The organism is Lysinibacillus sp. NPDC093688 (genome assembly GCF_050280145.1).
Taxonomy (GTDB): Bacteria; Bacillota; Bacilli; order Bacillales_A; family Planococcaceae; genus Lysinibacillus; species Lysinibacillus xylanilyticus_B.
Genome location: NZ_JBNNUX010000030.1, coordinates 1 through 52,688, shown reverse-complemented (window position 1 = coordinate 52,688; position 52,688 = coordinate 1). Strand labels below are relative to the sequence as shown.

The window sequence follows — 52,688 nt, the reverse complement described above, 5'->3', positions numbered from 1 at the left end:
TTCATTCCGCTCCGACATCTTTTTTCTCATTATAAACAAAAGTACCCTATAGGATAGACTTTTTTCAAAGTGTCTATCTTATAGGGTACAGTTTACAAAACGATAGCTTTCTTTTATTTATAATGATTGTTTTTTATAAAAAGTTTTACCATTGTTATATACAAATGTTGATAGAACAGTATTTCCTTGATTTTGACACGCTCAAAACGGAGCGACTTTATTTTAAACAGTACAGCTTTTTTATATAGACAGCAGTAAGTGATTTTGTAACTTTAATGGACTAGTGGCGCAGGGTTCTCTGAAGAATTATATGAGTACTTTAATACCTCTAATTAAATGTAGAGTGTAGTTTTTACTAGATTTCCTTTTCTTTCTTATTAGTATCACCACTAATATCAAACTTAATTTAGAAAGTAATAGATTATTTTCTGATTTTTATCAATTTTTGTTCATTTTATGACAAAACTTGATTTTGAAACATTTATAGCTAATGGTATGCTATTGATACCCGGGTAAAAGTAAGAGCAGAACTAAATAAATTAAGTGGTATCTTTGACAACGATACACTGTAACCAGTATCACTAATGGTATTATCGCTACAGTAATCACAATACCTTTAAAAGCTAAATTTGCGCTACCTATTGGTATAGGAGCTCCAGTATTAAGTGCATTTGCAGGTAATAAAAAAGCTAAAATTGTAACAGATGCACTAAAAACAAAACTAGTAAAGGTTCTTTTAACGTAAAAGTTACTTATGTATTTACACTTCCATTAAAATCTATATATGTATATGTATATGTATATGTATTTCAGAAATGGTAATTGGGCTTTATTTGATAGTTTTTTCTATGCCTTATTGTTTGTATCGTTTTATGCTTTCGCAACTTGGGCTTGGGATAGTAAAAAGTATGAAAAGAAATAGCAAGTGATTTAAGCCTCCGATGTTATCTAATATAAGTACATATCCATCTTTTGACTACCAAATCAAACATGCAAAAGGCGATGCTTTTATCCAAGCATCGCCCTCGTAAATAAATCTATTTCGTTTCCATTACTGCATAGTAATTATTTTCATTATCCGCAAAATTAAATACCTTACCTGAAGGCATATTTACAATTTCTCCGACAGTAACGTTTTTGTTTAATAAGTCGTTATATAATTTATCGAAATCTTTTGAGGAAAACATTAAAGAAGGTGCACCAAGATTTAACTCGGGTGACATTTTCGCAATTAATTCCTTATTATGGAGAATAATACTTGTCTCAGCTTCTTTAGTTGGAGCGAGCTCAATCCATCTCATTCCTTGACCGTTATCTTCCTCTGAAATTACACTAAATCCTACTTTATCTGTCCAAAACTCTTTTGCTTCATCTTGGTTATTTACGTACAACATAATTTGACCGACTTTATTAATCATTGAATTTTACACTCCTCAAAAAAGGTATTACTAGCTCATTAAACTTTACTTACTTTTACTATTACTTCAGTGACTCCACAAACTCACTTAAACGATCCCAAGTTTCTGTGATGCCTTGTAGCATGCCCATATCCATAACTGTCTTTAGTGCCTCTGCAGACACATATTCTGCGCGGCTTATCAGTTTAGTCTTTCCATCTACATCGATGAATTCCAATGTAATCTCGGTCGATGGCATAGAGTCATTCGAATTTCCTTCAGCATCCGAAAAGAAATCGGTATAGCTGATTCTCTCCGGCTCCATAATCTCCTTATAAATCCCTTTTCCCCATGCTTCCATACCAAAAAATTCACCTAGGTTTTGATCGACGCACTTCATACAGTAGTGCCAAACGCCTCCCGGACGGAAATCAACAGTACAGACAGGGATTTCCCATCCTTTTGGCCCCCACCAGCGTTTCAGATGCTCCGGTTCTTTAAACATCTTAAATACTAAATCGCGTGGTGCATCAAAAACGCGCTCTAGTATAAGTACACGATCGTTTTCTACTCTCGATACCATTGCATTGTTTGACATTATAATTCCTCCTTGATCAAGAAATGATTTATTTATCTTTGTTCTGCAATTCCTTTAAATAGGCATCTAAATGATCAAATCTTTCTTGCATTACACTTTGGAAGGACTGTATCCAAGAATTCAGCGCTTGGAATGGCTCGGGCCGGAGCTTGTAGATTCGACGGTTACCTTCAGCCTGCATTTCGACAATCCCGTTGTCGCTCAGTACTTTTAGATGCTTTGAAGTTTGAGGTTGCCTCAATCCTAGTTGGTCGGCAATCTCACCCACGGTTAGAGGACCCTGGCGAAGGAGTTCGACGATATTCATACGATTTGGTTCAGACAAAGCGCTCAACGTCGTTATGTTTACGCCTGGAATTTTCCCTGACATGTCACTCACCTCGTAAAATGATGGTGCCGGTAAAAAACTTCTACAACAGCACAGGTATTATTATTCCTGATAACCGCAATATACCCTATCAGGAATATTCCTGTCAAGGAATGTTGTATGCATATATTTTATGAAAGTGAACTCGGCTAAAAATGACGTGTGATACCTTAAATTAAAATATTATATTTAATTTTCGAATGTGAATAAATGGATGTACAAAAACATAGTGGTTGTTATTCTACGTGAAGTTTTTTAGTCTATATTCTTTGAACCAAGATGAAGTGATCCTAAGTATTCCATTCTGGTGATGTAGTATCGTCGACTTCATTAGATTCAACCTTAACAGTTGGTACAGTAGAGCCAGCTAGAATGATTAAAGTATGCAAATGTAGATGGTGTGTTTTTTTTATAAACTACATCTTCGTTTGTTATAATAAAAGTATATTTTACTAAAGATGGGGTTCAATTGAAATTCCTTGATGTGATGACTGCAATTATTTTAGGTTTTTTTACAGGAGTTTTACTTAGTGATGGTGGAATAAAACTTCATGAAAGTGGAATCCATATTTTATTAGGTTGCATTTTTTGGATGTTAACTTTTATTTATTTGCGTATGCCTTTTTCAAAACCTTCTAGAGAATATAAAGAGAAATAGGATACTTCTTTCTTCTTTTTGAGGTAAAAGGCTGATTGGGGCGAAATAATAATACTTAAATGTTGCAAATAAAAGGATTTTATCGGAGGAATTATAATGATAATTAGGAGTGCAAAAGTTCAAGATTGTCATTTATTAAGCAATTTAGCCTATCAGTCAAAAGCCTACTGGGGATATGTAGAAGATTTTCTGCAACAATGTAAAGATGATTTGACAATAACAAAAGAGTACATAGTAGAAAATCCAGTTTTCGTCATGGAGAGTGACAACAAAATCGTAGCATTTTATAGCTTTACTATTAATGAAATGAAATTAGATGCATTATTCATAGACCCTGATTATATCGGCAAAGGATTCGGGAGAATAATATGGGACCATTTATTGAATAAAGCAAAGGAGTTAGGAATAAGTGAGTTTACTCTTGATAGTGAGCCTAACGCAGAAGGTTTTTATTTAAAAATGGGAGCAAAGAAAATAGGCTCTACCCAATCTACTGTATTTCACGACCGCCATCTTCCTCTCATGAAAGTTAAAGTGTTTTGAGTATTATTACATTTTTGGTACTAGTTAATTAACACTCGTAAGAAAATTCTTTAACATAAACCAAATACAATTAATAAAGCGTATTCGACCTTTCCGAATACGCTTCTATTTTCAAATGGCGAATAAATAAAAATTGCCGTATTATTTAATGTACCTTCGCCACTCTCAACTTCCTTTTGTGTAAATAATTAGAATAAAATAAAATGATCAATATTAGACCTACGATAAATGAAAAGTTCCCTATTTTCAGAAAAACTAAATTTGTATAATTGTCTAACGGAGTCAGTTGGAAAATAAAATATAGCGTCAAAGTGATTCCAACTAAAGAAACCAATAATATATTTTTATTTTTCCAATAACCAAATAGGGTTTTTATGAAATAGGTGAAAAAAATCCAAAGACTAAAAACTAGTAAAGCATGAGATATTCGATCAGCTAATTGTCCCGTCAGTACAGTTAAAAAAAGAATAGAAAACACGACTAACGAAATAAAAGGAGCAAAGACAATTAACATATCCATTCTTTTAATGGGTAAACGTAATTCTGAATCAGCCACCAATGAAAATGATGCTCTCTGTAAATACAAAAATAAACAAGCAATCATTATCAATCCTACATATAACATTATAATACCTTCCTTTTGCCATTTATCCTAATAAAGGAAAAAGGCTTTTCTTAAAAACATAGAATATTATACAAAAATACAGAACTTTTTACTACAATTTTTGCAACAATACCCTGTCATTTTCCTAATAGAACGCTGCTCTCTATTTTGCACTTTGCGTGGTGTAATTTCGTTGATACATATGCAATTAAAACTGATGAACTTAGTATTCGTTCATTTCGGCTGTTAGAAAAAACCCTTCACAGATGTGTGAAAGGCTTACTCTTAAAAAGCTATTTGAAAAATACCTAATGTTATGGTCATTGCAATATTTCACTCACAAAGGGGAAAACCCCCCCTCCCTTTTATTAGTGAACAGCATTTTTATTGATTAGCTTAACACTACCAAAAGCAATTACCAACGCAATTAAAGATATTACAAGTGGCGCAATAGAGCTTGTATTTCCAAACACCACTTGCGATGGTAAAGTCGAAGCCACTTCCCATTGGTTACTACTAGGCGTATAAAACATTGTTAATAGCATACCTGATAGCACTTGCAGAACTAAAAATGCTACCGCGAAAAACCCTGAAAATAATAGGTATTTTTTCAAGTAAACCCCTCCCCCTCTTTATTAATACTACGGCTTGCGTTTAAATAAGTTTCACATAATCCTATAGAAATTATTCTGTATTGTTATTCTTGCGCTTTAGCTTCAAAAACGTATCGTCCTTTTTTACGTTACAATTTACACATATTACATAATGAGGTGATTTCATGGAAAATAACAAATTGATTTGTAAGGCTTGTGGTAATGATTCATTTTCCGAAGGTAGACTTGATGGTCATGCTGCTTTAAAACCAGTTGATAAAATTTTTTCTAATGGTTCTTCACTTATTTTTACTCTGTGTCAAAATTGCGGAGAAGTAGCTTCAATTAAGGCTGAAAAACCTCATAAGTTCACTAGTTCTAAATAGTTTTGTTCAGGGTCACTTGATAGTGATCCTTTTAATGTGCTCCGCTTCATTTTGAACGTAATACCTTCTTTGTAAACGTTCATCCCTTTTTCATATGTATCGTATATCAAACTTCTTCCTCTACTCTTTAACCCTTATCTAAAGCATGAGTAAGTTCATTTTGCCAATGTTTCCCGCCATAAACGACAAAGTTAGTTTCATTTTCATCTCGTTCAAAAATACGGATTCTTTGCGATATGAATAGATTTAAACCTAGTTCAGTTCGATCTATTTCATTTAAATTCAATTCCCAATATAAATTAGGATTTAGATTGATAGCATGCGCACAAAAAATTAATCGTTGATTTGTTAATAAAAGCCGTCCACCATCTGAACGAGTTACACTGTAAAACATATTCGCAAAGCCTGAGCGAATCGGACATTCATTTTCACGCATTTCAATTCCGTGAACAAAGATTTTTTTATATTTGGGTTTGAATTCATCCATAAATTCATCCAAATTATAAGTGATTTGTTTTGCCTTTGATGTAATAATAAAACTACCACAATATGCGCAACTAGTTTCTTTTGGATCCAATACTGCAGCACAGTTGGGACAATTTAATGACTTTGCCATTGATTCTCTCTCCTCTATATCATCTTTCATCTTCTCAATTTAATTACCAAATACTCGATCTATCTTATCGTTTAACCTTTAAACCTAGCAATTCAGCAAAGCCAATTGCTTGTTCAGTGGAAATCACACAGCCACTTAAATTTTTTATCGTTACATTTAATCGTTCAAATGTGCATGTGCTGATATCTACATTATTTAGAGGCGTATCGCTAAAATCAACTTCATCAATATTACAGTGTTCAAATTTCACTTTTTAAAATTGGCAGTCGTAAAAGCTTGTCCCACGTAATGATGACTGATCGAAACAAACTTGTTTAAATCTTGCTACGCCAAAGTTACATAAATTCTTTATAAAACCTTCAAAAGAAACGTTTCCTAAATGGGCCTCTGAGAAATCAACACCTAACAGTTTACAGTTTTTAAATGTAACTCGATGGATAATACCTTCGTTAAATGTTGAGTTAGATAAGTCGCAGTTTTCAAAGATTACATCCGTCATATCAATTTTATTGAAATTCGAGTGAATCAGAGATACTTTTTGAAACAAAACTTTAGATACAATTAAACCGTCATTACTATCATTCTCTCTACTTGTATTCGTAATCAATAGATTCGATAGATAAGGTTCTTCATCATAAAGAACGTCTTCTAAAGTTCCTTCAGTCAAACCATTTGGAATAAGCGGGCGTTCAATTTTAAATTTTGTCGTCATTCTATTTATCCTTTCTCATTTTAATGCACAACATATTTATCCATTCAATCAAAACCAAACATCCAATCTTACTCTATTATAGTTTATATATCTTGGATTTTTCCCCTTTATATGTATATAAAAATCAAAATACCACAATCCAAAGATTGTGGTAGAAAATAAAATGAGTTCTTCCTTATTATTTATTACGTCTTGAGGAAGTGTTTTCGTTTTGTTGTTTTTCATGTTTAGCATTGTTCATTTGCTCTTTAGTTTGATCATTTTCTTCACGCACATCTAAATCGTCAGGGCTTAAATCTGCTCCAAATTCTACTTGTTCTTCTTCACTTTTATTTTGCTTTTTGTTTGTCAAAAATATCACCTCCGATATATAAATTATCCATTTTGGATCAAATTATACTTGTAGGCATGAAAGCTAAATGTTAAGATAGTTCTTCAGTTTTGGTATCATTTAGGAAGTACCAATTTAAAAGGAGAAATAATTTATGGCTGAAAAATATGTGCACCACATTTGCATACAAACGAATACATACGCTGAATCTTTAAATTTTTACACAGAAGTAGTAGGTTTTGAACTAGTACAAGAGTCACCGAATTTCCACAATAGACATTTTAATACTTGGTTGAAGCTTGGAGCATTTTATATTGAACTCCAAACTGGGAAATGTGATGAAGACCTTGAAGCATGCAATTCAAATGCTCAAGGCATCGTACATTTCTGTTTATGGGTTGATAATTTAAATCAAGAAGTAGAACGATTAAAGGAAATAGACGTTCATTTTATTCGTAAAAATGGTGAAATTATTTATAAAGTTGAAAATGGTCAGCTTTGTAAGTTAAAAGCACCTGAAGGAACCATTATAGAACTTCGCGATAATAAGGGAATATAAAAGAATCAAGGATTTTTCTTCATCCCTCTTCTCTAAAAACGCCTGGTCTCATTTTAAAGAAGTCCCGGTCTTTTGTTCAAATAGCTAAATGTAGCTATCCTAAGTTTTTCACTACTTATAATCCTCCAATTTTTTGTCCAAACTATAAACAATACCTCTTTACTCCACAAAATTACACAACAATTTCTAAAAGTAGGGATTAAAAAATGAAAAAAAAAATTACGTTAATAGTAAGCTTATTAGCTGTACTATTGCTTTCAGGCTGTTGGGATGTTACTGAACCACAGAGAATGTACTATGTGGACGGAATTGGTATCGATTATAAAGATGGTCAATATGAAATATATCTGCAAATTGTCAATTTTGCGAATGTAGCTAAATCGGAAGGACCTACTCCTCAAGCTGCACCTGCTGAGATTGGCTTTGCTAAAGGTAAAACGATGGAAGAAGCCTTTTTTAAATTATATCGCTCTATCGACCAAAAAGTATTCTGGGGACATATGACTTTTCTCCTGTTCTCAGAGGATGCCTTAAAAGATGAGAATGCAATTCCTGTTATTGACAGCTTTTTACGTCATCGAGAAACGAGATATCAAATATTAACTTATTGTACAAAGGAACCTATTAAAGATATTCTTTTAGTCACACCGGTATTAAATAAAGCACTAACTTCTTCAAAACTAAGCAATCCAATGCATACAAAAGAGTTACAAACTTATATAGAGCCCGTTGACTTACGGAAACTAATTATCCAATTAAATGAGCCGAGTCATGAAGTGAATATTCCATTAGTTAGAATCAACAAAAACTGGGAGACGACTAATGAGCCAACAATGGAAACTGCATTTTCAGGTTTCGGGGTAGTTTCAAAGGATGGTTTTAAAGGTTATCTAGATGATGGGAATGCAAGAGGTATCCAATGGATGTTTACTAAAAAAACTCGAGGAGACGTAACCTTTAGATTGGACAATAAAGAAAAAGAATACTTAACAGTAGATTTAGAAAAGTTAAGTACGGAATATAAAACAATTGTAAAAAATAATGAAGTAACATTTGAAGTCAATATAAAATTAAATGCAATCATCAATGGTTTCAAAGGAAAGGTAGACACTGATGAAATTAGAAAAGGAATTATTAGAGCGGTAAAAACAGATATAAAAAAAACATATGAAGAGGGCTTAAAATTAAATGTTGATGTTTTCCGTTTATCAGAGCAGCTATATCGAAAAGACGTGAAAATGTGGAAAAAAATACAGAAGGATGGCAAGATACCTTTAACAGAAGATACAATAAGTAAATTAAAGGTTACCGTAAATAAAGTGAATCCTGGTCGAAAAACTTTTGCTGAAACAATCCAAGAATAGCTATTTAAAACACAACTGTATCAACGATCCAACGTTTTATTCAATTCACTGAAATAAATTCTTATTAAAACTTTGATTTATCGTACGATGTGTTATAATTGCTGTTGATGGCTAAGCCATTATCAGGGCAAGACCAATTCTGTGCTGTAGCGTTGCCATACGCTACAGCTTTTTATATTGTTAAGCAAATTAATTGACCAAGAAAACTATGCATGCCTTAAATTATTATGCAGATGATTAGCCTATACGAATATTATGTGCTGCCCTCTAAATTTCTGTAAAAAAGCAACACCATATTAAATCAACAGAACTATCGATTACTTATATTCCCTTTTTAAAATGGAAAAATTAATTAAATCCACATACTTTCCTTTTTCAAATTCATGCTCTCTTAATATACCTTCTTGATTAAAATTTAATTTTCCCAATAATCTAATGGATGATTTATTTTCAGGATCTACTTTTGCTTCTATTTTATTAATGTTCATCTTTGTAAAAGCAAAATGAATGATCGTACTTAAAGTTTCTTTCATTACGCCCTTCCTCCAGTAAGAAGGAATTAAATCATAACCAATCTCTATACGATTATGAGCTTTTTCATAATTTAAAAAACCACATGTTCCGATTACTTTTTTGGTTATAGGTTCCTCTATAAGCCATCGTAAGCCACTCTGATCTTCGAAAATTTTTTCATACCAAATCATTTCATTTTTTGAATCCTCCACTGAGTTAAAAGGTTCCAATGGTATGTATTTCACAACACTTTCATCTGAATAAAGCGCCAATAGATCAAAACAATCACTTTCCTGTGCTTGTCGTAATATAAAACGGTCCGTTGCTAATACGGGAAAATCCGTAAAGTTGAAATGTGCACTCATAAGTATGCCCCTTTGCATATAGTAAACTTCCATTTTATAATACCATATTATGTAATATCAAGTATTCATTGATATATCAGAGGACCTGCTCAAAACGACCTTTGCTTTCCAGCTTAAACGGATGTCATTCAAAAATCCTTTGACTAACACAACAAAACTCTCCTTTTGGTGAACCCTAAATATAGCCATGATGGCCCCCTTTTTTCTTTGAGTTAAGTAAAAAAATTAAATTCCTCTCTCATTTATATACAGATTTTTCACAAAATAAGGGGCAAACATTTTGATTAAAACTACTTTAGAAAGCAAAAAAATAGGACACACTACAATCGCATGTCCTGTTTTTTTACTTTTTATGGTCTGTCAACGTTTTATTTATATAATTCTTTATACACGATTACTTTTAGTGCCATCATTTCTTCGTCTGTTAATTTACCTTCCATCTCTTGAATGACCTGTTCTTTCGTCATTGAACCATTTTGTACTTTTATTCTTATATTATTAAGCTCCGAAATACCAACTTTTTGAATGATTACTTTTGTCGCTTCTTCTTTTGTTGTAAACGGCAACTTGCTGCTATCTGCAGTTTTAGCCTCTTCCATATATGATTTTAATTGAGGGTCGCGTTCGATCGTATTTTTAATTTCATCCATTTGTCCACTTTCCTCTAATTCTGATGAAATTGTATCAGCGACTTTTTCAGATGCGTACTTCACGCCAAAATGATAAACCCCATAACCAATAGCACCTAGGACAATGACAATAACCAGAAGGAACTTAATGAATCTCATATTCTCACACTCCTTAATTCTAAACTTAATCATACTATATAGTGTGGAGAGATGAGAAATGATAACCTTGCGAACAAGCCGTTTTTCAATATTATTGGATCTTCACCAATTTGTGTGGTTGATTTCCGTTCCGACCGGGCGCTTTCCTGGGGGCGTCCGATGAGCCGCTTCACTCGCGATGCTCGCTGCAGGGTCTCGGGCCAACACGACGTTGGTCACGAAGGCGTTATCACAGGATGTGATGCTCTTAGCCTTCGTTCCCCTATCGCTAATCCCCAAGGAGTCGCCCTGTCTCCTCTCCAATCCTTATTCACAAAGTAAATGTTTTAATAAATGTTATCCACAAATTTTGGTGATGAGCCCTATCATTCCTCAATCAAAATGATTGCGCATGTTCAAGAATAATAGTTACTCGTTTGGTTTTATCGATTGATATTCTCCTACTCTTTTTTGTACACAATGATCGTTTCTACTAAAGAGAATATTAAAAGGGTTAAGTTCAACACGATTACCGAACTCAACCCTAACAAACAATTTTATTTTTTAGTTCACTTCATTTGAAAAGTTTTCAGTTAACCTTAATCTAATATTTCTTTAAATTCTTGTCCCTTTTGGACGTATGTGTCAATTGATAACTGGATTAACTCGATGTCTTTGTCTTGCAGTTGGCGTACGACTTTTCCTGGTGAGCCAACAACTAGTGAACGTGGTGGTATTTTTGAGCCTTGTGTAATAAGTGTGTTTGCTCCAATAATACATTCTTCTCCAATTTCAGCATGATCTAAAATGACAGAACCCATACCAACAATCGAACGGCGACCAATTTTGCAACCATGTAAGACTACTTGGTGACCTACTGTTACTTCATCTTCTACAACTACCGGAGCTCCTTCATATAAATGAATGGTTGTATTATCTTGGATACTGCAACGTTTTCCGATAGTGATGCTATCTTCATCCCCGCGGAGGACGGCATTAAACCAAATAGACGATTGTTCACCAATCGTAACATCCCCAATAATATACGTACCTGGCGCCTGAAATACTGATTCATGAACATTTGGTTTTTTTAAAGCGTATGTAATCTCCATAAAAAATCACCCTTTCATTTATCTGAATATTTTGCTAGAATTTATTATAACATATTTTAAACGGGGGTGCTATTTTTGAATCAATTATGTTCTGTTTTAGCAATTCAATTTCCAATTATCCAAGGGGGAATGGGGAATATCAGCAATCCTAAGCTTGTGGCAGCTGTATCGAATGCAGGTGGCTTAGGAACAATTGGCTGTGGGACAATGACACCAGAAGAAGTCGAGGAACACATTGTAGCAACGAAGCTACTAACTCAAAAACCGTTTGCCCTCAATGTACCGATCAATGTCAATCCTTATACAAAAGAATTATTGCAATTGGCTATTACACATAAAGTACCGGTCGTTTCATTATCGGCAGGTAATCCAACATTATTTATAGAGAAATTGCATGCTCATAACATTCGAGTGATTGCTGTTGTTGCCTCTGTTAAACATGCTATTAAGGCCGAGCAAGGCGGCGCAGATGTGATTGTTGCAGAAGGTTATGAAGCTGCAGGAATTAATTCCAATTTAGAATTGACAACCTTTACGCTAATTCCTCAAGTAGTCGATGCGGTTTCTGTACCTGTTGTAGCGGCAGGTGGTGTTGGTGATGGACGTGGATTAGCAGCAGCGTTAATGCTTGGAGCTGACGGTGTACAGATGGGAACACGCTTTATTGCTACACAGGAAATGCCAGTGCATACTACCTATAAACAAAGGCTACTTGATGCAACCGATGTGGAAACGGTCATTTTAGGACGTTCTGTTGGACAGGTGCGCCGCGTGTTAAGTTCACCTTACGCCTCTTCACTTCTTGCTGATGAAGCAAAAGGTATAACGCTTTCAGACTATCAAGAACGTACATCCGAAATATTCCATGTTAAAGGAGCTATTGAAGGTAATGAGCAAAGTGGTTTTATGAACAGCGGCCAAATCGCAGGGATGATTCAAGATTTACCGACTGTTGCTACTCTTCTCGAGACTATGATGGATGATGCACAGCAATGTCTAAATCGGACATTACTGAATAATTTCAAAGGCTTAGTTAGGGGTGTTCAATCATGACGACGATGATCGATTTAAAGCGAGTGATTAATGGGGAAATTGAGCCACCCGCATGTGACAAAACATTAGGAATCCAAGTAACGTCGGCTGTTGCAGGTAAAGCCATTTGCTCTTGGAACGTCGATGAACGCTTTTTAAATGGTCATCAAGTCGTAATGGGAGGATTTATTACTTCTGCAGCAGATATTACGATGGCCTATTCGATGGCTTCAATATTAGAAACAAATCAAGGATTCGCTTCGATTAATTTGCAAACAACATTTCTACGACCACTTTACATCGGAACGGCCTTAATTGAATCAACAATAGTCAAAAAAGGACGAAAAACATGCTATGTAGAGGCATCTATCTCCCAAAATGGACAGCAAGTCGCTAAAATAACATCTTCTGTCATGGTCCTTTAAACGAAAAAAAGCTTATCCATATAATGGACAAGCTTTTTCTGTTTTTAATTATCTGCATGGAATATTTCTTCAAAAAAACGACATGATGGACCTTCCAATAAATTATAATATTCTTGGAATAATAGCGCAGCATGATTTCCACTCCACATAGGCGGTAATAATTCTTGTGGTAGTCCTGGATCATTAAATAAGAATTTACGATATTCATGAACAAGATTTGTACGCTCTACAAAACATTCCGCATCTGACATTTCTTTTCTTGAGATTGCACTTTGATGAATAATAAATTGCTTACTATATTGATCCATAAACATCTCATAAAGCGCCTCAATTTCAGCCAACGACCAGCTTTTTTCTATCAGTGCTTCATGATCATGAGGGCCGATATATTCCGCCGTAAAAAAGTCTACATGATTAGCAATATCATATTTTTGAATAAGGAGTTTAACCTCTTCTTCTAAATTATTTGGTGATATCCAACAGCCATTCGAAAAGGAGCCAAATCCACTCCATAAGAGCTCTTTACGCAATTCATCTCGAATTTGACGCTTATCTTCCGGAATAGAGTACATCAAAAGTCTCCATTTTCCATCCCACTTCGTCGGTTTTAATTTAAAAATACGATTTGCTGCCTCTTGCATTCGTATTTCGCCGCGTTTTGTTAAAAAATAATAACTACGATTCCCTCGTTTTTCTGATTGTAGCCATCCTTGTTTGACCATTCTAGATACAGATACGCGTACATTTTGCTCTGTGTGACCGAATTCTTTTAATAAACGAATCAAACTACCGATCCAAATTTTTGAACCGTAATGCCTAATATAATCGCCATAGAGCGTAAAAATCATAGACTGTGTATTTGCGCCCATTCTCTCCCTCTACTTTCTTACTCATTTTCCTTGAAATGCAGGTTGCCGTTTCTCACTAAATGCTTGTAAAGCTTCTAGACGATCTTCTGTCGGAATGACTAATTCGTATGCCTTCGATTCGATCGCGAGACCCGTTTGTAGATCCGTATTCATTCCTTGACTAATGGCGTATTTTGCTTGACGAACAGCGACAGGGCCATTACGCATAATCCGCCTTGCGAGTGATTCACATTCATCTAACAATGCCTCACGAGGGACTGCTTTTAAAATAATGCCTAATGCCGCAGCCTCAATAGATGTAATTTTCGCTGCTGTTAAAATCAATTCTTTCGCTTTCATTTCACCGATTAACCTTGGTAATCTTTGCGTACCACCTGCACCGGGAATTATTGCCCAACTTGTTTCAGTTAGTCCGAGTAGTGCCTCGTTAACTGCAATCGCAAAATCACATGCTAATAACCATTCAAATCCACCGCCAAGTGCATGCCCATTAACTGCTGCAATTGTTGGTTGTGGTAAATTTGCTATACTATTAAACACATCTTGAATTGCGCGTACGTTGCGACGTACTTCTTGCGTTGTTAATGTTTTTCGTTCTTTTAAATCCGCACCCGCACTAAATGCCTTTTCGCCCGCACCTGTAAAAATTACAGCGCGGACATTCTCAGCTATATGTAATTCGTCTACTACTTGTTGCAGTTGAAATAAAGTATCATAGTCGAAACAATTTAGCACCTCTGGACGATTTATTGTTACATAAGCAATATAATTTTCTATTCTAAATGAAATACTTTTCATTTGCAAACTCTCCTTTTCTATTCGATTGTTTCCAAAAAAACGGCACATTAATTGTGCCGTTTCGTATTGTTGAAAAACTTTTATGTTAATGAGATTAAAGTGTCCAATTAAAAGAAAGTATGACTTTTTTGCAACACGAAGGGGGTGATTTCCGTTCCGGCTGGGCGCTTTCCTAGGGGCGTCGGGGCAACAGGATGTTGGTCACGAAGGCGTTATCACAGGACGTGATGCTTTTAGCCTTCGTTCCCCTCCCGCTTCACTCGCGTTGCTCGCTCCAGGGTCTCGGGCCAACACGATGTTGGTCACGAAGGCGTTATCACAGGATGTGATGGTTTTAGCCTTCGTTCCCCTATCGCTGATCCCCAAGGAGTCACCCAGCCTCCACTCCAATCACCCAAATCACCTATCATGTATATTCTGGCATGCCATTTTAATATATAAAAACGAATATGCAGCAACAGATGTTTTCTGCGCGAAAGCGAAGCGTCAGCAACAAAGTGGGTAGCCCGTAGCGGAAATCAGCCTCTTCGAATTAATCAGAATGTATAAAAATGGTTAATCAATACACCTGTTTAATTATGATTCGATATTTTCAATAATCGTTGCAATCCCTTGCCCAACACCGATGCACATGGAAGCAAGGCCGTATTGTACGTTTTGTTTTTTCATTTCGTAAAGTAATGTGGTCACTATTCGGGCACCGCTTGCACCTAGTGGATGACCAAATGCTATAGCGCCTCCGTTGACATTAACTTGTGCTGGATTTAGTTCAAGCTGCTTCATGGATTCTATTGCTTGGGAAGCAAATGCTTCATTAATTTCATATAAACCAATGTCGTTTGTTGTTAGGCCAGCACGTTGTAATGCTTTTTTCGAAGAATAGATAGGGCCTAATCCCATAACAGAAGGTTCTAATCCCGCTACAGCACCTGTTACATATCGTGCTAATGGTGTTATACCTAACTCTTTTGCTTTTTCTGCACTCATTAATAATAAGGCTGAGGCACCATCATTCACACCAGAAGCATTACCGGCTGTCACAGTCCCATTTTCAAAAATAGGTCGTAGTTTGGCAAGCGCTTCAACTGTTGTATCCGGGCGTGGATGTTCATCTGTATCTACGATGATTTCATTTCCTTTTTTATCTTTCACATATACAGGTACAATTTCTTCTGCGAAACGGTTTGAGGCAATCGCTTTTTTCGCACGTTGTTGGCTTTCAAATGCAAACGCATCTTGTTCCTCGCGACTTATATTAAAACGCTTCGCTACGTTTTCAGCAGTTTGGGGCATTGTTTCCGCTCCATACATGCTTTGCAATTTGGGGTTCGTAAAACGCCAGCCGATCGTTGTATCAAACATTTTTTGATCGCCCCTCGGATAATCTACTTCTGGTTTACCCATTACAAACGGTGCGCGTGTCATACTTTCCGTACCACCTGCTATAAAAATATCGCCCTCACCGCTTTTAATAGCACGTGCTGCGAAATGTATAGCATCCATGCCTGAACCACAAAGACGATTTATAGTAGTTCCCCCGACCTCAATCGGTAGCTCAGCAAGTAACGCAGCCATACGAGCGACGTTTCGATTATCCTCTCCCGCTTGGTTGGCATTTCCGAAAATAATATCCTCAATTTGTTTGACTGGAACCTTTGGGTTACGTTCTATAAGCGCCTTTATGACAGTGGCAGCTAAATCATCCGGCCGAACGGTTTTTAATGCACCTTTATAACGACCAATTGGTGTACGAACAGCATCTATGATCACGACTTCAGTCATTTTTTCACCACCTCTTTTTGCTCGCTATAGTCATAAACCCCTTTCCCGCTCTTTCGTCCTAAACGTCCAGCTTGTACATATTGTTCAAGCAGTGGTGCTGGGCGATATTTTTCACCGAGCTTTTCATGTAAATAACGTAAATTATTTAATCGTGCATCGAGACCCACTAAATCAACTAATTCGAAAGGTCCCATCGGATAATTCAAGCCCAGTTTAATCGCTTTATCGATGTCTTCAGGACTACCTAAGCCTTCCTGTAACATATAAAATGCTTCATTCCCTACGAGCGCACTAATACGGCTTGTAACGAAACCTGGAAATTCATTGATAACGACCGTTTGTTTGCCCATTTGTTCGGCAATTTCACAAATAGCTCGGACTGTCTCATCACTCGTTTCCAAACCTCTAATAATTTCAACAAGTTCCATTTTATGCACAGGATTAAAAAAGTGCATCGCAATGGTTTGTTCAGGTCGTTTTGCATAGGAAGCAATTTCTGTTGGACTCATTGTTGAAGTATTAGTTGCAAATAAACAATGAGGCGGGGCAAACTGTTCCATTTGCTCAAAGACAGCTCGTTTAATGTCACCTTTTTCAGGTACTGCTTCAATGATTAGGTCTGCATTATTTGCGATTGTTGCTAATTCTGTCGCATAAGTTAAACGTAACGTTGCTTGTTGTGCTGTTAATTTTCCGCGTACAACAGATTTTTCGAAAATGGATGTAATTTCATTTCGGGCATTTTGTAAAGACTGTTCGTTAATGTCTATAATGGCTGTTTCAAAGCCACTGACTGCACTTACGTAGGCAATGCCGCGTCCCATAACCCCGGATCCGATGACTATAACTTTTTTCATTAAAGAACCTCCTTATTATGAAAACCACATACGAAGAGTGAAGATATCTCATCGCATATGGTTTTTGTGGTGGTTAGACGCCTAGTGGATTTAGTGGGCGGCTACCATAATATGAAATGATACTTTTCGTCTCTGTATATAAATCTAATGTTTCGATACATAGTTCACGTCCGAAACCAGATTGCTTATATCCTCCAAATGGGGTACCTGGCATTGCGGAGAATGGACAATTGACCATAACGATTCCTGCTTGGATTTGATTGGCAACACGAGTGGCACGTGCCCCATCTTTAGACCAAACCGCTGAGCCTAAACCAAACTCTGAATCATTCGCTAGTCGAACGGCTTCTTTTTCATCGCTAAATGGCATCACAACCACTACTGGGCCAAATATTTCTTCACGAACAACTTTCATGGATTGAGTAACGTCTGTAATAATAGTTGGCTCATACCAGAAACCATTTTCAAAGCCCTCTACAGCCGCCACTTTGCCTCCTGTTAAAATTGTTGCGCCCTCTTCAACGGCAGATTTCACATAGCCATCGATCGTATCTAACTGGTCTTGGTCGATAATCGCTCCCATGTGAGTACCTTTATCAAATGGATCACCTAGTTTAATAGCTTTTGTTTTAGCAACAAATTTCTCTAAAAACTCATCGTAAATATCTTTGTGTACGTATAAGCGCGAACGTGCTTCACAAGATTGGCCCGAGTTATAGAAAATGCCGTATAGTGAGCCATCTACCGCCGCATCAATATCTGCATCTTCGAACACTAGATTTGGTGATTTCCCACCTAGCTCTAATGTAACGCGTTTTAATGTTTGAGAAGCTTTTTCCATAATTCCTTTGCCGATTGGTGTTGAACCTGTGAAGGCTACTTTATCAACTTGCTGATGTTCCACTAAATAATTCCCTACATCTTTCCCTGAACCAGGAATAATGTTGACAACCCCTGCTGGTACACCTGCCTCTAGGCAAATTTCACCTAACACGATCGCTGTTATAGGCGTTAAAGAAGCTGGTTTAACAATAACAGAACAACCAACAGCAATAGCCGGAGCAATTTTCCAAGCAGCCATCATGAGTGGATAATTCCAAGGAATAATTTGTGCACATACGCCGACAGGCTCTTTTTCTGTGTAATTATGAAATTGACCTGGCATATTATTTACTGCTCCACGATGGCCTACAATTGCACCTGCGTAGAATTCGAAATCTTCTATTGCTTGGTTCACTTGGCCTTGCGCAGTGCCAAGTGATTTCCCTGTATCCAGCATCTCAAGTTCTACGATTTCATTAAAGCGAGAGCGCATAATAGCAGCAATCTTATGGAGCACCTGTGCACGACGATTAACAGGATATTGCTTCCACTTTCCTTTATCAAATGCTTCACGAGCAGCTTGTACAGCGCGCTCAGCGTCCTCCTGTGAAGCTTTAGCAACAGTCGCTACTACTTCACCCGTCGCGGGATTAACCGTTTGGAAAGTCTCACCATTACTACTCTCTACCTTTTCACCATTAATAATTAAATGATAAAAATCGCGTTTCACTAATACTTTCTCTTGTACGTGTTGCGTCATTATCATACACTCCTTTTTATTGGCCATTAAATTGAGGCTGTCTTTTTTCTGCAAATGCTTTCATACCTTCTTGATGGTCATCCGTCGCTCCGGCGATACTTTGGCTTTGTGCTTCGTAAACAAGGAAGTCTTCGAACTTTAAGTGTTCTGCTGCCTTGATATTCCGTTTAATAAGGCCGATTGCTTTTGTTGGTAACTTGACAATCTGTTGCGCGAATGTATGGACCTCATCTTCAAATGTTTCATTGCTATAGACAGCAGTTGTTAAACCTAATTGTCTAGCTTCCTCTGATTTAATACGTTGACCGAGCACAGAAATTTCAAGTGCTTTAGCATCGCCAACTAATCGTTTCAAAAAGTATAAATTCCCTGAATCCGGAATTAGGCCTACATGAATAAAGGCATTCATAAAGAAGGAATTTTCCGACATTAATCGGAAGTCCGCAGCAAGCGCTAAACTAAAGCCAGCACCTGCAGCTGCACCATTTATAGCTGCGATAATCGGTTTTTCACAGTTATGTAACTGTTGAACCATCGGACCATAGTCATCTGTTAAAATATCACCAAGTTTTGTATCTTCACCAATAACTGAAAGATCTTGACCCGAACAAAATGCACGTCCTTCACCACGAATTACAATGCATCGTACATCATCATTTATAGATGCTTGTTTAACAGCAGTACGAATTTCATGATTCATTTGCGCAATGAATGCATTTAATGTTTCTGGACGATTTAATGAAATATAAGCTACGGATTCTTTTAGTTCGTATTGAATGGTTTCAAACATAATTATCTCCCCTTAAAGTTCGGTTGACGTTTTTCAACAAATGCTTGCATACCTTCTTTTTGATCTTCTGAAGAGAATAGTAAAGAGAAATTTTTCCGTTCAAACTGCATACCTTCATAAAGCGAGTAATCTACAGCTTTGTTGACAGCTTCTTTAATAAGACGTAAAGCAAAAGCAGGTTTTTGTGCAAACATCGTCGCCATTTTATGGGTTTCTTCTATTAAGATCTCTGGTTGCACAACCTTGTTGATGATGCCATATGTGAGCGCATCAGCAGCAGTAATCCTAGCTGCGCTCCAAATCCACTCTAATGCTTTTGTTCGTCCTACTAATTTTGTTAAGCGCTGTGTACCACCCGCACCAGGCATGACGCCAAGATTTATTTCTGGGAAGCTAAATTCTGTTCCCTCTGCCGCGATTAATACATCACAGCAAAGGGCTAATTCAAAGCCACCTCCGAAAACGAATCCTTTGACACTACCGATAATAGGCTTTTTAATCTGCCCTATACGATCCCAATCAGCGAACTGATTTAAAAGCTCTAATCGAACCGTGTTGTCTGCCGCCATTTCATCAATATCTGCACCGGATGAAAACGCTTTTCCATTTCCGGCTATTACGATGACCTTCACGTCTTCGTCACGATCAAACAATTCCATCGCCTGCACAATTTCACGTACCATGGCACGATTTAATGAATTGTATTGGCGAGGGCGGTTTAAGTAGATATAACCTATCCCACTGTCAATTGTTTCTTCAATAAATGTGAATGCTGTCATTACGCATCTTCACCGATTATTAATGTGACGATATCGCTCGCAAAGCTCATTAAATCTTTGCCCGACGCTTTCCCTTCCGGTGACCGTAGTCCAAGCTTTAAATCTTCTGCACTATCGTATGTCATTTCACACATTAAGTAGTACGGTGTTTCTGTGCCCATTGGAGTTGCATTAAATTTTGTCACTTTCATTTCTCGTAAGCCTGGGATTTTCGCAGTAATCGGAGTATGAACCTTTTCATAATGCTCATCAAATGCCACTTTATCAACAGGGTGTTTATATAACGCGATTAATTTTGCCATTTTAAAATACGCTCCTTAGTCTACATAGAAGTAGAAATTATTTTCATTGCTTCAAATGGATTTTTACAGCTTTTGCAATATAAAATACTACGACAAGCTGTTGGACCAAAAATATTTTCAAGCGTGACATACGTTGAACCACAATACGGGCAGTCTACATGCCAAGAGCCGTCTACTTGTAAAAAACGAGGCGGTGGAGCAATACCGAATTGCTTTAGTCCTTCTCGTCCCTTTTCTGTTACACGATCAGAAGTCCAGGTAGGATGATTTATAAACACGACACTCACTTCACGAACGTCTTCTAGTTGTTCGACTGCTTTTTTTATATTTTGTTGAATAATTGTCAACGCAGGACATCCTGAAAATGTTGGTAGCACTTCAATACGAATATGGCCATTATTTACTTGCACACGCTCAATCATGCCAAGGTCCATAATACTCACCGTATCAATTTCAGGGTCCTTCACTGTATCGAGTACCTCATAGATGTTCGCTTCGTGCAGACCCGTAGTTGTCATCGTTATCCCCCTTTTATCGCAATTGATCATTACCAGCTCGCCGTCAAATCAGATCGATACACCTCTGACATCGTTTCGATTGCCGATGTTAAATCGTCTGTATGTTGGCCATTGCGACCATTAATAATCGGTTTTGGCAATACAGGTATAGCGATTTCTACAGCTTTAAAAGTTGGTGTTACAATGGCCAACCAACGTTCTTTCACGGCCGCTTCTTGCTCAATTAACTCACATGATGTTATATGACTAGCTGCTTTGCCATATGACAATAAATCACCGGCATCTTTAATTACTTCTTGTAATGCTGCCATCAAGCGTGAACGTGATTCTTCTGTTGCTGTAAACAATTGTGTAAACCATGTTGTCCAGTGCATCTGATGATAATATAGTTCAGTACTAATTTTCACAGCTACTTCTCGGATAGGCACATAACTGCTAGCTTTTAGTGCATCCATCTTCGCTTTTTTCGCAGTTGTATAAATAAAATTACGTGCTACTGCGTATCCCCAGTCATAATTCGGCGCTTCTTTGTAGTAACCTTCTCCGTTCGGGCGTTCTACGAGTAGGCTGTTACAACGCTCTTCTCTTGGCCGAAGCTGTGCTAATGAATCTACAGCGCCTTCGCCAAGTTCTTCTAAAAGAGTGTAGTATAATTTTGCGTGCCCCATTGTATCTTGAGTAATGGACGAGAATGCTACATCTTCCTCAATATGCGGCGCCAGCCCAAGCCACTCAGAGCCACGATAAGAGAATAAGTAATCATCATCCGCTAATTGATAAAGTAATGTAATGATTGCCTTTTTATATTCAGGCGTTACTTCGTTATCCATCTTTCTTCCCTCCTCCGGCCCAAGATAGTATTTCTTTTTCATCCAGCATGACTTGTTCATAGTGGCGCCATTTTTTCTTTAAATAGCCGTAGCCTTTTGTTGTACGGTACTCTTTATTGTCTAGTCTTTGTAGCGCTTGTTTATTGTCTTGAGTAAGGCCGTGTATATGTTTGCGATTGACGACCCAAATGTCCACTACAGGCTCCCGACGCATAAAGTTTTCCTGTGCCATCACTAACGCCATTTCTCCATTTGGTGCTAAAAGGCTAAACTGATGTTGAAAATTTGATGTTGGTGTTCGTTTGCTAAATACTTCAAATTCCTGATAGAAAGATTGTTTTTCCACGATGATCCCTCCTCTCTATAGAGTTAATTTACTAGAGCTGATAACGCTTCTCGTACCCAAGCGTTATTTTCATAGGATGAACGACGAAGTGCTAAGCGTTCTTGTGAACAAGGACCTTCGTTGCGCTGGATTTTTTTGAAATTTTCCCAGTTTGGCTCTTGGTAAATCCATTTATTTTGCGCTTCATCAAAGTGCAAAGTTGGATCTGGCACAGTTAAGCCGATCGATTGAATACGAGGAATGTATTTAGATAAAAAGCTTTGTCGTAGCTCTTCATTCGTATTGACACGAATTTTATATTTGATGGTTACATCTTGTTTGCTGGTACCTGTTGTGTCTTTGGTCGCTGGGCCAAAGAAAAATAATAGTGATTCCCACCAACGATTTAACGCATCTTGGACAAGCTCACGCTGTTCAGTTGTACCTTCTACCAATGCCATAATAATGGCTTCACCGTGTTGTGCATGGAATACTTCTTCCGCACAAATACGTTGTAAAGCTCGCGCATAAGGCCCGTATGAAGCACCTAACATGTTGGTTTGAGATATAATGGCAGCGCCGTCAACAAGCCAGCCAATTAACCCGGCATCCCCCCACGATTTTGATTCCATATGGAATACGTTGTGGAACTTTAGACGTCCTTCGAATAAATCAATCATTAAATCGCCGCGATTTTTACCATATGGTTTAAGCAAATCCTCTGCTACGCGTAATAATAATTGACCATGCCCCATCTCATCTTGAACCTTTGCCATAATGCCTAGCTTTCGATATAAAGTTGGTGCTTTCGGAACCCATTCTTTCTCAGGAAGAGCACCCATAATTTCACTAATACCATGCATCGAAATTAATTTGATTAGTGCTAAGCGATATTCTTCTGGCATCCAATCATCTACTTCAATCTTTTCACCTGCAGCAATCCGCGCCTCGAATTGCTCTTGTAATTCTTGTTCAGATAATTGAGTAACAACACTCATACTAAAAGCCTCCTTATATAACCATATTCCGATAATCGTTACTATTATGTTATGTTTGAGGGCAAAAAAAATCACACTTCCAACAAGATCTTATTATCGTTTGCTACTTTAATTGATTCTGTTGGACATCCTTCCATCGCATCCTCTAAATCATCATATAAATCAATAGGAACTTCTTTACAACCTTTGTTGTTGTCTAAAATAACAAAGGCTAATCCTTCTTCATTATAGTCAAAAATATCCGGAGCCGATGCGCCACATGCCCCACAAGCAATACATGTATCTTGATCTACTCTAGTGAATTTCGGCATATACTCATTCCTTTCACCAACCTGTAACATTAGGTAAGTTGTTTCTTTTTTTCCTCCATTAGACTCGTACTATGCAACGGCTGCACTTTAGATGTTGGATCAATGTAGACTTTTGCGTTACTAATAGCAGTAGGTGCCTCTCCAAACCCACTAACAATTAACTTTACTTTCCCATCATATGTGCAAATATCACCTGCCGCATAAATACCTGGAATGTTCGTTTCCATACGTGAATTAACGATGATGGAGTTTTTGTAAATTTCTAAGCCCCAATCTTTAATGGCACCTAAAGAGGAAACAAAACCAAAGTTCACGATAATATCATCGACTCCATAGATTGGTTGTTGCGTTTCGTCTTTTGCATGCTTTAATTTAACATGTGTAATGCAATCTTCCCCTATAAGTTCTTCAGGTATATAAGGTGTGATCACCTCAACAGATGATTGCATTAAGTTTTCTACGCTATGTTCATGTGCACGGAATTTATCACGTCTATGGACAATAGAGACTTTTTTAGCAATTGGTTCTAGCATCATCGCCCAATCGACCGCTGAATCACCACCACCGAAAACCATCACATTTCGATCTTTAAATGTATTGAGATCCTGAATGAAATAATGTAAATTACGTTGTGCATACTTTTCTTCCCCATCTAATTCAAGCGTACGAACTTTAAATGCACCGTTTCCAGCAGTGATCAGTATAGTGCGAGAATAATGCGTACTTTTAGTGGTAACAATCTTGAAAATACCATTTTCATCTTTTTCGATTGTTTGTACAGATTCTTTCGTACAGACATCCACTGGGAAAGTATTCATTTGTTCTTTTAAATTATTGATAAGATCTTGCGCGCGAATTTTCGGAAAACCCGCAATATCATAAATATATTTTTCTGGATATAGAGCAACTAACTGGCCGCCCAAGTGAGGAAGACTTTCAAGAATTTTGACGCTCATGCCTCGCATACCACCATAGAAGGCTGCAAACATACCAACAGGACCCCCACCTATAATGGTCACATCTTTTACTTGCTCAGTATCAATCATTGAAGAACCTCCTTCCGCTCCATTCTTCTATCAATGACACGAATTGCCTTTCCTTCAGAGCGTGGAATAGAACCGATATTTTCAATGACAAGAATAACGGAAATTAAGCAGGCATTTTTTAAATCGTGCTTGATTTCCTTCGTTAGTAATTGTATTAACGGATGGTTTAGGTCACCTGCTACCTTTTCATATAACTTCGGTGTTAACTCAACATGTAGTTCAATAGCATCCATATTTCCTTTTTTCAATAAATGGATTTGATAGTGAGGCGCCAACCCTTCAATTTGCAATAACTCACGCTCGATTTCAGATGGAAAAACATTTACTCCACGAATAATTAGCATGTCATCTGTACGTCCCTTAACACGTGCCATACGCATTGTTGTACGTCCACATTTACATTTTTCACGTGTAATCGATGTAATATCACCTGTACGATAACGAATAATTGGTAACGCTTCCTTCGTTAAACTTGTGATAACCAATTCTCCGTATTCTCCATCAGCTACAGGCTCTAATGTATCCGGATCAATAACTTCAACTAAGAAATGATCTTCAGCTATATGTAAACCTTCTTGCGCTTCGTAGCATTCGATCGATACACCTGGACCTAGCACTTCACTTAAACCATAAATATCCATTGCTCGAATTTTAAATTTATTTTCTATAGCACGACGCATTTCCTCTGACCAAGGCTCCGCTCCAAAAATTCCATATTCAATCCCATTCGCCGCTGGATCAATTCCCATTTCCTCCATCTTTTCAGCGACGGTTAAAATATAAGAAGGTGTACCTGCGATTCCTCGTGGTTTAAAATCTTCAATTAATGTAATTTGACGTTCTGTATTTCCACCTGAGATCGGTACAACTGCCGCGCCTAAAGTCTCAGCTCCGTAGTGTAAACCCAACCCCCCAGTAAATAGACCATATCCATAAGCATTATGAAAGATATCTGATTTGCGTCCCCCTGCGGTAACAATAGCGCGAGCTAAAAGTCCCGACCACATCTCGATATCATTTTTTGTATAACCAACAATTGTTGGCTTTCCACTAGTTCCCGAAGAGGCGTGAATGCGGACTACATCATCCATAGGTACTGCAAAAAGTTTAAATGGATATTGCTCACGTAAATTTACTTTTTTAGTAAATGGCAATTTGCGAATATCTTCTAAACTTTGAATATCAGCTGGTTTAACCCCAAGCTCATCAAACTGTGCCTTGTAGAAAGGTGTATTGTTATAAACTTTTTCAACAGTTGCTTTTAATCTCTCTAGCTGAATCCTTGTCATTTCTCCCCTTGAAGCTGTTTCTATTTCTAGATGATACATTTCCTAGCCCCCCTTTATGCTATTACAATTCATCTAATATAACAAATAAAAAACGAGAGTATTAGTTTCGTAATTAACATTAAGATAAACTTATTTGTCCGAATTGTCAATATATTTTAATTTTTCTGTTTAAAGTTTGTTAATTAGTCGTCTACAAGCGTTTTTTCTAAAATACTTTTTTATTCAAAAACACGAAAAGAAGATTGTAAAGCCCCCAAAATTCCCTATTAATAAGCGCTAATTAAATAAATACACGGAAATGGATAGAAGAATCAAAATAGTTATACAAAACTACGTTCATACGTTACTTAACAACAATAGATATTAAATCGATTTTGCATTTCACTTTAATCCCAACCGTTTATAAACTGTATGTATAATTCTCGTATGTTATACATATACACGATTGGTAGAAATAAATTTTTATAACTTCTAAAAAGGGGGGATTTTTCATTGACATTAACAGAGGCTCAACAACACGAAAAATATTATGAGGAAATTTTTGAAGCTTTATCAAAGGAACCCTACGCCAATCATTTAGGGATGGAATTAGTAGAATTAAAAGCAGGTTTTGCAAAAGTGACACTTTCTCCAACGCCTCATATGCTCAATACACATGGCACTGTACATGGTGGCATTATTTTTTCTTTAGCCGACTACGCATTTGCAGCAGCTAGTAATTCATACGGCAAGACAGCTGTCGGTGTAACGAATACCATCCATTACATGAGCGCGGGCTTGGCAGGACACCCACTAACAGCCCTCGCAGAAGAAGTAAAAAAAACTCGCCGTTTAGCCTGGTATCGGATTCATGTTTGGAGCAACGATGAATTATGCGCAACAATGGAAGCGATGGTTTATCGTAAGACAGAAAATTTCATCGAATAAGTAGAAGATGTGAGTAGCCTTTTTAGTGTTATAAAGGTTTCTCACATCTTTTTTGACATAGTAAAATCCCTCACATGTTACGTCACACATTACATACAACAAGGAGGAATCTTAATGAAGCTATTTTATACCTTCATAATATCAATGATCTGGCGCTTCGAGGATGAACTGACTGTTTATGTAAAATGAGAATCTCCCGGGTTAATTTTTTTGACCGGGAGATTATTATTTATTTGACATACTTCAAATACTTTTTCACAAAATCTACGATGTAAAGAACTTCTTCTTCTGAAATGGTAAATCGACTGCTCACTTTTCTTAGCTTCGCAGGTGATTTTAATTGTTCACGCACTTGATCAATCCTCATGTATTTACATTTACGAGGGTTTACACAATCTCGAATCTGCTTGTATCGAAGGTAGGCATAGCGTGCAAAAGCATTCAACATCTCTCGCTCCTGCTCATCTCGTTGTAATTTTTTCGCTGCTTCATCGATCACTTCTGAATCATAAGTCCTTGTACCATCTGTTAATTGCATAGTACCACCTCTTTCATTGCGTAAAGTTAAGTCAAACATGGCCACTCCTTAGCTGGCATTAAGATAGCCGCCATTGTTTCTATTCATAGCTATTAGATGCATAAGAAAAAGCCACACTTAGTTAAATGTGACTCTTTTTTTATTTTTGTTTAGTTAATGATTCCCCAGCATCACTCACCTGCGAGTTTATTCCTTGATTACCCCTAAATTTGACAGATTATTATTGTGTGTCAAAAAATGTATTTTTAATAAAGACTATAAACATATCTTTCAATTAACTAAAATGGAAATATAATGATTTCCTTAATTTATTAAAAGGAGGGCAACATATGAACAACCAAACTTACGTAGACTGGGGCGGACATTATCTTAAACTGACGTGGTTACCAAATAAAAGTATTCAAGATTACAGCAACGTAACAAGTGTACATGGGGTTTGTTTTTATAACGGGAATATTTTGTTAGTTCATGTCGACGGGAGAGGCTTTAATTTTCCTGGAGGTCATATGGAAAAAGGAGAAACACCTGAAGAAGCATTTCATAGAGAGGCATTTGAAGAAGGCTATGTTAAGGGTCATATCAACTATATAGGAGCAATTGAAGTCAGCCACGAAGAGAATCCTTTATTCAAAGTTGATGGGAAGTACCCCTTAATCGGTTATCAAATGTTTTATTGTATGGAAGTTCAAGACTGTCTCCCGTTTCTTCGTGAGCATGAAACGATTTCGCGCATTTGGGTTGAGCCGGACGAAGTACTCTATGTTATCAATGACCATGAGTTTGCAAACGTAGTATTACAAGCAGCTTTAGATAACAAACCTTCTTAATTGTTATTAGGAGATATATCGCTATTCTTGTTACAAATATCTCCATAAGAAGAGCATGTAGAAAAAGTGACAGATATACAATTTTGAAATATCACCTATAGATTAAATTTTTTAAACTAATTCACAGGCATTTCACTATACAAACATAGCTACCAAATCATATTAATAGTAGTGTAAAGCTAACTTAGCTTTGCCCTCCTAGTTTGTGGTTTAGGGTCACTTTGGTTCGAGTGACCCTTTTTTACTTCTCTTTCATCGTTATCTAAACTCACCTAATTTTTTATACCTATACTGATAAATATTTAAGCATTTTCTAATTTAGTGTGAGTCATCTCAGTTTTGTATGATGGAATACTTTCGAAAAACAGATTACCTTCAGTAATAATTTGGAAAACATTTTCTTGATATATTCGTATATTTATTAGAACTAAAAAAGTGTGGTGACGAAAATGATTGCTGGATATATTACTTGTATTGTTCTTGCTTTAATCATTATTTTCATGGGTTTTCTTATCCATATAAAGAAGAAAATGTGGCTTATTGCGGGTTACCAAGAGGATAGTTTTTTGGGTGATAAAGATAAACTAGCTAAGCTATTTGGACTATTCTCATACATAGTAGGTATTGCTACTTTTCTTTTACCTTTTGGTCTAGAATTTTGGGGTATCGTTAGCGGTATGATATATGCCATTTGTATATGTCTAGGTACCGTAGTAACTTTGGTCTTGAAACAAATAATGAATAAACCACTTTAAAAGAGTTTTGCTTAGGCTATTTTTATACTTTTTAATCGCCTTTCCATGTTAATCATAGAATATAATATTATTAATGTGAAAAGGAGGATATAAAATGTCTCGTATATTACGCCTTTGTTCCACCATTGTTACTGCTATTTTATTTGTCATCCTTGTATTTATGAATTATTTGGGCTATTGGACAGCAGATAGGTTCATTCAAATTCTATTTTTCTTTATTATGATAGTGTCCGTTTTCAACGCGGGTATTGAAACAGAAAAAATTTTAAAAAACAGAGGTAAAATCAAATCTTCGAGATAGCGAAGAACTTTATAGATTTTTTAAAATATCCCCTTGAATTAGTCTAAATTTAAGGGGATATTTTTTGTGTACTGTAGCACAAATTTCTTAATCGTTTTGTTAGTCAATCCATCGCCTTTCTTTTATCTTTCCGAACGATGAAGAACATGTGTAGGCTCGATAATATAATGATGATAACTATTACTACCAAGAAATATGTATCTTGAATCTTAAACAAGAATAAATTCAATGAATTTAATAATCCAGCTAACATCAAGAATAACCAATAGTTATTTTTTCTTTTTGATTGATCACCATTTCCAAGATAACTAGCAGAAAGCCAGATAAAAAAAGGTAAGAAGCATACAATTGAAAAAGTTAGTATTGCCCATGCAATAAACGGCATAGTACAATCACCTCCGAAAAACTTCCTTATTTCATACGATTGAAATTTGTAATGGTTTCAATTTTATTATTCTTTAAAAATGTTTTTTCTCTTAATGTCAAATGTAACATGCTCTACTTCCTCAAAAATCCGAGGAACCATTAGCATAGGTGTCCCTTTTTTTGGAGTAATTCCTCATGATGAATTTTTCAAATTTTCAAACCAAACTGAGTAAAACCTAGATGAATACCTCCCCTCCTTTCTACACCTAAACATATTATAGACGTAGAAGGGGGGGATATTTTATGGGATACTACGGTGGAAATTTTGGTGGAAATTTTGGTGGTAATTGTGGTTACTACGGAGGCTCTTACGGCGGTGGTTGCGGCGGCGGCGGCGGATATGGCGGCGGCTCAGCATTCGCCCTAATTGTAGTCCTCTTTATTCTTTTAATTATTGTCGGTACAACATTCATGCATTATTAATGCAGCTTTCTACTACTATTCAGATTTTTTATGAAAAAAGTAAATGCTAATTATCATTGTTACATTCAATCATTCCATACTCTCTATTGCTAAATAACATCTATAGTAATAGTAGGATAACTTACCAGCCTAACAGACTACAGTAAAACAAAAAGGTCACTTTTGTCCGAGTGACCTTTTATTATTGAATTTCAACTTCCATTCAGAAGCTTTTTTCATTTTTTTCATATAACCATAGTACTCAAAAATTGTGAGCGTTTTTTCATCATTTACTTAAATAATAAAATAAAACCGTAACAATAATATTTGGTAATGCAATGTATAAGGAATTTATAGTAATTTTATTACGTTCGTTCCGATGTTCTGTAGTTTCGGTAGCAAAGTTTGCCCTCATCCGATCCCCACTGGCCATAGACCCTGAAAAAACCATTGAAATTACAATGAAAATGCAGCCAACCGTGCCTGAAACTAAATAACTCTTTTCCATTCCCCACAAAATTATTGATATTAAAACACCCCATAGAGATATGAAAAAACCAATTAATAAATGTTTCACCCAAATCCCCCCTATCCTTATTTTACGCTTGATTACCTATTTTGTTTCTACAAAAACAAGATTCTCAAAAAGTAGGTGCATCAGTAAGGACGGTCTGTCTTCTAAAAAATAAATAAGCCTATTCAAAATGGGAAAATCATGAATAGGCTTATTCTTTGAAGGTATGATAATCTTTAATAGTAAAATATTATTAATCTATAGTGACCAAATATTCCACAGCTAACTCTTCCTCATGGATCTCCTTATCCAAAAAGACTTTATAGGCTTTCCCATTTGGTTTTGAACTAACGATTTTATGAATTTCTTGATCGGTAAAATGAACGGCTACTCCATCATCAACGGCAATCCCAGATGAGAGTTTATTTTCTTTCACCAAATTATGATAAGCTGGTCTTCGATTGATTTCTCCATCATAATGAGGACAATTACTACCTGGAAGAAACCCTAAACATTTTATCGGCTCTAAATCTCCCCCGAATGAATCTGTTATCCCTTCCTCAAACCAACAAATTGAGCCAGCACTTATACCTGTTAAAAGGATTCCCTCATGCCAAGCAGTCTTAAAAATGCTATCTAACGACCATTCCTTCCATAAAGCTAAAAGGTTTTTAGTATTTCCTCCCCCAACATAAATGATATCTTTTTCCATAATAAAACTTTCTAAATCTCGCGTAGGGGGAGAAAAAAGTGATAAGTGAGACGGAGTACATGGTTGTGAGTTAAAAAAAGAATAAAATCCTGCAATATAATTTTCTGAATCTCCGCTTGCAGTAGGAACAAAACAGATTTTAGGATTAGCTTTGTTAGATTGCTGTAAAATATATGTATCTAATAATGGATTATGAGGCTCCATAGAAAAGCCTCCTCCTCCTAATGCAATAATTTGTTTCATCTTTTCCCACTTCCGTTCTTTTATTTTTTGGCTCTGTTGTGTAAAAAATAGAACTTCCATCTTAAACTAATGCACCTCGTTAGTTAAACAAGAAGGATAGTTATTGCACTTGTTCTAAAAAATATTGAACATCTTTTGGTGATTTTAAGATAATAACTTCTTTATCTTTAGACAACTGTTCAAGTCTTTCTAAAATTTTAGGTCTTTTGGTCTTTGGATATTGCCATATCCATTTAAAAAATTCAAAGGAAAATCTCTCTTCACAACCTTCTCCCATATCTGGTCTTGTTTTATTTCGATACCTAATTATTCTTTCTAATGCACGAAAGACACATATTGCTCTCGGAATATCAAGAAAGATTATTGTATCAGCCGTATTAAGTCTAATCTCCATTGTCCCACCGTAGTTCCCATCAATAATCCATTCTTCTTTTTTAACTAAATCATTTTGAATTGTTCTTTGCTCATCTTTTGGAACACCTACCCAATTAGGTTTCCAAAACAATGTATCAAGATGATAAACTTTTATTTTTAACCTTTCACCTAATTGTCTTGCCAATGTGGATTTCCCTGACCCACCCGACCCAATAAGTACAACCTTTTTCATAAGACATCCCCTTATTAAATTTAACTAATACTACAGTCCGATGGCTTTGTCCAATTGTTCTTTTGTTAATCTACCCATTCCCAGTGTCTATGAAAAGATCAACTTATCACGGTCCCTTGCAACTAAAACTCATACTTGTTCGATGCTTATTCCACGTTTCTTTGCGGAACCACCACAACAACAAACATTAACAAAGCTTATTTTTTAAATATACTGAATTTTATTATACAATCCCCTAGACCTTTATTCCATTTTTATAACGAAATTCAAAAAGCAAGGCTCAGATCAAAAATACATTTAGAACTGAACCTTGCTTTTTATTTTCCACTCTTATTATTTAATTGTTGAATCTCCAGTAGCTCCGAAATCGTTACAAATTTATATCCCTGGTTTTCAAGCTCTGGTAAGATTTTTTCCAATGCCCTTACTGTTTGTTCACGATTTCCACCGCCGTCATGAAATAACACGACACTTCCTGGCTTTGCACCTTTTAAAACGGTATTGGTAATTTTCTTGTCTCCAGGACTTTTCCAATCAAATGTATCTAAATGCCATGACCACATGACAACTTTATATCCTGCTTTTGCTATTGCATCAATCATGGAATCCGTGTATTGCCCTTTAACTGGTCTAAATAAGACAGGAGCATATCCAGTAATCCCATAAATTGTTGCATGTGTTTGTTTTATTTCTTTCATTAAATTGGAAATATTAGTCCTAAAAGGATGTGTATATGTGTGAATGGCTAGTTCGTGACCTTCTTCGTGTATACGGTAAGCAAGCTCTGGGTTTTTTTCTGCATTTTCACCCACAATAAAAAATGTGGCCTTAGCATTGTACTTGTCTAATATATCTAAAATGGCAGGTGTGTACTTTTTATGAGGACCATCATCAAAAGTTAAGGCGATAACTTTTTCATCCGTATTAATATCCCACAAAATTTGCCCTGCTTCCTCGTAATATTTCCTCCCCTTATCTGCAAAGGATTTTTCATTTACAAAAAATAAAAATATCCCGAAAATGCATAATGCAATCAGCAGATAATATTTCCTCAAGTTTTCACCTCCTGCAAATAATTATTTCTAATATTATTATTTGAGGTTTAAACTAAAAAATGCTTATATTTTTTTACTTTTAACTGTATACAATACGAATAACAATCCAAAATGAATGTAAATAACGCTGCACACCCCATTGCCAAAATGTTATATTATTGGGAGGGAGTGTGATTATTTTGATAATAAAGGTAAAGGAAGAAGACTTTGATTTTAATTGCTCTAGTCTAAGTCAAAGGTGCTTCGAACCGCTCATTAAAGTTTATAAGGTAAGAATGTCCAGAGAGACAAATATCGGTGTGAAAGAACATTTTTATGAGGAACTTACGGAAGGGCAACGAGCATTATTTATGTTTAATGTTTATTACAACCATATTAGTAAATCTCTTATTGAATTTTACTGGTGGAGTGCTTATTTCATGGCTCAACCTAAAAGTTGGGCAGCTATCAAAGCATGTTTTAAGTATTTTCATGATGAACCTTTTCTTTTACTCCTTGAGAAAATTGAACAAGAACTTACAAGACATAATCACCCTACTACATTAGTGAATTTTTCAATCACTCGTGATGAATTAAATCATAACAAAGAGCTCCATGCATCATTTGAATCGCTATATGTGATGTTCGAAAATATTTATCCAACTACTATAGAAAAAATAAATAATTTCATCGAAAAGAATTTACAAGAGTTTATACAAATTGAAAATTAAATAAAGGAGTATTTTTTATGGCCACTATAGAAGACTTCGTGAATCTTGATATTAGAATTGGTACTGTGATCCAAGCTGAGGAACTTCCGAAAGCAAGGGTTCCTGCCATTAAAATGAAAATTGATTTTGGGGATGATATTGGAATCAAACAATCTTCTGCTCAAATTACTAAACGCTACACGCCAGAAGGAATTATTAATAAGCAAGTAGTAGCGATCGTTAATTTCCCTCCTCGTCGTGTGGCAGGCTTTAAATCTGAAGTTTTAGTGATTGGTGGAGTTCCTGTAGAAGGCGATGTGATTTTATTAACGCTTGACCAACCTGTCCCAAACGGAACTAAAATTAGTTAAGTCTAGGATTTTGTGATGATATAAAAAATGAATCTATCTTGCAGGCACAAAACTAACTTTATTTTCTTCTACATCATATTTATAGTAATGTAAAGCTAAGCTAACTTAGCCTTACACCTCCTGACTTGATACTATGGGTCACTACTATTGTGGCCCTTTTATTATTTTTTGTTTCACTATTACTATATGTTATGATTTTCGTTACATAAAATTATAAGAACAAATCCCCTCAATTGGGAGGAAAATAAAAATGAAATTTTATTTAGATTGGTGCTACATCGTTAAAATCTTCAATTAAAAAATAGAAAGGTGCGTGATGGGTACTTACTTCTTCACTTTTGAAAGTGTCATACCATCACCAATTGGAATAATAATCGACTCTAATTGAGGGTGGTTCGCTACCGCTACATTGAATTTCTTCATTAATTCCGTATAACGTTTTGGTTGGGCATTTGGGTCTGCCACACTCCCATTAGCAAGGACATTATCCGTAACGATAATCGCATCGGGATTTGCTAACTTCACACAATAATTTAAATAGTTTTCATAATTATCCTTATCAGCATCAATAAAGAAAAAATCGAATCGCTCATTGGCCTGCTCCAGCTTTTCGAGGCTTTGCAATGCAGGTCCCGTCATATAGGTCACTTGTTCACCAAAACCTGCCTTCGATAAATTACTGTAAGCTAACTGTGCGTATTTTCCCTCTAATTCAAGAGAAGTTAATTTTCCATCACTGCCGAATCCTCTAGCTAGACAAATTCCACTATAGCCACCGAGAGCCCCTACTTCAAGAATGTTTTTAGCGCCAGTCATCGAGACAAGCATTGTTAAAAATTTTCCAGAGGAAGCAGAAACAGAAATGGCGGGCATCCCGTTTTCTTCAATGGATGTAATAACCTCCTCTAAAATAGAGTCTTGCGAATGAAACACAGAATCAATGTAAGTATTAATTATTTTCATTTAAGTTATTCCCTTCTTCATCATTGTTTAAAGATTTTTCATCTTCTTGACTGTCGGGTGTATCCAGCGTTTCACTTTCATGTATTTCAAATAATTGACTGAATTCATTGATGACCATATCAATAGCTTTTAATTCACCCACTAATATTGGCTGAATCGATTGAAACTCTGGTTGCTCTAATTGTTGCTTAATCGTTGCACGCTTTAGATTCATCATCTCTAAAAAAGCAATAGCTCTTCCACGACGGAAAGTTTTAGGGCCTCGTTGATGAGAGCCATCTCTTCCTCTATGACGTCCCCCTCGATGATGTCCCTCTTCTCTAAACTCCTTCATTTTTTCACTTCTCATGTTCATTCCCCTCTCATTGTATACATTTGTATACAATCTCGATTACATTTTTAGTGTATACAAACGTATACACTTTGTCAACAAACCTTCTCTATTCATTTCCTGTCTCCAGATTTCATACTTTAACAACAGAAACATTAAACGTTTTAAGGAATTTCGTAATATGTACTTCCCTATGTTCTTCCATTAAACTGTAAATAACAGCCATCAACATAAACGGTAATTAAAAAGTTAAGAATTCATTGGTATTGATTTAGAGAACTTCATGTTTAAAAGAAGGAGCGATAAAATGAAAAGGCCATTTTTAAAAATTGGTCTATTACTTGTTTTTGGCGTAGTGTTTTTAACTGGGGTGCAATCATTTTTTAATCAACAGGAAATTAATTTGGCAAGTGAAAGGTGTCTAAAAGCAGGTGGAGAACCCATTGTAGAAAGAGATCTTCTTTCATTAAATTACACCTTTGCATGCCACATCAAATAATTGATTTTGATTAATGAGGTTGAATAAAATTGAGGGATTCCTACGACTGAATTGAGTGGGTGAAATATTGAAAACGAAAAACTACTTATTATTTATAATATTGTTTAGTTTATTTTTAGTTGGTTGTAATGAGTCAGTCGTAGAAGATACTTATACTTCTAAAAAACCTGACGCAGCTGAAGCTTTAAGATTGAACAACCAAGCAGATATTTTTCAATGGGAAGGTAACATTTTTATGACCGAAATCGAATGGATCGATGAACTTGATATTAATGAAGTTAAATATATTGGTGAGATACAATTTAATGCCACTAAAGCTGAGGATTTTAAAAATGGTACAGCTAACCAATTACCGATTGGCGCAAAGATTTATTCAGTAAAAGAACGTGATGATATTTTAATCGTGAAATATGACAATGTTGTTAAACGTTATTTAGTTCTATCTGAGGGCTGATTTACTAAAAAGAGACGATATGTTTAGGTTAAGGTCACCTTTATACTTTGAAGGTGACCTTAAATTTTTTAGACTGTAGATGAAAAAAAGACGTCAATTGGATACCTTTTCTGTTTGATCGATATCCTCACATTGCATAGACCTTATATTACAAGATATTGCTTTAAATTGTTAATAACATAAAACGATACAGGACGTTCTCATTTAGTTCCACATCATAGACAACTAGTTAAAAACCCTATATTTTAAATACTCCCTCTATATCGAGAATGTCAAGCTTTATGTTTTATCAAAATTTGTCTAATTAACAGAAAAATCTGATTTTCATTTTTTTAGAGCTTATGATATGGTACTCATATAATCAGATATTATTAAAACTTTTGGAGAGTAATAAAAGTGGGTCCATTTATTAAAAAAATAGTGTGTTCTGCATTGATTTTAGGATTATTATTTTTCAATTTTGAAACAATAGAATCAAACGCAGCAGAAAATCTTGAGAATGACAATAAATGTACGGTAAAGAAAGTTGAAATGCAATCTAAAGATGTTAATGGTACTGATAGAGAAAGTTATATTGAAGAAGCACTTAATGCTAAAAGGGTACAAGCTGTTATTGAATCTGCAGAGGAACAAGGTTACTTTTTAGAGGAAGAGGCTATTCAAGTAAAAAGGATTTTCCTGAAGATCAAGAGTCTCAAGTAAACGTAGCTCTAATGCTAAGTAAATCTCAAGATGAATATCAAATTGTGCTCTATAATTTTCAAGGAATCTAATGTTATTGATGTTAATGACGGTGAAGTAAATATGAATTATTCTTTACCAGGAGAAATTACTCCTCGAATTTTATGTATTACGTGCTCTAGAGTGTGTCTGGGACTAGTTGGTAATCCACCAGCATTTCTATCATGTCTAGCTTTATGTGTTGTAGCTTGTGGAGCCTAATATTATCTCGATATGATATATAACTGAAAGGAGAAATGAAATAAATGAAAAATAAGTTTCTTATTAATGTTTTATTATCAATATTTCTTCTTTCATGTTTAATAGCATTTATTTATTTATTTACTTTCTGCTTCTGGAGCTAGTTGGTGGATTATTTTAGTTGTCATAATTCTATTACTGGTATTTTTTAAATTTAATTTGATATAAGCTTTGATAAAAACTAAGAAGCCTTTAAGTGAAAAAATGATATCTGTTTCTGCTATAGGTTCTATTTTAATTTAATTGGCTCCTTGTCTCTTACATTATTTTCATAATATGTCTGCCCCCTAAAAAAGTAAGAAAAAACAAGAAGCCTTTTATTCGAAAACTTTCTATCGCTTGATTTGTGGTGATGTGTTTATCTTTTCATCAGACAGATACACTCCTTTGGTGGATGTTTGTGTGAGAGCGTTCATTTTAACCAAAAGAGTGGAATCTGTCTTTTTATTTTGTTTAATGGAAATTATTCAAAGTGTTTTTGCTCATTTAGAGTTATTTATATAAATAGTCCAACGCTTGATAATCTTGCTGATAGCGTCCACCGTCCGCTACTTCAGCGTGATATAGAGCTTTTAAAGCATAATTTTTTTGTAAATCCATATCGGCCATTAACTCTTTTAGGCGATCATGCAATTCACGGTTTTCTTTCACAAGTTGCTGCATTTGTGGTTTAAAATATTTCATTCTATCTAACTCCTCAATTTATAACGTGCTTATTAGTATAACACTTTTAGCTTTTGAAAATGCACTTATATTCATTATTCTGTCTATAAAAGATTATTCAGTCAATCATGCCGTGAAGTAGTGGCCTAAGTTGCAATTTTACTTAGGTGTATCGTTCTCTTACATTTTCAATGCTTAACGAACCTTTCGTATGAATTAAAGTTTTCCACAAACACAAATTTAATAATTTCCTTAACAACAAAAAAGCGTTAATCCTACTTGGATTAACGCACACCCACACCTATTGGCTTTTATCAGACCTTTTTATCCGCTTCTTATACTTAAGAGATAGCTGCTTAGAAATTCAGTACGCAATTCCTACACGCGATTTCACATATTCTTTACTCTGAATTTGTTGATAGGCAAACTCTGCCGTATCTGCTACAGATATTTCTCCCCCACCATCCGGTAAAAAGTCCTGTTCGATACGATATGTACCCGTGTGTTCACCATCAGGTAAGTATGTAGGACAGACGATTGTCCAATCAGTGTCAGATTTCTTCAATAAATGATAGACGTTATGGTGCTCCTCTGCTGCGAAGGTTGATTTTCTTTTTGATTCGCTCGATTGATAACGTAAAATACTTGGTGTCAGTCGACTTTGTAAAATTCCAGCCGTCCCAATCGTTATAATTCTTTTCACATGCGTTTTTTCCATTGCTTCAAGAATTAGCGGCATACTTTTGGTTAATGTATTGGTGCCATCCGTGTTTAATGCACTGATCACAATATCAACATTCGCCATGGTATTTTCTATATCTTGTTTTGTTAATACATTCCCTTGTACAATCTGTAAATTTTCATCATTTATGTTTAGCTTATTTGGGCTACGAACTAAAGCTGTAACGCTATGTTCATCTTGTAAAGCTAGGGAAACAAGGTGGCTACCAACGCGTCCAGTGGCGCCTAACACTAAAATTCTCAGAATGATCACCTCTTATCTTGATTATAGCACACAAATTTCCTGTAACTTTTTAGAGGTCTTTAACCATTCTTACGTGTTGTTAATGGCGATCAATAAGTCTGATATTAACAATAAACAGCTGAAGATCATTTGTTTCCGCAATACTGTTGACGATGTTTTGGATTTCGCTTTCTGTACTCTTGTCTAATTTATCTAAATTATGTAATGATATAGTAATTACTTGATTGTTTGGAGATTCAATTAAATACCCTAACGTACTATCAGGATAATAGCCTGCTGCTCGTAATGCTACTATAATTTTTTGTGTAAAACCCGTACTTTGTAATTTCCCACCAATTTCATCAGCATAATTCAAATCGGGATTTTTTTGAATAGGTCTTTCAATAGAAGGTTGATTATACTTTATCAAAGCAGCCGTTATTACTATCAAGGAAAATAAAATAAAAAGGCTTTTTATGAACCCTCTCATATATTCTCTCCATTTCATCTTTTTAATAGAATACGCTTATCTTTTTAAATCATGAATTTATCCTAAGTTCCCGATATGCACAACAATGATCGATAATTATAATCAATTTGCCAGGCTACCCTTTCCGTGAACCTGCTGAAAGAAGTTAAAATACCTGGCAAATTTAAAACTCACCTTAAAAGTCTATTTATTTACAATGACTTTCACAACAGGTTCTAATTTTCCTACATATGCATCTCCAAGATAATCTACATCTATAACTATAGCTTGTGGCACGAAACGTTGAATGCTTTCTAAAAGACGTGCAGTATTACGTCTTTTGGCAAGCTGGAAAGGTGGAAGAGTGTCTAGTCTAAAACCAAAATCTCTGTATAAAGGGCAAGATATTACGAAAGTAGATAATATAAACGCGACATTCTGTAATATTTCATCAACGCCTGAAGCATTAAAATCAAAATCGCTTTTGGCGGTTACTTGATGTGTCATCCTATCAACCTTTCTTCTACGATACATGGAAAGATGTCAGTAATCTTTCTGAATATGAGTTTTTCATCGAAAAAAGAGCACTTTGTTTATTTATGCTAAATGCTCAAAAGTTATGAACGAAGCACACATTCATTATTGTATGTATACGATGCAATGTTTCGCTAAACAATTGCACAGCGTCAGGTTCCATATGATTCCGCTTCTTTGATTGGATTCTATCTTATTATTGCGTAATAAATGACATATAACCAGCTTAAACAACCATGTATGATGGCCCAGATGATCGAATGATTTACACTCCAAGAAATAGTAATGGCTAATACCGAGCCAAAACTAATACCGCTCTTAATGACTGTTTTGTTTTCCATTTTCCTCACCTTCTTTACTCTCCTAACTTCGGAAGTATGTCTCCTCATCTTCATTCCTCCTAATCATGCCATCAATAGATGTATCACTGTAACGTTGCTGTTGGAACGTGAAAATAATTTACCTCTAATAAAAATCGCAATACACACGCCACTCATCTAACTCACAATTAAAAAAGAAATAGAAATTCCCATTATCGACGATATTAAAATACGCCTTCTCGTCTGAGGCAATCTGAAGTACAAAAGGGAACTCCTCACCGTAATCACGACCACTTTGGCAAAAAGATGGATAGCCTCCAATTTTATGCACGGCGAATATTTCCTCAACGATATCATCGAAGTACTCAACATCCTCCTCGTGCTCTAGCCTCAAAATTTCATCCTCTACATCAGACGGAATCCCTCCTCCATCCCATGTTGGATAATCATTGTCAATCCATTTCGAAATAAGTGGGAAAGCTCGAATACGGTCATGCTGCCAAGTTTGCTGGACTAAACCTTCTAGAGAAGTATATGCTCTTATTACAAAAAAACGGCTAAGATCATCTTCTATAAGATGATCAAATATTTCTTCGTTGATAAAAAGCGTTAGCAGCTCCATATGCTTTAGTGCTGCGGGTACAAAAGGAAGTTCCTTTAAAAACAATGTAGCAAGTGGCTGAAACCCTTGTGGACATTGTTCTGTTGGTAATGACCATCCTACATAGCCAATCCAGCTTTCTAACAGGTCATGTGTAGGTCTAATACCACCCGTTTCAAAGATCGTTGCCTGCCTTACTAATTGAGCCTTAATATCATCAATTTTCATCAGCTGGCCCCTTACCACGACAAATACAATCGACTACATGGTCATTTATCATTCCAGTTGCCTGCATAAAGGAATAGCAAATCGTACTACCCACAAATTTAAAGCCGTCTTTTTTTAATTTCTTGCTCATTCGTTCACTCAATTCTGTTGTCGCAGGTACGTCTGCAATGGACGACCATTCATTGATGATCGGCTGATGGTCTACAAAGCCCCAAATATATTCAGAGAAGGAACCATATTGCTCCTGTATATGTAGAAAGGCTTGAGCATTCGTTACGACACTAGCAATTTTAAGCTTATTTCGTACAATGCGAGAATCTTGACGAAGCTCCTGTAGCTTGTCCTCCGTATAGAGAATGATTTTCGAAGCATCGAACTGGTCGAAAGCTGCCCGGTAGCCCTCTCTTTTTTGTAGAATCGTCCACCAGCTAAGACCAGCTTGTGCTCCTTCTAGACAGAGCATTTCAAATAAATGCTGATCATCATAGACGGGAATACCCCATTCTTTATCATGATATTCAACATATAAAGGTTCATCTAGCTTGACCCATTCACATCTTTTCATTCATATATCCTCCATTTTTTATGGTTCATTTAATCCCTGAAATACATAACCAACCTTTTTGCGTGTTTTCTCGTATAGTAACCGTTTGAAACCCAACACTTTCAAACAACTGCTTGATTTCAGGTTTTGTTTTATAAGCTTGCATATGATAATTAATTTTATAGAACTCCGAAATGATGATAAACTTCCCATCGTCCTTCAACACTCTAAATACTTCCTTCACATCATTTGCTAAGTCTGGCCAAAAATAATGCGTTTGGAACGCTGTAATCGTATCGAAAAACTTATCCGTGTACGGAATGCTCGAAACACTTGCTTGCGTCACGATCACTTTTCCATTTGCTACATCCATTTGATTTGTTTTCGTAGAATCTTTAACAGCCTGAGCAGAAAAGTCTATACCGTAGATTTTACCACTTGGATTCATTTTCGATATGGATTGCAGTGTTTTTCCACCTCCACATCCAATATCTAACACAATATCGCCATCATTTACAACTTCCTGTTTCATGAGCCAAGTATTCATACCGCTATGTGCCTTATTCATAATTCGTAACATCAATGAGCCTACAAATCCTCGAGGGTTTTTAGCTTGCTCAATCAATCGTTGTAAAAGTGTCATTTCAAATTTCCCCTTTATCATTTTCACTTTCAAAAACCTGCTGAGAAGTAAGGATTAAGGTGTCTTATGTAGCAAGCTTTGTTAAAGCTGCTTCCTTACTTTGATCTGTAGCACCAGCGACTGCATCTCTCACAACTGTTACAGCAAAATTTCTAGCTAGATCACTAAAGTAATCATTTTTAAATAACGCTTACTTCAAAATCTACCCTCCCTGTTCTTTTCTATCTTATCTTTATACGTTTTGAAAATTAAAAAAGTTTCAAATTTTACCATTCGAGAAGGAGATTTTAAATGAATAAACAACCCACCCCAACCTTTAAACAAGATTTAAAAAATCACAAGTGCATTTAGTAAATACTTAGCACTTGTGACTTTATTCATCTATAAGTAGGATAAAATAATAGAAACAATCGTTTGAAAGGGTTATTATTTTTTAACATGAGTTGTCAATTCGTTAAAAACTATATGGTATGTGTTAAAAAGCTAAATTTCTTATCCTACAACATTTTCTAATTTAAATATGTATTGTTGGCAATACTTCTTTCGCGCTCGTCCATTATTAGATGGATAATAAATGCAAGTTGTTGCTCGATTCGCACATTGTTAAGATGCAGGATGTCCGCAATTGCATTTTTTTGTTTCTCCTCTAATCCTACCTTCTCAAGCATTAGCATAATTTCTTCTTTTGTCAGCCCAAACATTCTTTTTTCACCTCTACTTTACCAAATTATTATTTTACAATCATTATTCATATTTCTAAAACAACGAACTAGTAAATCATTCCACGAACTTTTTTTACTGATTATAGGATAACATATAGAAATTAAACAATCCAAAATCTGCTTAAATGTAATAAAATTTTAACCTCTGTAAAAAATCATTGTTATTTAATAATAATTTTTAATGTGGTGCCTGTATCGATAATTGTTATTCATTAATTCTATTATAGAAATAACAATTACTTTTGTCGAATTTTAATATTCTGCGCTACAGGGAAATATCACTATAAAGAAATCGTTTACATACAAATATAAATTGCTTTGAACAATGATAGAGGTGTCTTTATACATATCCACCATACTTATTTACCTCGTTATTACAGCACTTTTATCCCACAAAAAAGTAATTTCAAAATATTTGAAATTACTTATCCTTCTTCTTTATTCGCTTACTTCACTGTTTTATTAATACTATTCCATAGAAGAGTTATTTAAAATTCTGTAAATTTTTAACTTATTTTTATAATTTCCTATCCGATATTTGGATACCATTTGTTTCTTCTTGATTTATTACACCTTGCTTTGTCTTATCGCTAGTATCGACTGGCAAATAAACTATTCTCGATGATTCATCACTCTTCCACATTGTCTTGTTCGAATACCCTTCGATAAATAATTGACTTTTCCCCTGTACGATAGCTGGTATTTTTACAGTAGTTAGATCTGTGTACACCATCTCAAGTAAAGATTGATTGGACATCGCTAAAAATGGACGAACTGCTTCATCAATCGTACAATGCACAATACGTCCCATTGACTGATCAGACCAAACGATTGCAAACGGGCCTTCATTACAGTTTTTAAATTCACTATTGGCAACTTCAAAAATAGCATCAATACAAGTAATCGCATTCCCACTAATATGTTCAAAAGTACAATTATCAGTAAAGAGTCGAGCTTTATTGATATAAATATGATGACTTTCGAGCTCTCGAATTATTGTGTTCTGGAGCGTAATCTTAGCGTGATCATTGCCATAAATTCCACCTGCCTGCCCAAATTGAATCATGCACTGATTGAGCATTAGCCCACTGGAGTCAATAATCATTTGAAATTGCGGGTGTTCTTGGATATCACATTCTGTCATCGATACATCGGCTTCATTGACAACCGTAACTCCCGTCGCCTCTCCCTTTTCTATCCTACATGTACGAAACTCCACTTTACTATTTTCAATTAATAACTGCGACTTCATATGCCGATGAATTTTACAATCATACAATTTCGCCTTAGACTTCTCGCCAAGATAAAGGCCATTCCCCACTCCATCAGAGAAGATAGAATCCGTCACGAACAACTCACTTTGATGTACAACCAAATGCGTGTCTTGATGTTGCTTGATTTCACAGCCATCCATCGTTAGCTTCGTGTTATCGAAAACTTGGATTCCTACATCTTGCCCTTGGTGAATAAGTGTATTCATCATTGAAATTGAGCTGGAGGCTGCAACAATCTGCGCCTTTTGATGTCCATGAATTTCACAATCCACCATCTCCATTTTTACATCCCGTATTGCAAAAATGCCATTCGCTCGCCCTTCCAACAGCATGCAATTTGTCAATGCGATTTCACAATTTTGCACCATGATTTGAGCCTTAACATGTTGCTGGATCGTGCTATCCACAAGAATAACACTCGAACCATTATCAATACGTAAACCAACATGATTGACAGGACTCGCTAACACATCAACATTTTTCATCATGAGACTTCCGAAGCTTACGGTTACTTGTGTTTGCACCACTTGTTGCTCAATGATACAGTTTTCTAGCTGTAAATCTCCCTTTACATAAATACCTTGCCCTTGAGTAAAACGCAGATTTCGCATATTCACAAGTGTCTGATAGCGGATAAACACGCCACCTTTAATGGTCACATTCCCTACTCCATACAGTGTAAGCCTTTGGGAAATTTCAAAGCTTTCTTCATAGATCCCTTCCCGGATTTCAATAAAATCTCCCGGCATTGCCTCTTGAATCGCCTGCCCAATGCTTTGGTATTTGTGCATAATACCTCTCTTTACAACAAGTGTCGCCATCTCCACACTCCTTATCGAAGCTTTTTCATGAAATCATGAAATTAATGTCGGTTTTCTTTTATTTATAGCCTCATTGAACTTCCTATTATTCAATTTTGGATAAATTATTTACAACCGGTTTTTATTTAGAGCGACAATACTATTTTTTAAAATGTATTTATATATATCTTTCTTGATTTCATCCTAGCCTCTAAACCACATAATAAAATAAAACCAGCAATCATAAGATTTACTCGTCAATTGCTGGTTTAACCGATTTTCAATTTTCTTATGTTTCGTCTGTTGCTTTTGTTCGATGTAGCATTTACTGATTGAACTCTTTTGATTCCACGTTAGATGCAAGTTCGAAATTCAACTAGACTTAATTACAATTTAAATTTCCTAACAAGGTCATTTAAATTTTCTGCCATGTCCGCTAAATTGGCTGAGCTATTGTTGATTTCATCCATAGAGCTTGCTGCTTGTTCGATTGTTGCAGAAGTTTCTTGGATGCCTGCAGCAGATTGTTCTGATACAGCGGCAATTTCGTCCACTGATTTATTGATCGTAACGGTATTTTGTACTACCTCTTCTAGCTTTGTCGTCATGCTATCAATGTTCGTTGACATGGCGTAAACGGCATCTGCAATCTGGTTGAATGTTTCATTTGTAGATGCAATTTGAGCCGTACCTTTTTCAACCTCTTGATAGCCAGTTTCCAGTGAGGATGTCACCGTGTTAGAATCTTGTTGAATTTTTTGAACAATGCCCGTTATATCGTCCACTGAGACAGCTACTTGTTCGGCGAGTTTACGAACCTCGTCTGCAACTACCGCAAATCCTTTACCATGCTCCCCTGCGCGAGCCGCTTCGATAGCTGCATTAAGAGCTAGTAAATTCGTTTGTGCAGCAATATCCTGAATCACAGCTACGATTTTTGAAATTTCCTGTGTTTGTTTACTGAGTTCATCCACCTTATAAACAGAATCCTTCACAATATGATGAATGGATGTCATTTGCGCAGTAGATGCGTCCATTAAACCTTGGCCCTCTTTCGTTAAAGCCATGACATTTTGGGAATATTGCTGAACATCCGTACTACTATTATTGACATCTGTCATCTTTAAGGTGAATTCTGTCATTGTTGTTGCTACATCTGATGCATTACTCGCCTGCACTTCTGTGCCACTTGCAATTTCAGTAACAGTATCGACAATTTGTTCCGTGCCCGTTTTCACTTCTGTAGATGATTGCATAAGCTCTTCACTATGCGCAGCAACGTCATTAGATACTGTTTGAATTTGCTTTAATAAACGATTCAACATATCGGACATCTTATTAGTCGCTTCTGTAAGCTGTCCTACCTCATCTTCTGATTTCACAATCAGTGAAGGCTCACTTAAATCACCTTCAGCAATTTGTTGCATACGATTTGTCACAGCGATGATTGGTTTTGAAATTAATCTAGCACTTAACAATGCAATTATGATGGAAACAATAACAATCACAACACCGACGATAATACCTGTAAGCTGCTTAGCCTCGCCTGCACTGATAATGTCTGCACCAGTCGCATTAATCGATTGCTTACGATGTTCAGCTAATCCCTCAAAGCCTTCACGTATTTCCGTAGCCTTATCACTCATAGTTGCTAAATTTTTTATTGCACGGTCAATCTGCCCTTGATCATAAACAGAAAATACTTCTTTTTCTACATAACTACTCCATTCTTTAGCCATTTCCGCAAATTTGCCGAAATCCCCCGACTCTGATATCGATGAACGTATTTTCTCATTCTCATCAGCATGCTTTACATTATCGTCAAAAATTTTCTTATACTTTTCATCCCCAGAAAGTACATACCCTCTAGCTGCCGCAATTCTTAGCCCTATCGTCTGGGCTTCCTCATAATCTGAAATCAGTAAATGCAATTCTTCATCTATAATTTGTTCCGTTGCGCTGTTACTTTGCTTTACCGCATAAAAATTGTAACCTATGTATAAAACCACTACTGCTACTACAATGCTGAAGGAAAAAACGATTCTTTTACTAATTGACTTAAAATTCATTTCAAATTCTCCTTATTTTCCAATGCAATCTAAATGTGCCTTGTCCTATTTTTGCATACCATTAGTAATCTAACATTCCTCAGACTCATTTGGATTGATTTGGATTTTTTTCTAGATTAAATGAAATAACTAGTTAATTTTTGTGTAATTTTTAGCGGATTGTTGTATCCTAGATATTCTAACAATAGGACTATCTATATAAGCATCAGCAGGACTTTCTGATCAAAAAGGGAACAGCCTCAAAAGGAAGCTGTTCCTTCAATATAAATATTAATCCTTATAATAAAAGCAGACCCTCTTAAATAGTAGAGGGTTTGTTGTCATTTATCGCGCTATATATTAGTTTTATCGCCCAACTTTATAGATTTATTACCCAACTATTTCAGTTTATCGGACACTTTTTCAAATTTATCGACATCTAGCCACAATTACGCTCCTATAAACAACACGGCCTGTCCGATCGCAATAAAAAAGGCTTCATGCTGTATAGGGCTGTTGTCTTCAATTTGCAGCGTAATCTCAAAATGCGTCTCACAAAAAATTGCCTGCCAGCGTGCAATCGGTTGATCCTCAAAAGAAAATACTGACCAGTCCTCCATTTCCTTGTTCAAATTTATTTTTTGGACGCCATCCGTGATGATTAAATCAGGAATCATAATTTGCCAGCCATCATAGGCAATCATATACTCCTTGCCAGTAATGAAATCCTTCCCTCGAAAATGCACTCGCCCACGACGCGACATCTTCTTACAGGTAAAAAGATCCTGACCAGCGACATCGCTGACATCGAAGCGTACAAAATAACGATAGTCCATCGTGCGGTCAAACGCCTTTTTCAATCCATTCGAATAAACACGTTGAACAGTAGACGATACTTCGCCCGCCTCATTTAAAATTGCGACTGACTCTGTTGACTCAATGGCCGCTGGTTGTTTATATGTATAAATCTTCAATCCGTTCGCTCCTTCATTCAGTTGCTTCCTCTAAACTAACATAAAATAAGCGCCAAATACAAAGGTTGCATTTGACGCTTGAATGTTTATTTAGTTTGTTTAGGTAATTCTACTGTGAATGGTTGGAACTTCACTTCTTTTAGCGCTGACTTATTAAATGGTATTTTTGTTTCAACACCATCTTTATCCATTTGCACGCCACCTCCGCCTGAAGGAAGCGCTAAATAAGGGGTAATTGTTAATTTTTGAACATCGTCTGCAATCGGATCAAAGGACTTGATGCTACTAAAGTTCCATACACCATTATCGAAATGCCCTTCTCCTCCACCAGAATGCGATGTAATCTCCTTGCCATTCTGATCAGTAATACGGAACTCTATAAACGATGCACTTAATTGTGGATTATCAATTGACCCCTTTTCAGTGGCTTTATAGTCAAGTGCTATACCTGATGGACTTAATGAAATTTTAGACACATCTAGTTGAATGCCCTCTACTTGTTGCTGATGATTGACAGGAACATAAATAGAATCCGAAATCTTTTTAACGGGAACTGTAAATTTCCATTTTTCCCCTTCTTCACCTTTTAACAATAAGCCCATTTCAAAAGAATCCGGCATGCTCTCTTTTACATCAAATCTGGCGATACCTGTACGAACCGTTGGACTTATAACTTTTTCACCGTAGCTCCCAGAACCCGTTTCAGGAGTTTCACCATTAATAGTCAAGTCAAATCCTGCCCCAAAGTACTCATCACTTAATTCCTTTTCAGAATCAATTGTAAGTCCTACCGTAATATTAGAGGCATCATAAAGGACTTCGTCTACCGTTACAGAAATACCGTTAATTGTTTGTTTTTCTCCAATAGTGCTTGTTAACCCTTGTTCACTTGCCTGTTTTAGCCCAAGGAAGCCAGAGTTACTGAATACCGACCCGACAATTGGTAGCTGTGATAATGTACTTGCGAAAGTTGGTGAAACATATGCGGCGGAACCTACCATAATACTAAATGCGGCTGCCGCACTTGCTACATATAATAATGGTTTACGCTTGCTTTTTCTTTTCATTTGAATAGGGGCTTGACTCATATTTGATTGCTCCTCTGCTTGTTGGATTCCTTTGGTAATTGCTGCTCTTACCTCATCTCTTGGGAATTCTGGAAGGGTACCGTTTTCATTAAATAGCTTTTTCATTGAACGTTGCACTCCTTTCTAATTCTCGCTTTAATTGTTTTTTTCCACGATGCAAATACGTTTTAATAGTGCTAACTGGCTTTTCCATTACTTCTGCTATTTCTTTAATCGGTAAATCATGATAATAAAATAAAATGATAGCCATTTGCTGAGAATGATTTAATTGCTGTATGGCTTCCGATAAATCGATTGGATTCGTAATAACAATTTCTTGCTGCTGTAAACGATTTAATAATTCACTTTCTTCATAGGGGATGATTTTCTGCCCTTTTTTTAGTAACCGGTAGCACTCATGTATTAAGATTCGAAACAGCCATGTGGAAAAAAATTCCGGATGCTTTAGCTGATGAACAGTTAGATAGGCTTTACATGCTGCTTCTTGAATTGCATCTAGTGCATCCTCTTTTTGGCCAACATAAGAAAGCGCAGTATAAAATAATTTTTCTTCCTCTAAAATGAGTAGCTGCTCAAAGGCTTCCTTATTCCCTGCAATAGCCTGTTTGACGATTGATAAGTCATGTTTCATGCTGTTTCCTCCTTTCAATACTTAGAGTCAATAACTCAATGAAAAGGTTTCACTTTGATAAAATTCTTTTTATATAGATCAAATTGGCTCTGCTTCAAATATTGAAGTGACGTTCAATCGTCACTTTGGCTCTTCTTTCGTGCATGTTATTCGTTCTATCCACGACTCTGGCTGTTCTATCCACGATTTTGATCGTTCTATCCACGACTCTGGCTGTTCTATCCACGATTTTGATCGTTCTATCCACGACTCTGACTCTTCTATCTTGCACTTTAATCGTTCTATCCGCCACCTATCTTTCTACATAAAAAAATAGACTACCTCAACTTAAAGTAGCCTACTAAACTTTGCTTTATTTATCCAATTTAAAAGTAATATCGCCAACTCCGATTTCCGAGTTGACCTCTACTATTACGTCAGCTTTATCATACGCTTCGTTTACATAAACTCCTTTGCCTTTAGAAATGAAGCCTTCTATACTTGAACTACCGATGCCTTCTTCCGTCGTAAGCTTTACCCCAACCTTTGACGGTAATATGACAGTAGTCTCCCCAACACCTGTTTCAATATTCGCTTCGAAGCTTTTTTTCCAATCGCCACCTAAATTCACATCGAGATCGCCAACGCCCGTATCAATATTTAATTTTTCTAGCTGCAACCCTTGCAAATCTAGCTCTGCATCCGATGCGCCCGTTTCGATTGAGAGATCCATTGGAATATCTTCATTCAGTTCGATATCCCATATATTTTTTATTTTCCCAAAACGCACGCTAGTAGAACCTTTATGTTCAATGATTACTTTTCCTGTCTGGCCGCGTAAATCATATTTTACTTTTGGTGCTAATTTATCAATATTGTATTGAGCAGTACCTTCAACCCAATCCTTGGCACCCTTTTTAACTATTATCTCTCCAATACCAAGTTGTAATTCAACATCCAACTTTTCGGCTTTATCTTTTTCTACTAGGATCGTTTCATCCTTGGTTTTGCCTGGTATGACTGAGTTACACCCCGATAGCGCAATTAATGAAGCACCTATAACCAAACCAAATCCTAAAAATTTTTTCAATGTAATTTCCTCCCGTTATATAATCTTCCAATAAATTCATTATATAGGAATATACATTTATAAATACGACCTTCCGCTTTAAATTCATCTAAGACCTAAGACGTACTGACTACTCCCACAGCTAAAGCAGTGGGGTTCTTATATACTTAAAAGAAGCGTTACAAAGCTCTCCACAGATGGTGTTGCCATGTCCTGTTTACAACATCTTTGATTTATCTTCTGTTCTATAAGACTTTCTTATTTACACAACCGATGTTGTGTTGGCAATAAGTTTTAACGAATGCAGGTAGCTCTACCTACGGAGGAATAGCCTCACTTGATTTGTTTGATACCCATGCTAAGAGGGAATGATTTCTTTACTTGTTTCAAGTCTTCTATATGTTGATTGTGTAACTCTAAAAAGGTAGTAAACGTTTTATTGCATAAGTCTCGATTCGTTTGTTGTAAATTTGGTTCACTATTCATCAGTAAAAACGCACTATATAAATCTCGTTGTACTAGATGACTGCCAATTTGACACCAACGTTGATGGAGTTTTTTCTTTTCATAACGATCTGTCACATGGTTATACTGACTGGCTCTAAAGGTGATCGTATTTACTTTCTGTATAGTTTGCTTTGTGTAACCTAATTTTTGATCGATGATTTCCACTAGCATGGCAGGGGCATGATGCCCAATGCTTTTTCCAAAACGCTTTTTGGATTGGATTTTGCCCTGTATATTTGTTTTAGTTTCTTTTGTACGTTTTGCCAATCCTTTAAAATGCATGGTTTCGATGTACACCTCATCGCCAAGAGACAAGATTTTATTTGCTAACGCACCATGTTTTTCTTTGATGTAGCAAGCTTTCTTTCTATATAATTCTTTTACTTGTTTTTTTGTTTTTTGATAGTTTTTACTATATGTCCAATGGAGTTTGACGCCATGTTGGATAGGTCCATCCTTTTTGAAATTGTTAGGATTGGTACTTCTACGACTTCTATCCAACTTGCGTAATAAACGTCTTTTTTGTTTCTCCAATAAAGGTACTTCCGGCGCAAGTTGTTGGATGAAAACTGCTTCTTCTGAAACAACCGCAATGGTAGAAGGACCAATGTCAATACCTACTCGTTTTTGTTTTTGATAGGCATGCCGAAAGGCTCCTGTAGATGGAATTCTTTTTGCAGGAGGCATCCCATCCATCACAAGTTGTACGTAAAAAGTATGTACTCCACGAATCACTTTTTTAACTAGACGACAATATTTAATGGTATGAAGAGCAAGGGATTCTTTTACAAACAAATCTTGTTTGCGAATACGAACAGGAAGGGTTAATCCATTCCAATAGACAATAATCTCTTTAAATCGAATGCCTGCTTTATTCGATTTCCCTTCTACAGAATGAAGCATTCCGTAACGTTTAAAGTGAGCTTTGCTCCTTTTAAATAGAACATCTTGAATCGCTTTCCAGACAGTAGAAGCGATTTTCTGGGAAGTATTGCTATCTATATGTTTTTTATAGTT

67 protein-coding genes are annotated in these 52,688 nt (G+C 36.1%); 17 read left to right on the top strand and 50 right to left on the bottom strand.

Features of this window, described 5'->3' with window-relative positions; genetic code table 11:
• Positions 1-1,037 precede the first annotated feature (1,037 nt).
• From ACQKN2_RS19495 to ACQKN2_RS19485, 3 genes are all read right to left on the bottom strand, one after another.
• Positions 1,038-1,418 (bottom strand): VOC family protein, encoded by a 381-nt coding sequence (locus tag ACQKN2_RS19495; RefSeq protein WP_427416413.1) that lies wholly within the window; start codon positions 1,416-1,418, stop codon positions 1,038-1,040.
• A 61-nt stretch (positions 1,419-1,479) separates the two neighbouring features.
• Positions 1,480-1,995 (bottom strand): SRPBCC domain-containing protein, encoded by a 516-nt coding sequence (locus tag ACQKN2_RS19490; RefSeq protein ID WP_427416412.1) that lies wholly within the window; start codon positions 1,993-1,995, stop codon positions 1,480-1,482.
• 28 nt (positions 1,996-2,023) lie between these two features.
• Positions 2,024-2,365: an ArsR/SmtB family transcription factor gene (locus ACQKN2_RS19485; RefSeq protein ID WP_427416411.1), complete on the bottom strand. Its 342-nt coding sequence runs from the start codon at positions 2,363-2,365 to the stop codon at positions 2,024-2,026.
• 466 nt (positions 2,366-2,831) lie between these two features.
• Between ACQKN2_RS19485 and ACQKN2_RS19480 the strand changes: the two genes are divergently transcribed.
• The gene (locus tag ACQKN2_RS19480; protein ID WP_427416410.1) at positions 2,832-3,020 is read left to right on the top strand and encodes a hypothetical protein; all 189 of its coding nucleotides are present in this window, start codon (positions 2,832-2,834) and stop codon (positions 3,018-3,020) included.
• 96 nt (positions 3,021-3,116) lie between these two features.
• Positions 3,117-3,563, top strand: a complete 447-nt coding sequence (locus ACQKN2_RS19475; protein WP_427416409.1) for a GNAT family N-acetyltransferase — start codon at positions 3,117-3,119, stop codon at positions 3,561-3,563.
• A gap of 145 nt (positions 3,564-3,708) precedes the next feature.
• On the opposite strand, the gene ACQKN2_RS19470 is transcribed toward ACQKN2_RS19475, so the two are convergent.
• Both ACQKN2_RS19470 and ACQKN2_RS19465 read right to left on the bottom strand, forming a co-directional pair.
• Positions 3,709-4,188: a hypothetical protein gene (locus ACQKN2_RS19470; RefSeq protein ID WP_427416408.1), complete on the bottom strand. Its 480-nt coding sequence runs from the start codon at positions 4,186-4,188 to the stop codon at positions 3,709-3,711.
• 347 nt (positions 4,189-4,535) lie between these two features.
• Positions 4,536-4,781 (bottom strand): hypothetical protein, encoded by a 246-nt coding sequence (locus ACQKN2_RS19465; protein WP_427416407.1) that lies wholly within the window; start codon positions 4,779-4,781, stop codon positions 4,536-4,538.
• Between the two features lie 164 nt (positions 4,782-4,945).
• On the opposite strand from ACQKN2_RS19465, the gene ACQKN2_RS19460 reads away from it, so the two are divergent.
• Positions 4,946-5,146, top strand: coding sequence for a hypothetical protein (locus ACQKN2_RS19460; protein WP_427416406.1), 201 nt, complete (start codon positions 4,946-4,948; stop codon positions 5,144-5,146).
• A 127-nt stretch (positions 5,147-5,273) separates the two neighbouring features.
• Here ACQKN2_RS19460 and ACQKN2_RS19455 read toward each other — a convergent pair whose 3' ends face one another.
• The 3 genes from ACQKN2_RS19455 to ACQKN2_RS19445 form a co-directional block, all read right to left on the bottom strand.
• A complete protein-coding gene (locus tag ACQKN2_RS19455; RefSeq protein WP_427416405.1) occupies positions 5,274-5,762 on the bottom strand; it encodes a zinc ribbon domain-containing protein in 489 nt (162 codons plus the stop codon).
• Between the two features lie 253 nt (positions 5,763-6,015).
• A complete protein-coding gene (locus ACQKN2_RS19450; protein WP_427416404.1) occupies positions 6,016-6,474 on the bottom strand; it encodes a pentapeptide repeat-containing protein in 459 nt (152 codons plus the stop codon).
• Between the two features lie 178 nt (positions 6,475-6,652).
• Positions 6,653-6,835 carry a hypothetical protein gene (locus ACQKN2_RS19445; protein WP_427416403.1) on the bottom strand — a complete coding sequence of 61 codons (183 nt, stop codon included), beginning with the start codon at positions 6,833-6,835 and terminating at the stop codon, positions 6,653-6,655.
• A gap of 124 nt (positions 6,836-6,959) precedes the next feature.
• Between ACQKN2_RS19445 and ACQKN2_RS19440 the strand changes: the two genes are divergently transcribed.
• Positions 6,960-7,364 carry a VOC family protein gene (locus tag ACQKN2_RS19440; protein WP_427416402.1) on the top strand — a complete coding sequence of 135 codons (405 nt, stop codon included), beginning with the start codon at positions 6,960-6,962 and terminating at the stop codon, positions 7,362-7,364.
• A 206-nt stretch (positions 7,365-7,570) separates the two neighbouring features.
• The gene (locus ACQKN2_RS19435) at positions 7,571-8,728 is read left to right on the top strand and encodes a Ger(x)C family spore germination protein (RefSeq protein WP_427416401.1); all 1,158 of its coding nucleotides are present in this window, start codon (positions 7,571-7,573) and stop codon (positions 8,726-8,728) included.
• A 317-nt stretch (positions 8,729-9,045) separates the two neighbouring features.
• Here the strand turns inward: ACQKN2_RS19435 and ACQKN2_RS19430 are convergent, their stop codons facing one another.
• The 3 genes from ACQKN2_RS19430 to ACQKN2_RS19420 form a co-directional block, all read right to left on the bottom strand.
• Complete coding sequence (locus tag ACQKN2_RS19430) at positions 9,046-9,606, bottom strand: GNAT family N-acetyltransferase (RefSeq protein WP_427416400.1); 561 nt, start codon at positions 9,604-9,606, stop codon at positions 9,046-9,048.
• Positions 9,607-9,974: 368 nt separating this feature from the next.
• Complete coding sequence (locus tag ACQKN2_RS19425) at positions 9,975-10,394, bottom strand: hypothetical protein (protein WP_323649765.1); 420 nt, start codon at positions 10,392-10,394, stop codon at positions 9,975-9,977.
• Between the two features lie 578 nt (positions 10,395-10,972).
• Entirely contained in the window at positions 10,973-11,485 is a 513-nt protein-coding gene (locus ACQKN2_RS19420) for a gamma carbonic anhydrase family protein (protein WP_427416399.1), read from the bottom strand.
• Positions 11,486-11,560: 75 nt separating this feature from the next.
• Here ACQKN2_RS19420 and ACQKN2_RS19415 point away from each other — a divergent pair, with 75 nt between their 5' ends.
• Positions 11,561-12,538: an NAD(P)H-dependent flavin oxidoreductase gene (locus ACQKN2_RS19415; protein ID WP_427416398.1), complete on the top strand. Its 978-nt coding sequence runs from the start codon at positions 11,561-11,563 to the stop codon at positions 12,536-12,538.
• A complete protein-coding gene (locus ACQKN2_RS19410) occupies positions 12,535-12,942 on the top strand; it encodes a PaaI family thioesterase (RefSeq protein WP_427416397.1) in 408 nt (135 codons plus the stop codon). Before ACQKN2_RS19415 ends, ACQKN2_RS19410 begins: the two co-directional genes overlap by 4 nt.
• Before the next feature lie 44 nt (positions 12,943-12,986).
• Here ACQKN2_RS19410 and paaX read toward each other — a convergent pair whose 3' ends face one another.
• From paaX to ACQKN2_RS19335, 15 genes are all read right to left on the bottom strand, one after another.
• Positions 12,987-13,811, bottom strand: coding sequence for a phenylacetic acid degradation operon negative regulatory protein PaaX (gene paaX / locus ACQKN2_RS19405; RefSeq protein ID WP_427416396.1), 825 nt, complete (start codon positions 13,809-13,811; stop codon positions 12,987-12,989).
• A gap of 21 nt (positions 13,812-13,832) precedes the next feature.
• Entirely contained in the window at positions 13,833-14,609 is a 777-nt protein-coding gene (locus ACQKN2_RS19400) for an enoyl-CoA hydratase-related protein (RefSeq protein WP_427416395.1), read from the bottom strand.
• Positions 14,610-15,185: 576 nt separating this feature from the next.
• Positions 15,186-16,391 (bottom strand): thiolase family protein, encoded by a 1,206-nt coding sequence (locus tag ACQKN2_RS19395; protein WP_427416394.1) that lies wholly within the window; start codon positions 16,389-16,391, stop codon positions 15,186-15,188.
• Positions 16,388-17,248, bottom strand: coding sequence for a 3-hydroxyacyl-CoA dehydrogenase (locus ACQKN2_RS19390; protein ID WP_427416393.1), 861 nt, complete (start codon positions 17,246-17,248; stop codon positions 16,388-16,390). The genes ACQKN2_RS19395 and ACQKN2_RS19390 overlap by 4 nt, the downstream gene beginning before the upstream one ends.
• 73 nt (positions 17,249-17,321) lie before the next feature.
• Positions 17,322-18,830 carry an aldehyde dehydrogenase family protein gene (locus ACQKN2_RS19385; RefSeq protein WP_427416392.1) on the bottom strand — a complete coding sequence of 503 codons (1,509 nt, stop codon included), beginning with the start codon at positions 18,828-18,830 and terminating at the stop codon, positions 17,322-17,324.
• Positions 18,831-18,846: 16 nt separating this feature from the next.
• Positions 18,847-19,620: an enoyl-CoA hydratase-related protein gene (locus ACQKN2_RS19380; RefSeq protein WP_427416391.1), complete on the bottom strand. Its 774-nt coding sequence runs from the start codon at positions 19,618-19,620 to the stop codon at positions 18,847-18,849.
• 2 nt (positions 19,621-19,622) lie between these two features.
• The gene (locus ACQKN2_RS19375) at positions 19,623-20,399 is read right to left on the bottom strand and encodes an enoyl-CoA hydratase/isomerase family protein (protein ID WP_427416390.1); all 777 of its coding nucleotides are present in this window, start codon (positions 20,397-20,399) and stop codon (positions 19,623-19,625) included.
• Positions 20,399-20,701, bottom strand: a complete 303-nt coding sequence (locus ACQKN2_RS19370; protein ID WP_323649746.1) for an EthD family reductase — start codon at positions 20,699-20,701, stop codon at positions 20,399-20,401. Before ACQKN2_RS19370 ends, ACQKN2_RS19375 begins: the two co-directional genes overlap by 1 nt.
• Before the next feature lie 20 nt (positions 20,702-20,721).
• Entirely contained in the window at positions 20,722-21,219 is a 498-nt protein-coding gene (paaD, locus tag ACQKN2_RS19365; protein WP_427416389.1) for a 1,2-phenylacetyl-CoA epoxidase subunit PaaD, read from the bottom strand.
• A gap of 29 nt (positions 21,220-21,248) precedes the next feature.
• Positions 21,249-22,049, bottom strand: coding sequence for a 1,2-phenylacetyl-CoA epoxidase subunit PaaC (gene paaC / locus ACQKN2_RS19360; protein WP_427416388.1), 801 nt, complete (start codon positions 22,047-22,049; stop codon positions 21,249-21,251).
• The gene (paaB, locus tag ACQKN2_RS19355) at positions 22,042-22,395 is read right to left on the bottom strand and encodes a 1,2-phenylacetyl-CoA epoxidase subunit PaaB (RefSeq protein WP_427416387.1); all 354 of its coding nucleotides are present in this window, start codon (positions 22,393-22,395) and stop codon (positions 22,042-22,044) included. Before paaB ends, paaC begins: the two co-directional genes overlap by 8 nt.
• Positions 22,396-22,418: 23 nt before the next feature.
• Positions 22,419-23,372, bottom strand: coding sequence for a 1,2-phenylacetyl-CoA epoxidase subunit PaaA (gene paaA, locus ACQKN2_RS19350; protein WP_427416386.1), 954 nt, complete (start codon positions 23,370-23,372; stop codon positions 22,419-22,421).
• A 71-nt stretch (positions 23,373-23,443) separates the two neighbouring features.
• Positions 23,444-23,683, bottom strand: coding sequence for a ferredoxin (locus tag ACQKN2_RS19345; protein ID WP_427416385.1), 240 nt, complete (start codon positions 23,681-23,683; stop codon positions 23,444-23,446).
• Positions 23,684-23,712: 29 nt separating this feature from the next.
• A complete protein-coding gene (locus tag ACQKN2_RS19340) occupies positions 23,713-24,729 on the bottom strand; it encodes an NAD(P)/FAD-dependent oxidoreductase (RefSeq protein ID WP_427416384.1) in 1,017 nt (338 codons plus the stop codon).
• Positions 24,726-26,057 carry a phenylacetate--CoA ligase family protein gene (locus tag ACQKN2_RS19335; RefSeq protein ID WP_427416383.1) on the bottom strand — a complete coding sequence of 444 codons (1,332 nt, stop codon included), beginning with the start codon at positions 26,055-26,057 and terminating at the stop codon, positions 24,726-24,728. The genes ACQKN2_RS19340 and ACQKN2_RS19335 overlap by 4 nt, the downstream gene beginning before the upstream one ends.
• A gap of 453 nt (positions 26,058-26,510) precedes the next feature.
• On the opposite strand from ACQKN2_RS19335, the gene ACQKN2_RS19330 reads away from it, so the two are divergent.
• Entirely contained in the window at positions 26,511-26,945 is a 435-nt protein-coding gene (locus ACQKN2_RS19330) for a PaaI family thioesterase (protein ID WP_427416382.1), read from the top strand.
• Positions 26,946-27,174: 229 nt separating this feature from the next.
• Here the strand turns inward: ACQKN2_RS19330 and ACQKN2_RS19325 are convergent, their stop codons facing one another.
• The gene (locus tag ACQKN2_RS19325) at positions 27,175-27,522 is read right to left on the bottom strand and encodes a hypothetical protein (protein WP_427416381.1); all 348 of its coding nucleotides are present in this window, start codon (positions 27,520-27,522) and stop codon (positions 27,175-27,177) included.
• A gap of 290 nt (positions 27,523-27,812) precedes the next feature.
• On the opposite strand from ACQKN2_RS19325, the gene ACQKN2_RS19320 reads away from it, so the two are divergent.
• The 4 genes from ACQKN2_RS19320 to ACQKN2_RS19305 all read left to right on the top strand — a co-directional run bounded on the left by ACQKN2_RS19320 (position 27,813) and on the right by ACQKN2_RS19305 (position 30,215).
• The gene (locus ACQKN2_RS19320) at positions 27,813-28,310 is read left to right on the top strand and encodes an NUDIX hydrolase (RefSeq protein ID WP_427416380.1); all 498 of its coding nucleotides are present in this window, start codon (positions 27,813-27,815) and stop codon (positions 28,308-28,310) included.
• Between the two features lie 449 nt (positions 28,311-28,759).
• Positions 28,760-29,065, top strand: coding sequence for a DUF3784 domain-containing protein (locus ACQKN2_RS19315; protein ID WP_427416379.1), 306 nt, complete (start codon positions 28,760-28,762; stop codon positions 29,063-29,065).
• A 94-nt stretch (positions 29,066-29,159) separates the two neighbouring features.
• A complete protein-coding gene (locus ACQKN2_RS19310) occupies positions 29,160-29,366 on the top strand; it encodes a hypothetical protein (protein ID WP_427416378.1) in 207 nt (68 codons plus the stop codon).
• A 669-nt stretch (positions 29,367-30,035) separates the two neighbouring features.
• Positions 30,036-30,215 carry a YjcZ family sporulation protein gene (locus ACQKN2_RS19305; RefSeq protein WP_427416377.1) on the top strand — a complete coding sequence of 60 codons (180 nt, stop codon included), beginning with the start codon at positions 30,036-30,038 and terminating at the stop codon, positions 30,213-30,215.
• A gap of 265 nt (positions 30,216-30,480) precedes the next feature.
• Here the strand turns inward: ACQKN2_RS19305 and ACQKN2_RS19300 are convergent, their stop codons facing one another.
• From ACQKN2_RS19300 to ACQKN2_RS19285, 4 genes are all read right to left on the bottom strand, one after another.
• Positions 30,481-30,771: a DUF5316 domain-containing protein gene (locus tag ACQKN2_RS19300; RefSeq protein WP_427416376.1), complete on the bottom strand. Its 291-nt coding sequence runs from the start codon at positions 30,769-30,771 to the stop codon at positions 30,481-30,483.
• Positions 30,772-30,961: 190 nt separating this feature from the next.
• Positions 30,962-31,663 carry a Type 1 glutamine amidotransferase-like domain-containing protein gene (locus tag ACQKN2_RS19295; protein ID WP_427416415.1) on the bottom strand — a complete coding sequence of 234 codons (702 nt, stop codon included), beginning with the start codon at positions 31,661-31,663 and terminating at the stop codon, positions 30,962-30,964.
• Positions 31,664-31,763: 100 nt separating this feature from the next.
• Positions 31,764-32,270 carry a DNA topology modulation protein gene (locus tag ACQKN2_RS19290; RefSeq protein WP_427416375.1) on the bottom strand — a complete coding sequence of 169 codons (507 nt, stop codon included), beginning with the start codon at positions 32,268-32,270 and terminating at the stop codon, positions 31,764-31,766.
• A 317-nt stretch (positions 32,271-32,587) separates the two neighbouring features.
• Positions 32,588-33,325, bottom strand: coding sequence for a polysaccharide deacetylase family protein (locus ACQKN2_RS19285; protein WP_427416374.1), 738 nt, complete (start codon positions 33,323-33,325; stop codon positions 32,588-32,590).
• A 179-nt stretch (positions 33,326-33,504) separates the two neighbouring features.
• Here ACQKN2_RS19285 and ACQKN2_RS19280 point away from each other — a divergent pair, with 179 nt between their 5' ends.
• Together ACQKN2_RS19280 and csaA are read left to right on the top strand one after the other, a co-directional pair.
• On the top strand, positions 33,505-34,035 hold the full coding sequence (locus ACQKN2_RS19280) for a hypothetical protein (protein ID WP_427416373.1): 531 nt from the start codon (positions 33,505-33,507) through the stop codon (positions 34,033-34,035).
• Positions 34,036-34,052: 17 nt separating this feature from the next.
• Positions 34,053-34,385, top strand: coding sequence for a chaperone CsaA (gene csaA / locus ACQKN2_RS19275; protein WP_427416372.1), 333 nt, complete (start codon positions 34,053-34,055; stop codon positions 34,383-34,385).
• A 324-nt stretch (positions 34,386-34,709) separates the two neighbouring features.
• On the opposite strand, the gene ACQKN2_RS19270 is transcribed toward csaA, so the two are convergent.
• Positions 34,710-35,348 carry an O-methyltransferase gene (locus tag ACQKN2_RS19270; protein WP_427416371.1) on the bottom strand — a complete coding sequence of 213 codons (639 nt, stop codon included), beginning with the start codon at positions 35,346-35,348 and terminating at the stop codon, positions 34,710-34,712.
• On the bottom strand, positions 35,335-35,697 hold the full coding sequence (locus ACQKN2_RS19265) for a hypothetical protein (protein WP_427416370.1): 363 nt from the start codon (positions 35,695-35,697) through the stop codon (positions 35,335-35,337). Before ACQKN2_RS19265 ends, ACQKN2_RS19270 begins: the two co-directional genes overlap by 14 nt.
• 289 nt (positions 35,698-35,986) lie before the next feature.
• On the opposite strand from ACQKN2_RS19265, the gene ACQKN2_RS19260 reads away from it, so the two are divergent.
• From ACQKN2_RS19260 to ACQKN2_RS19250, 3 genes are all read left to right on the top strand, one after another.
• Positions 35,987-36,178, top strand: a complete 192-nt coding sequence (locus tag ACQKN2_RS19260) for a hypothetical protein (RefSeq protein ID WP_349658344.1) — start codon at positions 35,987-35,989, stop codon at positions 36,176-36,178.
• Positions 36,179-36,245: 67 nt separating this feature from the next.
• Entirely contained in the window at positions 36,246-36,632 is a 387-nt protein-coding gene (locus tag ACQKN2_RS19255) for a hypothetical protein (protein ID WP_427416369.1), read from the top strand.
• 396 nt (positions 36,633-37,028) lie between these two features.
• The gene (locus tag ACQKN2_RS19250; RefSeq protein WP_427416368.1) at positions 37,029-37,334 is read left to right on the top strand and encodes a hypothetical protein; all 306 of its coding nucleotides are present in this window, start codon (positions 37,029-37,031) and stop codon (positions 37,332-37,334) included.
• Positions 37,335-38,105: 771 nt separating this feature from the next.
• Here ACQKN2_RS19250 and ACQKN2_RS19245 read toward each other — a convergent pair.
• From ACQKN2_RS19245 to ACQKN2_RS19165, 17 genes are all read right to left on the bottom strand, one after another.
• Entirely contained in the window at positions 38,106-38,297 is a 192-nt protein-coding gene (locus ACQKN2_RS19245; protein WP_100543053.1) for a hypothetical protein, read from the bottom strand.
• A 343-nt stretch (positions 38,298-38,640) separates the two neighbouring features.
• Entirely contained in the window at positions 38,641-39,261 is a 621-nt protein-coding gene (locus ACQKN2_RS19240; RefSeq protein WP_427416414.1) for an NAD(P)-dependent oxidoreductase, read from the bottom strand.
• Positions 39,262-39,340: 79 nt separating this feature from the next.
• On the bottom strand, positions 39,341-39,730 hold the full coding sequence (locus ACQKN2_RS19235) for a hypothetical protein (protein WP_427416367.1): 390 nt from the start codon (positions 39,728-39,730) through the stop codon (positions 39,341-39,343).
• A 183-nt stretch (positions 39,731-39,913) separates the two neighbouring features.
• Positions 39,914-40,216, bottom strand: a complete 303-nt coding sequence (locus ACQKN2_RS19230) for a hypothetical protein (RefSeq protein WP_427416366.1) — start codon at positions 40,214-40,216, stop codon at positions 39,914-39,916.
• 215 nt (positions 40,217-40,431) lie between these two features.
• Positions 40,432-40,593: a hypothetical protein gene (locus ACQKN2_RS19225; protein WP_427416416.1), complete on the bottom strand. Its 162-nt coding sequence runs from the start codon at positions 40,591-40,593 to the stop codon at positions 40,432-40,434.
• A gap of 115 nt (positions 40,594-40,708) precedes the next feature.
• Positions 40,709-41,392, bottom strand: a complete 684-nt coding sequence (locus ACQKN2_RS19220; RefSeq protein ID WP_427416365.1) for a DUF1963 domain-containing protein — start codon at positions 41,390-41,392, stop codon at positions 40,709-40,711.
• Positions 41,382-41,957 carry a DNA-3-methyladenine glycosylase I gene (locus ACQKN2_RS19215; RefSeq protein WP_427416364.1) on the bottom strand — a complete coding sequence of 192 codons (576 nt, stop codon included), beginning with the start codon at positions 41,955-41,957 and terminating at the stop codon, positions 41,382-41,384. Before ACQKN2_RS19215 ends, ACQKN2_RS19220 begins: the two co-directional genes overlap by 11 nt.
• A gap of 25 nt (positions 41,958-41,982) precedes the next feature.
• Complete coding sequence (locus tag ACQKN2_RS19210; RefSeq protein ID WP_427416363.1) at positions 41,983-42,579, bottom strand: class I SAM-dependent methyltransferase; 597 nt, start codon at positions 42,577-42,579, stop codon at positions 41,983-41,985.
• 509 nt (positions 42,580-43,088) lie between these two features.
• Positions 43,089-43,280 (bottom strand): hypothetical protein, encoded by a 192-nt coding sequence (locus ACQKN2_RS19205; protein ID WP_323649640.1) that lies wholly within the window; start codon positions 43,278-43,280, stop codon positions 43,089-43,091.
• Positions 43,281-43,818: 538 nt separating this feature from the next.
• Positions 43,819-45,396, bottom strand: a complete 1,578-nt coding sequence (locus ACQKN2_RS19200; RefSeq protein ID WP_427416362.1) for a right-handed parallel beta-helix repeat-containing protein — start codon at positions 45,394-45,396, stop codon at positions 43,819-43,821.
• A 365-nt stretch (positions 45,397-45,761) separates the two neighbouring features.
• Complete coding sequence (locus ACQKN2_RS19195; protein ID WP_427416361.1) at positions 45,762-47,444, bottom strand: methyl-accepting chemotaxis protein; 1,683 nt, start codon at positions 47,442-47,444, stop codon at positions 45,762-45,764.
• Between the two features lie 428 nt (positions 47,445-47,872).
• The gene (locus tag ACQKN2_RS19190) at positions 47,873-48,397 is read right to left on the bottom strand and encodes a tubby C-terminal domain-like protein (RefSeq protein ID WP_427416360.1); all 525 of its coding nucleotides are present in this window, start codon (positions 48,395-48,397) and stop codon (positions 47,873-47,875) included.
• A gap of 86 nt (positions 48,398-48,483) precedes the next feature.
• Positions 48,484-49,590 carry a DUF4179 domain-containing protein gene (locus ACQKN2_RS19185; RefSeq protein WP_427416359.1) on the bottom strand — a complete coding sequence of 369 codons (1,107 nt, stop codon included), beginning with the start codon at positions 49,588-49,590 and terminating at the stop codon, positions 48,484-48,486.
• Complete coding sequence (locus ACQKN2_RS19180; protein ID WP_427416358.1) at positions 49,574-50,116, bottom strand: sigma-70 family RNA polymerase sigma factor; 543 nt, start codon at positions 50,114-50,116, stop codon at positions 49,574-49,576. Before ACQKN2_RS19180 ends, ACQKN2_RS19185 begins: the two co-directional genes overlap by 17 nt.
• Positions 50,117-50,210: 94 nt before the next feature.
• Positions 50,211-50,408 carry a hypothetical protein gene (locus tag ACQKN2_RS19175; protein WP_427416357.1) on the bottom strand — a complete coding sequence of 66 codons (198 nt, stop codon included), beginning with the start codon at positions 50,406-50,408 and terminating at the stop codon, positions 50,211-50,213.
• 60 nt (positions 50,409-50,468) lie between these two features.
• Positions 50,469-51,185 (bottom strand): toast rack family protein, encoded by a 717-nt coding sequence (locus ACQKN2_RS19170; RefSeq protein ID WP_427416356.1) that lies wholly within the window; start codon positions 51,183-51,185, stop codon positions 50,469-50,471.
• A gap of 312 nt (positions 51,186-51,497) precedes the next feature.
• On the bottom strand, positions 51,498-52,688 hold a 1,191-nt coding region (locus ACQKN2_RS19165; RefSeq protein ID WP_427416355.1), incomplete at its 5' end, for a hypothetical protein.

Bases quoted from the DNA above. Each gene is read 5' to 3' on its own strand.
- ACQKN2_RS19310 (WP_427416378.1), top strand. From the start codon at position 29,160: ATGTCTCGTATATTACGCCTTTGTTCCACCATTGTTACTGCTATTTTA.
- ACQKN2_RS19400 (WP_427416395.1), bottom strand. From the start codon at position 14,609: ATGAAAAGTATTTCATTTAGAATAGAAAATTATATTGCTTATGTAACA.
- ACQKN2_RS19335 (WP_427416383.1), bottom strand. From the start codon at position 26,057: ATGTATCATCTAGAAATAGAAACAGCTTCAAGGGGAGAAATGACAAGG.
- ACQKN2_RS19455 (WP_427416405.1), bottom strand. From the start codon at position 5,762: ATGGCAAAGTCATTAAATTGTCCCAACTGTGCTGCAGTATTGGATCCA.
- ACQKN2_RS19230 (WP_427416366.1), bottom strand. From the start codon at position 40,216: ATGACACATCAAGTAACCGCCAAAAGCGATTTTGATTTTAATGCTTCA.
- paaA (WP_427416386.1), bottom strand. From the start codon at position 23,372: ATGAGTGTTGTTACTCAATTATCTGAACAAGAATTACAAGAGCAATTC.
- ACQKN2_RS19470 (WP_427416408.1), bottom strand. From the start codon at position 4,188: ATGTTATATGTAGGATTGATAATGATTGCTTGTTTATTTTTGTATTTA.
- ACQKN2_RS19440 (WP_427416402.1), top strand. From the start codon at position 6,960: ATGGCTGAAAAATATGTGCACCACATTTGCATACAAACGAATACATAC.
- ACQKN2_RS19305 (WP_427416377.1), top strand. From the start codon at position 30,036: ATGGGATACTACGGTGGAAATTTTGGTGGAAATTTTGGTGGTAATTGT.
- ACQKN2_RS19390 (WP_427416393.1), bottom strand. From the start codon at position 17,248: ATGAAAAAAGTTATAGTCATCGGATCCGGGGTTATGGGACGCGGCATT.
- paaC (WP_427416388.1), bottom strand. From the start codon at position 22,049: ATGGATAACGAAGTAACGCCTGAATATAAAAAGGCAATCATTACATTA.
- ACQKN2_RS19425 (WP_323649765.1), bottom strand. From the start codon at position 10,394: ATGAGATTCATTAAGTTCCTTCTGGTTATTGTCATTGTCCTAGGTGCT.
- ACQKN2_RS19430 (WP_427416400.1), bottom strand. From the start codon at position 9,606: ATGAGTGCACATTTCAACTTTACGGATTTTCCCGTATTAGCAACGGAC.
- ACQKN2_RS19420 (WP_427416399.1), bottom strand. From the start codon at position 11,485: ATGGAGATTACATACGCTTTAAAAAAACCAAATGTTCATGAATCAGTA.
- ACQKN2_RS19395 (WP_427416394.1), bottom strand. From the start codon at position 16,391: ATGACTGAAGTCGTGATCATAGATGCTGTTCGTACACCAATTGGTCGT.
- ACQKN2_RS19205 (WP_323649640.1), bottom strand. From the start codon at position 43,280: ATGTTTGGGCTGACAAAAGAAGAAATTATGCTAATGCTTGAGAAGGTA.
- ACQKN2_RS19295 (WP_427416415.1), bottom strand. From the start codon at position 31,663: ATGAAACAAATTATTGCATTAGGAGGAGGAGGCTTTTCTATGGAGCCT.
- ACQKN2_RS19435 (WP_427416401.1), top strand. From the start codon at position 7,571: ATGAAAAAAAAAATTACGTTAATAGTAAGCTTATTAGCTGTACTATTG.
- ACQKN2_RS19245 (WP_100543053.1), bottom strand. From the start codon at position 38,297: ATGAAATATTTTAAACCACAAATGCAGCAACTTGTGAAAGAAAACCGT.
- paaD (WP_427416389.1), bottom strand. From the start codon at position 21,219: ATGACAACTACGGGTCTGCACGAAGCGAACATCTATGAGGTACTCGAT.
- ACQKN2_RS19210 (WP_427416363.1), bottom strand. From the start codon at position 42,579: ATGACACTTTTACAACGATTGATTGAGCAAGCTAAAAACCCTCGAGGA.
- ACQKN2_RS19485 (WP_427416411.1), bottom strand. From the start codon at position 2,365: ATGTCAGGGAAAATTCCAGGCGTAAACATAACGACGTTGAGCGCTTTG.
- ACQKN2_RS19385 (WP_427416392.1), bottom strand. From the start codon at position 18,830: ATGACGCAACACGTACAAGAGAAAGTATTAGTGAAACGCGATTTTTAT.
- ACQKN2_RS19270 (WP_427416371.1), bottom strand. From the start codon at position 35,348: ATGAAAATAATTAATACTTACATTGATTCTGTGTTTCATTCGCAAGAC.
- ACQKN2_RS19220 (WP_427416365.1), bottom strand. From the start codon at position 41,392: ATGAAAATTGATGATATTAAGGCTCAATTAGTAAGGCAGGCAACGATC.
- ACQKN2_RS19475 (WP_427416409.1), top strand. From the start codon at position 3,117: ATGATAATTAGGAGTGCAAAAGTTCAAGATTGTCATTTATTAAGCAAT.
- ACQKN2_RS19195 (WP_427416361.1), bottom strand. From the start codon at position 47,444: ATGAATTTTAAGTCAATTAGTAAAAGAATCGTTTTTTCCTTCAGCATT.
- ACQKN2_RS19370 (WP_323649746.1), bottom strand. From the start codon at position 20,701: ATGGCAAAATTAATCGCGTTATATAAACACCCTGTTGATAAAGTGGCA.
- ACQKN2_RS19320 (WP_427416380.1), top strand. From the start codon at position 27,813: ATGAACAACCAAACTTACGTAGACTGGGGCGGACATTATCTTAAACTG.
- ACQKN2_RS19460 (WP_427416406.1), top strand. From the start codon at position 4,946: ATGGAAAATAACAAATTGATTTGTAAGGCTTGTGGTAATGATTCATTT.
- ACQKN2_RS19495 (WP_427416413.1), bottom strand. From the start codon at position 1,418: ATGATTAATAAAGTCGGTCAAATTATGTTGTACGTAAATAACCAAGAT.
- ACQKN2_RS19380 (WP_427416391.1), bottom strand. From the start codon at position 19,620: ATGTTTGAAACCATTCAATACGAACTAAAAGAATCCGTAGCTTATATT.
- ACQKN2_RS19265 (WP_427416370.1), bottom strand. From the start codon at position 35,697: ATGAGAAGTGAAAAAATGAAGGAGTTTAGAGAAGAGGGACATCATCGA.
- ACQKN2_RS19315 (WP_427416379.1), top strand. From the start codon at position 28,760: ATGATTGCTGGATATATTACTTGTATTGTTCTTGCTTTAATCATTATT.
- paaX (WP_427416396.1), bottom strand. From the start codon at position 13,811: ATGGGCGCAAATACACAGTCTATGATTTTTACGCTCTATGGCGATTAT.
- ACQKN2_RS19410 (WP_427416397.1), top strand. From the start codon at position 12,535: ATGACGACGATGATCGATTTAAAGCGAGTGATTAATGGGGAAATTGAG.
- ACQKN2_RS19375 (WP_427416390.1), bottom strand. From the start codon at position 20,399: ATGACAGCATTCACATTTATTGAAGAAACAATTGACAGTGGGATAGGT.
- ACQKN2_RS19325 (WP_427416381.1), bottom strand. From the start codon at position 27,522: ATGTTTGACTTAACTTTACGCAATGAAAGAGGTGGTACTATGCAATTA.
- ACQKN2_RS19185 (WP_427416359.1), bottom strand. From the start codon at position 49,590: ATGAAAAAGCTATTTAATGAAAACGGTACCCTTCCAGAATTCCCAAGA.
- ACQKN2_RS19200 (WP_427416362.1), bottom strand. From the start codon at position 45,396: ATGGCGACACTTGTTGTAAAGAGAGGTATTATGCACAAATACCAAAGC.
- ACQKN2_RS19340 (WP_427416384.1), bottom strand. From the start codon at position 24,729: ATGATTGATACTGAGCAAGTAAAAGATGTGACCATTATAGGTGGGGGT.
- ACQKN2_RS19490 (WP_427416412.1), bottom strand. From the start codon at position 1,995: ATGTCAAACAATGCAATGGTATCGAGAGTAGAAAACGATCGTGTACTT.
- ACQKN2_RS19290 (WP_427416375.1), bottom strand. From the start codon at position 32,270: ATGAAAAAGGTTGTACTTATTGGGTCGGGTGGGTCAGGGAAATCCACA.
- ACQKN2_RS19215 (WP_427416364.1), bottom strand. From the start codon at position 41,957: ATGAAAAGATGTGAATGGGTCAAGCTAGATGAACCTTTATATGTTGAA.
- ACQKN2_RS19450 (WP_427416404.1), bottom strand. From the start codon at position 6,474: ATGACGACAAAATTTAAAATTGAACGCCCGCTTATTCCAAATGGTTTG.
- ACQKN2_RS19180 (WP_427416358.1), bottom strand. From the start codon at position 50,116: ATGAAACATGACTTATCAATCGTCAAACAGGCTATTGCAGGGAATAAG.
- csaA (WP_427416372.1), top strand. From the start codon at position 34,053: ATGGCCACTATAGAAGACTTCGTGAATCTTGATATTAGAATTGGTACT.
- ACQKN2_RS19235 (WP_427416367.1), bottom strand. From the start codon at position 39,730: ATGAGAGGGTTCATAAAAAGCCTTTTTATTTTATTTTCCTTGATAGTA.
- ACQKN2_RS19260 (WP_349658344.1), top strand. From the start codon at position 35,987: ATGAAAAGGCCATTTTTAAAAATTGGTCTATTACTTGTTTTTGGCGTA.
- ACQKN2_RS19345 (WP_427416385.1), bottom strand. From the start codon at position 23,683: ATGCCGAAATTCACTAGAGTAGATCAAGATACATGTATTGCTTGTGGG.